The organism is Actinoplanes sp. SE50/110, from assembly GCF_900119315.1.
In the GTDB taxonomy this organism is placed as follows: Bacteria; Actinomycetota; Actinomycetes; order Mycobacteriales; family Micromonosporaceae; genus Actinoplanes.
This window is the reverse complement of sequence record NZ_LT827010.1, coordinates 5987467-6043230: the sequence shown is the minus strand read 5'-3', so window position 1 is coordinate 6043230 and position 55764 is coordinate 5987467. Positions and strand designations below refer to the sequence as shown.

Sequence of the window (55764 nt, the reverse complement as noted above, 5' to 3'; positions counted from 1 at the left end):
GACTTCGGCGGGTGCCGGTGACGTCCGCCCGGCTTACGGCCAGGTGGTGTCGACCAGGGTGGGGAGGATCTCGGCGGCGGGGCCGGGGAGGTTGACAGTGGCGATCGGGTCGAGGGGGGTGGGCTGGGGGTTGATCTGCAGCACGGCGGCGCCGGCCCGGGCGGCCAGGCGGGGGATCTCGGCGGCGGGGTAGACGAGGCCCGAAGTGCCGATGGTGAGCAGGACATCGCAGGCGGAGGCGGCTCGGACAGCGGACTCCAGAGCGTACTCGGGGAGTGGCTCGCCGAACCAGACGACGCCGGGTCGGATCGGCCCGGTGCAGTGCCGGCAGCGGGGCGGGGGGATGCGGCGGCCCTCGGCGTCGGCGTCGTCCGGGATGGGAGGCGGGAGCGGGGCCGGGCGCGAACACGATGCGCAGCGTGGAGTGAACAGGCTGCCGTGCAGGTGCAGGGGTGCCGGCGAACCGGCGCGTTCGTGCAGGTCGTCGACGTTCTGGGTGATGACGGTGAGCCGCGGCAGGTGCGCCGCCATCCGGGAGACGGCCAGGTGGCCGTGGTTCGGGCGGACCCGCTGGACCAGGCGGCGGCGCCACTCGTACCAGCCCCAGACCAGGTCCGGATCCTCGGCGAAAGCCTGCGGGGTGGCCAGGGCCTGCGCATCGAACCGCGACCACAGGCCGGTCAGGGCGTCGCGGAAGGTGGGGACCCCGCTCTCGGCCGAGATGCCGGCACCGGTGAAGACCACCACGTGCCCGGCCCGGGCCAGGAGTTTCGCCGCCTCGCCCAGGGCCATCTCGGTCTGCTCCTCCGCCACTGCCCGCCGCGCGGGCCGAAAACGGCCCGGGTTGCGGGCCGAGTGAAGTCTCGCAGCGGCGCGGCCGGGGCGCATCACCGTTCCCGTGGTGGGTCGTTTGAGGAACAGACGGGTCTGGTGGAGGGTTCGATGCATCGAGGACGAAACCTCTGGGCGGCCGGGGTTCTGGCCGCGATGACAGTCATGACGACGGTGGCCGGCTGCGGCGCGGCCACACCGGAACGGGACGCCGGGCGTCCGCTCACGCCCGTGTCGGACAGCCTGTCGCCGGGGTCCGGGTCGCCGCCGCGCCGGGACGTGCTGGCGCCGGACGAACTGCCGCGCGATGTGCTGCCGGGTGACGAACTGCCGCGCGATGTGCTGCCGGGTGACGAGCCGCCGGCCGATCCGGGTGCCGGCAGTGGTGCCCGGCCGCGGGGCCGGCGGGCCGGGGACGGCAACCGGCGGACCGGGTCGAAAGACGGGTGGGGCGCCGACCCGCCGGGCTGGACCGGCTCGCCGCGGCGGGGTGTGGACGCTCGGACCGGCGATCCGGCTTTGATGCCTTCGCAGCCGTCGCCCACGGTGACCGGAAATGCCCAACCGCCACCGTCGGCGAAGCCGAAGCGGCCGAAGAAGCCGAAGAAGACCACGCCGGCCACCGGTCCGACCGCCCCCACCGATCAGACCGCGGCGGATCCGCCCGCCGACGCCGGACAGACCGAGAGTTGCGGCGGCTCGGCGTGCCGGTGACCCCGGCCCGCGCCGCCGCGGACTGGCGTCGGCGCCTGGACGCACTCGGCGCCCGCACGATGACCGTGGTCGGTGACTGGATCGCGCCCAGCCCCCGGCCCGGCCCGTCCGACGGGCACGTCAAAGCCCTGGTCACGGTCGTGGCACTGGTCGGCGGGGTGGTCCCGATCCTGGTCATGGCACTGACCTGGGCGATGCGGCCCAAGGTCGAGGACCACCATCGACTGTGTACGACCCCGGCCGGTGAACGCCTCGGCTACGTGGTCGCCGACCGCCCCGCCGACGATCGGTACCGGCCGGCGGCCCAGTGCAACTCGACCGGCGCGGAGAACGCCGTGCGGCGCACCGGGATCGGGCGCTACGAGGTCACCCTCGCCGGCCTGGGCACCGGCGGGGGAGCGGCCGAGGTGACCCCGGTAACCACCGATGACCGGATCTGCACACTGCTGGACTGGTCCGCGGACTCGGCGGACGAGCGGCTGCGGGTGGGCTGCTTCGATCGGGCCGGCCGGGCGGCGGACAGCGGATTCACCGCCGGGTTCTGGACCGCCCGCGGTAGGGCGCCCGCCGCCTACCTGCGCCTGGGCGACCCGGGCCGGACCAGCCAGACGGCTCAGGACGAGTACAGCTTCAACTCGGCGGACGGACTGAACTCGGCGGACCGCGGGGACGTCGGCTCCTACGTCGTGTCGTTCGGCGGCCTGGACGGTGTCGCGGGCGGTGCGGTGAAGGTGACCGCGGTGGGAGACGCGGCGACGGTCTGCGCCGTCGAAGGCTGGTCGGGTGATCAGGAGAATCGGTATCTCGCCGTCCGCGTCCACTGCCGGGATGCCGCCGGGCAGCCGATCGACTCGCGGTTCGCGGTGACCTTCGCGGTGGGTCGCCCCACGACGGGTGGGTATGTGCGCGCGGACCGTCCCGGACAGGCCGGGTATGCGGCGACGGGGGACTATCAGTTCAACAGCAGCGGCGGGGCGAACGGGGTGCGGCGCTCGGGGCCGGGCGACTATCGGGTGAGTCTCGGCGGGGTGGTCAGCTCTGGGGGAAGTGCGCAGGTCACGGCGTACGGCTCGACCGTCGACTGCGTCACGACGCCGGCGGGCGGGAATCCGGATGTGCGTGTGGTCTGCCGGGATCCGTCCGGGACACCGATCGACACGGCTTTCGTCCTGATCTATACGGCATGACGCGCTGGTCATGGTGGGTGCGGGCGGTCAGGTCGCCGGGTGCAGGAGCAGGTCGGCGCAGTGGGCCGGTGCGTCGGGGAACGGCAGGTGGCCGCACCCGGGCAGGGGTACGTGGCGGGCGGCGGGCAGCGCCGTGCGGGCGCGAAGCGCCTGGTTGCGGTACGGCAGGACGGCATCGCGGGTGCCCCAGGCGATGGTGACCGGGATGGTCGGCAGCGCGCCGGGGTCGGTGGCGGCCCACGGGGTGAGCCGGCGGAACGCGGATCGGGCGGCGGCGAACCCGGGGGCCGCGGCCAGGGCCCGGGCGGCGGCCAGCGACTCGTCCCGGTCGAGCCGGCCCGGGTGGGCGTAGAAGATCGAGCACAGTGCGGCCCGGCCGGCCGGGGTGGCCATCAGGCGGGGGAGCAGCGGGTCGAGGGCGGTGGCGCCGGCCCGGGCGGCGGTGACGATGAAGCGGCACCAGCGGCCGCCGCCGGTGGGCCAGAAGCCGATCGGGGAGAACGCGGTGACCGTGCGGGCCCGGCCGCGGCGGCCGAGTTCCAGGGCGATGCCACCGCCCATCGAGCTGCCACCGACCTCGACGGTGTCCAGGCCGAGCGAGTCCAGAAAAGCCTCGACCTGATCGGCGAGATGCCGCACCGAGCCGGGCCCGTCCGGGGATGCCGGGGCGGGGCGCGGCACCGGGCCCGGCACCGCGGCCGGGGGCCACGGCGGCGAGGCGCCGAAGCCGGGAAGGTCCACGCTGATGACGTCGCGGTGCGGGCTCAGCAGGGGCAGCAGGGGCAGCCAGACCTGCCAGTGGCTGCCCAGCCCGTGGATCAGCAGCAGTGGGGCCCCGGAGCCGCGACGGTCATGGATCATCGGTGCACCATGCCGGCCCGCGGTCCGCAAAGATACCGCCGGGCGGGCGGATTCGCGCAGGCAGCAAGGAGCGGAACCCGTTGTTGACATGTTGCCAATAAGGGCGTGATGCTACGGCGATGTCGTTCGACTACGACGTCCTCATCATCGGGTCCGGGTTCGGCGGCAGCGTGAGCGCGCTGCGGCTGACCGAGAAGGGCTACCGGGTGGGCGTCCTCGAGGCCGGTCGCCGGTTCGCCGACGAGCAGTTCGCCAAGACGTCCTGGCGGCTGCGCGACTATGTCTACGCGCCGGCCCTCGGCTGTTACGGGATCCTCCGGCTGACCCTGCTCAAGAACGTCCTGATCATGTCGGGCGCCGGCGTGGGCGGCGGCTCGCTCGGCTATGCGAACACGCTCTACGAGCCGCCGGACGCGTTCTTCGCCGACCCGCAGTGGGCGGCGATCACCGACTGGAAGCGCGAGCTCGGGCCCTACTACGACCAGGCCAGGCGGATGCTCGGCGTGATCACGAACCCGGTGGAGACCGACGCGGATCGGGCTTTGCGAGCCGTGGCGGAGGATCTCGGCGTCGGGCACACCTATCGGCGTACCCCCGTGGGCGTGTTTTTCGGCCGGGACGGCAGCGAACCCGGCGCCGAGGCGCCGGACCCGTTCTTCGGCGGCGCCGGACCGGCCCGGCGCGGCTGCACACTGTGCGGCTCGTGCATGACCGGGTGCCGCGGCAACGCCAAGAACACCCTGGTCAAAAACTATCTGTACCTGGCCGAGCGGGCCGGCGCGCGGGTCCACGAGCTGACCACGGTGCGTAACGTGCGGCCGCTGCCCGGCGGTGGCTACGCGGTCGCCACCCGGCGCACCGGCGGGCTGCGGCGGTCCACCCTCACCGCCCGGCAGGTGATCTTCGCGGCCGGGGCGCTCGGCACCCAGCGGCTGCTGCACCGGTTGCGCGACCGGGGCAGCCTGCCCGCGGTCTCGCCGCGGCTCGGCGAGCTGAGCCGCACCAACTCCGAGTCGATCCTGGGCGCGCGCACCCGGCGCCGGGACCGCGACTACAGCCACGGCGTCGCGATCACCTCGTCGATCCACCCGGACCCGGTGACCCATGTCGAGCCGGTCCGATACGGCCCGGGCAGCAACCTGCTCGCGCTGCTGTCCACCGTGCTGGTCGACGACACCGGCCGCGGCCCGCGCTGGTGGGCCGGCCTGCGGCAACTCGCCACGGCCGGGCGCGACCTGCGTCTGTATCTGTCGCCGCGGGACTGGTCGCGGCAGACCGTGGTGCTGCTCGCCATGCAGCCGCTGGACAATTCGATCACCGTCTTCCGCCGCCGGGGACGGCTCACCAGCCGACCCGGGGTGGGCGAGCCGAACCCCGCATGGGTTCCGGCCGCGCACGAGGTGGCCCGCCGGACCGCGGAAAAGGTGGACGGGGTGCCGCTCGGGTCGTATACCGCATGGGTGGGCAAGCCGGTGACCGGTCATTTCATCGGCGGCTGCGCGATCGGCGCCGACCCGGAGTCCGGCGTGGTCGATCCGTATCATCGGCTGTTCGGGCATCCCGGCCTGCACGTGATCGACGGATCGGTGGTGGCCGCCAATCTGGGTGTCAACCCGTCGCTGACGATCACCGCGCTGGCCGAACGCGCGGTCGCGCTGTGGCCCAACAACGGCGAAGAGGACACCCGCCCGCCGATCGGTCACGGTTATCTCGGCATCGGTCCGACGGCGCCGGTACGCCCCGCCGTGCCACCGTCCGCACCCGGTGCCCTCCGCTTCCCGGGGGTGGCCCGATGACCCGCATCCTCGTCATCGGCGCCGGCTTCGGCGGGGTGGCCGCGGCGAACGCCCTGCTCAAAGCCGGGTTCACCGACATCACCCTGATCGAGAAGGCGGACCGTCCCGGCGGGGTGTGGCGCGACAACCGCTATCCCGGCTGCGCGTGCGACATCCCGGCGCCGCTCTACTCGTACTCGTACGCCCCGAATGCGGCCTGGACCCGCCGCTTCCCGCCGCAGCCGGAGATCCTGGACTACCTCGAACGCTGCGTGTCCGCATTCGGTCTCACCGGCCGGGTCCGGTTCGGCACCGAGGTGAGCGCCGCCGACTGGACCGGCTCGGCCTGGCAGGTGACGCTCGCGGACGGCGAGATCCTGGAGGCCGACGTGCTGATCCCGGCCGTCGGGCAGCTGTCCCGGCCGGTCATCCCTCGGCTGCCCGGCACGTTCGGCGGGCCCGCGATGCACACCGCTCGATGGGACGCGTCGGTGCCGATCGAGGGCCGGCGGGTCGCCGTGATCGGCACCGGGGCCAGCGTGATCCAGCTCGTGCCGGCCATCGCGGGACGGGCCGCGCACGTCACGGTCTTCCAGCGCAGCGCCCCGTGGACGCTGCCCAAACCGGACCGGCGCTACGGGCGGACCCGCCGGAGGCTGTACGAGATGGCCCCCGTCCTGATGGCGCCGTCCCGCGCCGGAACGTGGCTGATGACCGTGGTGACCGGGCTTGCGGTGACCGGCAACCGGGCCGCCGGCGCGCTGCTGCACGGGCTGTCCCGGGCCCAGCGCCGTTGGCAGGTACGCGACCCGGAACTGCGCCGCAAGGTCACCCCGGACGAGCCGATGGGCTGCAAACGGGTGCTGTTCACCAACGCCTGGTATCCGGCGCTGGCCCGCCCCGACGTCGACCTGGTCACCGAGAAGATCGTCGAGGTGACCGAGAACGGCATCCGCACCGCGGACGGTGCCGACCATCCGTGCGACGTGATCGTCTACGGCACCGGCTTCGCGGCCACCGACTTCCTGGTCCCGATCCGGGTCACCGGCCGCGCCGGGACCTCGCTGGACGAGGCGTGGCGGGACGGGGCACACGCGTACCTGGGAATGGCCGTTCCGGGATTTCCCAACATGTTCCTGGTGTACGGCCCGAACACGAACACCGGGAACACGTCCGTGGTCTTCTTCCACGAGGCCCAGGCCCGCTGGATCGCGCAGGCCGTCCGGCGGATCGCGCGGAGCCGGCAACCGCTGGAGGTACGCCCGGAGGTGGCCGCCGCCTACGACGAGGAAATGCAGGGCCGGCTCGCCGGAAGTGTCTGGGCGGCCTGCCAGAGCTGGTACCGCACCGCGTCCGGCCGCATCGTGACCAACTGGCCCGGAATGGCCGCCGAATACCGCCGCCGCACCGCCCGCCTGAACCCGGCCGACTTCCGGTGACCGGCCGCGACGGCTCACCGCCACCGCATGCCCGGGACCGCGTCGGGCGTCGCGCCGCCGGGCGCCGGCCGTCCCGCCGTCGTGGGGCTGACCGGCTGCCGGACCAGCCAGCGGGGCCCGGCGGTGCCCGGACTCAGCGCGCGGTCGTGGCGGTGACGTAGGTGTCGATCTCGGTGAGCAGGGCGGACCTGCCCGTGGCGTCGAGGAACGAGTAGCGGACCGCCTGCCGGGCCAGGTCGGCGACGCCGTGCTCGTCCAGGCCGAGCAGGTCCGCGGCCACCTGATACTCGTGGTTGAGGGTGGTGGAGAACATCGGCGGGTCGTCGGAGTTGACGGTGACCGGCACCCCGGCCGCGACCAGTGCCGGGAGGGGATGCTCGGCCAGGGACGGCACCGACCGGGTGCAGACGTTGGAGGTCGGGCAGACCTCCAGGGCGATGTCGTGCTCGCGCAGGTAGGCCATCAGTTCCGGATCGCGCGCGGCGGCGATGCCGTGGCCGATGCGTTCCGCGCCGAGGTGGTGCAGCGCGTCCCAGACGGTCTGCGGGCCGGTCGACTCGCCGGCGTGCGGCACGCTGCGCAGCCCGGCGGCCCGCGCGGCGGCGAAATGGCCGGCGTAACTCTCCCGGGAGATGCCGGCTTCCGGGCCGCCCAGCCCGAAGCTGACCAGGCCGTCCGGCCGCTGCCGGAGCGCCACGTCGAGGGTCACGTCGGCGCCGGTCATGGTCGGCTCGCCGGGAATGTCGAAACACCAGCGCAGTTCCACGCCGTGGTCACGGGCGACCCGTCGCCGGGCGTCCTCCACCGCCTCGCAGTACGCCTCGGCCGGGATGCCGCGGACCACCGAGGAGTACGGGGTCAGCGTCAGCTCCGCGTACCGCACCGACTGCCCGGCCAGACCGGCGCCGATGTCGTAGGTGAGCGTGGCCACGTCCTCGGCGTCGCGGATCAGATCCACAACCGACAGATACACCTCGATGAAATGCGCGAAGTCGGTGAAGGTGAAGTACTCCGCGAGCAGGGCCGGGTCGGCCGGCACCGAGGTGCTCCCGGCGTGCCGCTCGGCCAGACGCGCCACGGTCCGCGGTGTCGCCGAGCCGACGTGGTGCACGTGCAGCTCCACCTTGGGCAGGCCGGCGATGAATCCGGTCAGGTCCGATGCCATGAATGCGTCCCCCACAGGTCGTCCGCCGGGGGCACGCGTCCAGGGCAGCCTCCGGCGGGAGGCGCCCTTGCGACCAGGGACAGGCCGAGCGTGGCGGATGAAACATCCGTCGCAGCGCCCCTCGACCCGCACCCGGACGCTAACAAGGCCCGCTCTGCGCGGCAATCCGCCCACCGGGTCCCTCCGGAAACGAAACCGGTGAGCAGCCCGAGCCGAGCGTGATGACGAGGGGCGACGGCGCCGCGCAGACGGATGAGCCGGGTCAGCGGCTGGTGGTGATCTCGGCGGCCGCCGCCGTCTCCGACGGCTCCTCCGGGACTTTCGTACGGCGGAGAGCCGCGGCCGCGACCAGTAGACAGAGACCCGCACCGACGAGCACCAGACGGTAGTCGAGGACGGCGATGAGGACGGCGCCGAGGGCGAGGCCGGCGGTCTGCGGCCCGGTGAACTGCGGTGCGCGGTGCAGACCCTGGCTGATGACGGCGTAGCCGGTCGCATCGCCGCCGCCGCCGACGGCGAAGGCCGCGAGGACGCTGGCGAGCGTCACGCGTCGCAGCGGCGGACTTCCGGAGAGGAATCGGAAGCCGGCACCGAGCTCGGTGGTGATCCGGCGCAGGGGGTGCATGGGGATCGCCCGTGCTGCGGCGGCATCGACGGGCCGGGGCTCGGCGATCCGGGTCCGCCAGTGATCAAGGAGCACCTGATCGAGCGCCTACGCCGCGGGTGAATTTCGGGTCGTCCCCCCGCACGTCGGGTTTCAGAGGACCGTGAGCAGAGGCCGGGCCGGGAGGAGCGGGACCGCGTCGGGTGGGGTGGGGCGGTTGAGGTGGTAGCCCTGCAACAGGTCGACGCCGGCCCGGGCCAGGTCGGCCGCGGTGGGTTCGTCCTCGACGCCCTCGGCGACGACCTTCATGCCGAGGGCCTTCGCGATGGCGATCACCGAGTCGATGATCGTGGCGTGCGCCGGGGAGTCGTGCATCTGGACGACGAACGAGCGGTCGATCTTCAATTCGTCGATGGGCAGGCGGGGGAGCAGGCCCAGCGACGTGTAGCCGGTGCCGAAGTCGTCGATGGCCACCCGGACGCCGCGCAGGCGCAGGTCGGCCAGCTGGGCGGCGACCTCGTCGGGGCGGGCCAGCACGGCGGTCTCGGTGATCTCGACGGTGAGCAGTTCGGCGGGGAGCTGTTCGAGGTCGAGCATGGCCAGGATGGTGGGTACGGCGCGGGCCTGGGCCAGGTAGGCGGCCGGCAGGTTGACCGAGACGGGCACGTGGTGACCGGCCCGTTTCCACAGGGCGGCCTGGTGCAGGGCTTCGGCCAGCACCCAGTCGGTGAGTTCCAGGATGACGTCGGAACGTTCCGCGTCGGGCAGGAACACGCCCGGGGGCAGCAGGCCGCGCTGCGGGTGCTGCCAGCGGACCAGGGCCTCGACGCCGTTGATCTCGCGGGTGACGGCGTCGTGCAGCGGCTGGTAGTGCAGGCGCAGGTGGCCGCTCTTCAGGCCGGTGCGCAGCTCGGTGAGCTGGCGCAGGTCGACACGCTGGGTGGAGTCCAGGCCGGGGGTCCAGGAGACGACGCCGGTGCGGTCCTGCTTGGCGCGGCGCATGGCGGCCGCGGCGCGGCGCTGGACGACCTGGATGTCGTGGTGGTCGGCGGGGCTGACGCCGATGCTGACCTCGACGCCGATCGGCAGGCCGTCGACGGTGTGCGGGCCGCGCAGACCGGCCGCGATGTGCCGGCCCATCGACTGCGGGGTGTGGCCGGCCGGCAGGTCGCCGAGCAGCACCAGGAACTGGTCGCCGTCGAGACGGGCGGCCAGGTCGCCGGGGCCGTGCGCGGCGCTCAGCGCGACCGCCACCCGGTGCAGCAGGATGTCGGCGCCGTGGTGGCCCAGCACGTCGTTGGCGTCCTGGAACCGGTCCAGGCCCAGGTGCAGAACGGCGACCAGGGTGCCGGCGTCGAGACGGCGCTGGCCCTCGGCGGCGATCAGGCTGCGGTTCGGCAGGCCGGTCAGCTGGTCGGTGCGGGACAGTTTGGCGTAGCGACCGGCCATCGCGGACAGCAGCTCCATCATCGGGGCGATGCCGCAGCGGCCGTCCGGCCAGACGACCAGGACCGGCTCCTCGCGGTCGCCGCCCTTGCGGGCCAGGGCGGCCTCGGCGGCGACGTCGATGTCGGTGTCGGCGGGCAGCGCGAGCGAGTCCGCGCCGGCCAGGTCGGCCAGGGTGCCGCGAACCGTGAGGGCCCGCCCGAAACCCAGCCGGCCGGTCGTCGTGCGGTTCAGCGCGATCCGGCTGACCAGGCGGTATCCGGTGTCGGTGGCGACGATGACGCCGGGCGTCAGCTGCTCGGCGTGCAGCATCGCCTCGACCTCGCTGATCGGGGTGGCGGCCGGCATCGGCGCGGTCGGAATGCCGATCTCACCGAGCTTGCGCGGCAGCCGCGGAGTGGCCGTCACGAGCGGCCGGCCCGGGAGCGGAGGCCGCGGGGCGGGAGCGGAGCGGCGGTCACGAGCGGCCGACCAGGCAGCGGAGCGGCGGTCACGAGCGGCCGACCCGGCAGCGGAGCGGCGGTCACGAGCGGCCGACCCGGAAGCAGGCGCCGTCGACCTGGCCGTCGGGACGCGGGCGCAGCCGGACCCAGAGCCGCCCGCCCCCCGGCCCGGCGGCCGCGCACTCGGCGTCGGCGGGCCGCCCGTCCCGGGCCGCCGCCCAGCACCGGGCCAGTTCGTCGTGGTCGGCCGGGTCGATCAGCGCGACGAGGTCGGCGACCGGCGCGCCGGCGTCGGCGGCCGCGGTGAACGACAGCGGGGCCAGCCGGTGGGTCAGGTCCTCCAGCTCGTGCCGGGTGCCGGCCAGGCGCACCTCGGTGGCGTGCTCGCGGGTCTGGTCGAGCAGCATGCCGTCCCAGACGGTGGCGCCGCCCGGCTCCCGGTGCGGGCGGGCGACGCCGTACAGCCAACGGCGCTGCCCGTCGTGCCGGACGATCGCGCCGCGCCACTCCCACGGCTCCAGGGTGGCCGCCGACTCGCGGACCGAGGCCCGGTACGACTCGCGGTGCTCCTCGGCGATGTAGGTGATCAGGTCGGCCTCGGTGCCGCCGACGATCTGTTCCGGCGCCAGGCCGTAGAGGTCGCGGCAGGCCGCGGAGACGAAGGTGAACGCGCCCGTGCCGTCCGGCTCGATCCGGAACTGGTACAGCATGCCCGGCGCGTTGTTCACCGTGCTGCGGAACCGTTCCTCGCCGGCGGCCAGTGCGGCCTCGGTGCGGCGGCGGGCGGTGTCGTCGATGGCGATCGTGCAGACGCCGTACACCGAGCCGTCCGGGTCGGCGAGCGGGACCCGGGTCACCACGTACTCCCGGATGTCGTCGCCGAACGGAAGCTGTTCCAGGACGGTCCGGGCGGCGCCCGAGCCGGCCACCTCGACGTCGTGCGCGCGGCTGCCGGCGGCGATCGCGGCGGGCAGCACGTCGGCCTCCTCGCGGCCCACCATGTCGGCGGCCGACACCTGGAACACCCGCTCGTATTCGCCGTTGACGAACAGGTAGCGGCCGTCCAGGTCCTTGGCCGAGATCACCGCGGTGGTGTGCTGCAGAATCGCGTTGATCAGCTGGTTGCTGCGCTGCAGCTCCTGCCGGGCCTGGTGCCATTCGGTCTGGTCGGAGATGAACGCGCAGAAGCCGTCCGGGCCGAGCGAGTCCAGGGTCATCGACACGGTCAGCTCGGAGCCGTCCCGGTGCACGGCCGGCGCCTCGAATCGGTGGCCCAGGTCGGGGCCGTCACCGAGGGCGAGCCGGCGGGCGAATCCGGCGTTGTGCGCGGACCGCAGGGCCGGCGGGATGATGGTGTCGGCGAGCGGTCGCCCGATCACCTCGTCCCGGGGCCAGCCGAAGAGGCGTTCCGCGGCTTCGTTCCAGTCCTGGATCCGGCCGGCCCGGTCGATGTGCAGGTAGGCCAGCGAGCAGGCGCCCACGGCCCGGTTCCGGCCGTCGGCCACCGGCTGCTCGGTGATCTGCGGGGTCAACACCCCCGCATCATCGGGCCGCCGGTGGCCGACCTGAGTCTTAGCTCAACCGGAAGACGGTCCCGGTCTTCGCGGTGCCGATCGCCCCCTTGTCGACCCGCAGGAACAGCGCGGGGTCGGCGGCGGTGCGGATCGTCACGCCGCCGCGGGCCGGGATCCGGCGCACCGGGGTGCCGGCCGGGTCGAGCCGGACCGAGGTCCCGTCGATGCGGACGGACAGTGACGGTTTGTCGACCGACCGGATGGTCTCCGTGCCGTCGGCGGCGGCGACGAAGCGGAACTGGGTGGCGCCCAGGTCCTCCGGTGCCGGCGCCATCTCCAGGGAGGTCGTGCCGTGGTGCAGGAAGTCCCGGCCGGCGGACAGCCGCACGATCGGCCCGCCGTCTCCCACCGGTACGCCGAACAGCGGCGTCCCGTCCGGATGCCAGTACAGCTTCTGCACCCTGGTGTGCCGGTTCGGGTCGTACAGCGGATCGCCGTTGATCTGTGGGTAGTCCCGCGCGTGGTAGACGAGCACGTCGGTCCGGCCGTCCTCGGCCACGGTGAAGCTGTTGTGCCCGGGACCCCACCGTTGGGTGTCGTCGTCGCTGGTGAAGATCGGGTCGGGGCTCTTCACCCAGCTCGCCCGGTCCAGCAGGTTCGCGTGCGCGTCCGCGGTGAGCAGCCCCATGCAGTAGTTGGCGTCGGTGGCGCTGGCCGAGAAGGTGAGGAACACCCGTCCGTTGCGGACCAGCACGGCCGGCCCCTCGTTCACCTTGAAGCCCTGGATCTCCCAGGTCTTCGTCGGCGTGGTCAGCCGTACCGGTTTCGTCCGGAGCGTCCACGGGTTGGCCAGCTCGGCGATGTAGATGCTGGTGTTGACCGCGATCTCCGGCTCGCTCTGCGCCCACACCAGGTACTGCCGGCCGCGGTGGGCGAAGGTGGTGGCGTCCAGCGCGAAGCTGTCCCACTCCAGAGCGATCTCACCCTTGAGCACCCAGCCGGACGGGTCGAGCGGGTCGGCGAGCGACGACTCGAGCACCCACGGCCGGATGTGCCAGATGTCGTCGGCGGTGCTCTTGGTGAAGTAGACGTACCACTTGTCGTCGATGCGGTGCAGCTCCGGAGCCCAGATGAAACCGTTGTTCGGCTGGGTCCAGATGGTGGTCTCGGTGGCGGTGGTCAACCCGGCCAGGGTCGGCGAGCCGCGCAGCACCACCCTGTCGTACGCCGGCACCGAGCCGGTGAAGTAGTACTTCCCGTCGTACCGCCGGCTGATGAACGGGTCGGCCCGCTGGCTGATCAGCGGCTGGGCGGTCGGCACGCCGTAGATCTCGGCGTCGTTGAGCACCGGGTCGGCGTGCGGCGCGCCCTCGGCGCCGGCGGGCAGGACGGTGGTCAGCGCCCCGGCGGCGCCGCCCAGCAGAAGAGTCCGGCGATTCATGATGGGTCTCCTCATCGGGTCCGGATGCGCAGGAAGGTGACCGAATCGGCCGGGAACTCCCGGGTGAAGCTCGACGCGACACCGTGGATGGTGCTGGTCACCGGCTGGATCGGCTCGGCGGTGCGGGTATTCTGCTCGCCCGGGTCACCGGCCAGGACGGTCATCCTCGCGGTGCCGGCGACCTTGCGGTTGCCCAGGTCGATCCTGGTCAGGGCCGGCTTGTCCTGGGCGTTGACCACCTTGACGATCAGCTCGCCGGTCTTCGCGTCGGTGGTGACGACCTGGGCGAACGGCTCGGTCACCGCGTTGTCGTCGAAGCTGCCCCACTCGGCGCCGTCCAGGTACAGGGTCACCCTGGTGCCCCGGACGGAGACTCTCAGGTCGTACGTCTGACCGGTCTTGATCGTGTTGGGCCTGGTGAGCAGCTGCTCCTTGGCCGAGGTGACCCCCTTCTCGACCGCGCCCTGGGTGTTGTTCCAGCCGCCCAGGTTCCACCAGTAGAAGTTGCCCGTCTGCTGGATGCCGAAGGCGACCAGGAAACCCTCGGAGCCGGTCTGCTTGGTGGCCTTGAGCGTGTAGTCGTAGTCGGTGTCCGTGATGGTCGCCGCCTTGACCATGGTGTCCTCGGTGTCCGTGGTGGTCTGTGCGTACCCGCCATCGGTCACCGTCCAGGTGCCGCGCGGCTGCACCGCGGTCCAACCGTCGGCATCGCCGTCGCCGAAGTCGTCGCTGAAGATCGTGGTCCCGTCCGGGCGGGTGACCTTCACGTCGTCGTACGTGGCGGCGGTCCGCCAGGTGGACAGCCCGATCGCTCCGGTGATCGGCTTCGGCCGCACCACACCGCCACCGGTGACCGTGCTCGGCACCACCCGGTCACCGACGTTGTTCATGAACAGCTTCTGCATCTGATAGCTGGTCGAACCCCACGACTCGTCGTTGTCGAACCAGATCATGTCCGGTTTCCACTGCACGTTGTCAATGTTGGCCAGCAGCGGCGCGTAGGACGCCATCTTCACCACGTCGGCATTGCGTTCCAGGCCGGTCATGTAGGCCGCCTCGGCGAGCGAGTTGGCGAACCTGGCGTCCAGCGACGCGTATTCACCGAGAAAAACCTTGGGACCATTACGGTCGTACGAGTCGTACCGCCCGTTGTTCTGCAGGAACCAGGATGGGCTGTTGTAGTAGTGCTCGTCGACCATGTCCGTGTGGTTCGCCCTGTTCTTGGCCCACAGGTTCTCGAACGTGCCACCCTGGTCGTCCGGCCCGGAATTGCCGACCAGCGTGATCGACGGGTATTTCGCCTTGATCGCGGCCTGGAACCGGAGGAAGTTCGCGAAGTACTGCTCCGGCAGATTCTCCTCGTTGCCGATCGCGATGGTGGTCAGCCCGAACGGCTTCGGGTGCCCCATCTGTGCCCGCACCCTGCCCCAGGTCGAGTCCTTCGGCCCGTTGGCGAACTCGATCAGGTCGAGCGCGTCCTGGACGTGCCGCTGCAGCAGCGCGTCGTCGACCGTCGCCCGATTCTGCCCGCAGCCGGTGACCAGGGCCGGCAGCACCGGCAGCGGCATCGCCCCGAGATCCTCGGCGAACTGGAAGTATTCGTAGTAGCCCAGGCCGTACGACTGGTTGTAGCCCCAGAAGTTCTTGTTCGTGGCGCGGGTCTCGACCGGGCCGACCGTGTCCTTCCACTGGTACGCCCGGGCCCGCGGGTAGTTGTTCGCCGCGTCGTAGGAGTACATGCTGCCGGTGTTGACCAGGCAGCCGCCGGGGAAGCGGACGAAGCCCGGGTGCAGGGCGGCGATCTTCTCGGCGAGGTCGTCGCGCAGGCCGTTCCGGCGGCCCTTGAAGGTGTCCCGGGGGAACAGCGAGACCTCGTCCACCTTGACCGGCGCCGAGCTGGAGACGGTCAGCCGACCCCGGTCGGTGGTGGCCCCGGCTTTCAGTGTCGCGGTGTACTTCTTCCAGGTGTCGCCGCTGACCGCGATGGTCCCGGTGACCCCGCCGAGCTCGATCGTCAGCAAGGCGGTGCCCCGCGCCCACACCGAAAAATCGTACAAATCATTCTTTTGTACGGCGATGCCGCTGTTGTAGCCCGCGTTCGTCACGCTGCCGTCGAGGGCGAGATAGTTCCGGTTGCGCTCGTTGAGCCGCTGGTCGTCGTCGACGACGGTGGCCGACCCGGTGGCGGTCCACCCGGTCAGCCCGGTGAAGCCGGCCGCGTCGGCCGAGGTGAACTCGAACGACCGGTTGCGCACCAGCTCGGCGTACAGCCCGCCGTCCGCCGCGTAGTTGATGTCCTCGAAGAACACGCCGTACTGCTGCCGGGACAGCGCCGCGCCGTCGGCCTGCGGACTCACCTTGATCGTGTAATCCGGCTGGACCGGGGACGCCGAGACCGGCGGCGCGACCGCCAGCGGAAGTGACACCAGGACGGCGGCGACGCCGACCAGGCGGGAACGGATGCGGGGCATGAGGGGTCCTCCACCGAGATGTCGGGGATGTTTCCGTGCGGGGCGCTTTGCAATGTGTACGCAAACATCGAGACCCCTGTCAAGAGCAGTAAGTCGATGTCTTGCCCGCTGAGAACAGTATTGTTAGCGTTAACGCAGCCGATCCGCTACACGGCTTCCACAGGCCGGTTTACTGTCAATTGCGGACACCCCGCCACCCCCGACCATTCAGATCCGGTTGCGCCGGTACGCCGTCAGCCCGCGAACCGTCCCGCTCACCCCACCCGGAACGCTTCCGCGACGGGCCTGACTTTCCCTCCGACGTCGAGTTCGCGCCGGCAGTCGCCACCCGGCTCGATCCGCGCGGCGGTCGAGGGCTGCCGGCGGGACCGGTGGTTTCGCGGCGGGGAGTGGAGTCGGTGCGGTGGGCCGGTGGGCGTCGGTTAGGTTCCTCGGGTGGAGCTGAATGTGTCGGTGGCGGACGGGGTGGCGCTGCTGGAGATGCGGCGGCCGCCGGCGAACCACTTCGATGAGGAGCTGATCGGGCGGATCGTCGAGGCGGCGTTCGCGCTCGATGAGGATCCGGCGTGCCGGGTGATCGTGCTGGCGTCCGAGGGGAAGCACTTCTGCGCCGGGGCGGATTTCGGCGGGGGTGACTTCGGGCGGGATCATGTGGATGCGGCGGCGCGGCTCTATCGGCGGGCCATGCAGCTGTTCGACGTGCGGACGCCGATGGTGGCGGCCGTGCAGGGGACCGCGGTGGGTGGCGGGCTGGGGCTGGCGTGCGCGGCGGATTTCCGGGTGGCGGAGCCGGGGACGCGGTTCGTGGCGAACTTCGCGAAGCTCGGATTCCACGCCGGCTTCGGGCTCAGCGTGACGCTGCCGGAGCTCATCGGGCGGCAGAAGGCGACCGACATGATGCTGACCGCGCGGCGGGTCGGTGGGGACGAGGCGTACCGGATCGGGCTGGCGGACCGGCTCGCCGAACCGGGGCGGGTGCGGGACGCGGCCCGGGCGCTGGCGACCGAGATCGCCGGGGCGGCGCCGCTGGCGGTGCGGTCGATGCGGGCGACGCTGCGCGGCGACCTGGCCGACCGGGTGCGACGGGCGCTCGATCACGAACTGGCCGAACAGAAGATCCACTGGGCGACGAAGGACAGCGCGGAGGGCATCACGGCCAGCCTCGCCCGCCGCGCGCCGGTCTTCACCGGCGAATGACGGCGGCCGCCCCGGCGCCGCCGAGACGAGCGGTTCGAGGGCCGGAAGAGGGAGATCAGCGTGGCGCCGGGTGGCGCCGTCAGTGGCCGGTGGGGAAGCGGACCAGCATCGCCACGCCCGGGTCGCGGGCCTCGGCGGTGATCCGGCCGCCGTGTGCCTGGACCAGCTGGCGGACGATCCACAGGCCGAGGCCGACGCCGCCCGGCCCGCTGACCGCGAACTGTTCGAACAGGGGTGTCGCGCAGCGCGTCCGGGATGCCCGGCCCGTGGTCGCGGACCTCCAGCCGGTCCGTGTCGCCGTCCCGGCCGAAACGGATCACCACCGGCGGGCCGCCGTACCGGAGCGCGTTGGCCACCAGGTTGAGCAGGATCTGCTCGAAGCGCTGCTTGTCGACACACACCGTGGCCGACGCGGAGATCTCGACCTCGATCTCCTCGTCCGCCCGGACGTAGGTCAGCGCGTCCCGCACCAGTTCCTCGGCCGCATGTGGGCGCAGGTCGAGGGTGAGGTGGCCGGTGCGGTCGATGCGCTGCACGTCGAGCAGGCCGTCGGCGAGCCGGGTCAGCCGGGCGGTCTGGCGCAGCGCCACGTCGAGCATGCCGGCGTCGGTGCCGGTAGCCTCGGCGCGCAGTTCCTCAAGGACGATCTGCACCGCGCTCAGCGGGGTGCGCACGTCGTGGGCGAGGGTGTTGACCATGGCGGCGCGCCAGCGTTCGATCCGGGACAGGCGCTCCCGGTCGTCGCGCAGGTGCCGGGCCTGTGCCTCGATGAGCAGGCCGACGACCAGGGCGATCGGCATCAGCACGGCGGCGCTGCCGGTCACGAACGGTGGCTGCCCGGTGAGGATCAGCGGCAGCAGGTACGCGATGGTGGCCGGCGCCAGAAAGGCCAGCAGGATCCAGCGCGGGAAGTGCAGCGCCGCCCACGCGAAGATCAGCACCAGGAACGGGCCGGTGCCGCTGGCCACCCCGCCGAACGACCAGGTGGCGAACCCGAGCACGGCGAAAGCGGGCAACCCGAGCAGAGCCGGGGCGTGCCGGGGCAGCCGGCCCCACGGCATCAGCGCCGCGGGCACGGCGACGACCAGATCGCACACGGCGACGGCGGCCAGGCGCGCCGTCCGGTCCGGCTCGACGGCGACCCCGACGAGGGCGAGCAGGCCGGCCACGACCAGGAGTGCGGCGCACTGCCGGGCCGCGGCGCGCGGCCCGGACCCGAGCAGGCGGAACGGTCCGAGCTGGTCTACATGGCCAACCTAGGCGACCCGGTTGCGCAGCGGACGGCCGTCGCGGAAGGCGGCCAGGTTTTCCTCGATCAGGCGGGCCGCGCCCAGCGGGCGGCCGCCGGCTGCGTGCGGGGTGATGATCACGTTGGGTTCGTCCCACAGGCCGGAGGCGGGCGGCAGCGGCTCGGTGACGAAGACGTCCAGGGCGGCACCGGCGATCCGGCCCGCGCGCAGGGCGTCGAGCAGCGCGGCCTCGTCCAGGGTGCTGCCCCGGCCCACGTTGACCACCCAGGCGTGCGGCGGGAACAGGGCGAGGACGCCGGCGTCCAGCACGCCGGCGGTGTCGGCGGCGGCCGGCAGGATCGAGACCAGCACGTCGGCGGTGGGCAGCACCTGCGGGAGGTCGGCCGCGGTGACCACCGGGTAGCCGTGCCGGTCGCCGGCGGTGCGGGCCACCCCGGTGACCCGGGCGCCGAGCGCGGTCAGCAGCGGGGCGAGCGTGGCGGCGATGCCACCGAAGCCCCAGACGACCACGTGCGCGTCCCGCAGCGTCCGGAAGGAATGCTCCTCCCGGACCGGTTGCAGGCCGCCGAGCTCGCCCGCCCAGCGGTGCCCGATCTGCGCCCGGACCAGCAGGTTGAGCCGGCGGGCCGCGGCCAGCAGCAGGGCCAGGGTGTGCTCGGCGACGGTCTGGTCGTGCAGGCCGAGCCCCGCGGTGATCGGCACGCCGGGGGCGAACCCGGCCTGCAGCACCGCGTCCGGACCGGCGGACAGGGTCTGCACCCAGCGCAGCCGGGTGAGGCGGCGTGCCGCGTCGGCCAGCTGCGCCGCGGTGTTGCCCCAGACGACCAGGACGTCGGCGTCGGCGTGCTCCCCGGGGATCGGCGCGGTCGGGGTGTAGGTCACGCCGATGACACCGTCGGGCAGGGTGACGTCGAGCTCCACGGAGTCGGGCAGCAGCACCTTCATGGCCGGAAGCCTACGAGTGGGCGCGCAGGTGGACGCGTTCGCCCTGCGGGCCGAAGAGGTTCAGCACCTCGGCCGGGCCCGGGCCGGGGTTGAGCAGGGCGTGCGGGACCCGGGTGTCGAATTCGGCGGCCTCGCCCGGGGTCAGCAGGATGTCGCGGGGCCCGAGCAGCAGGCGGATCCGGCCGCTCAGCACGTAGATCCACTCGTACCCCTCATGGGTCTGTTGTTCCGGATCGCAGCGGTCCGGGGTGGCCGGAATGATCTGCTTGAAGGCCTGCACGCCGCCGGGTCGGCGGGTCAGCGGGACGTAGGTGTGCCCGTGGCGTTCGATCGGGCGTTGCCGCACCCGTGGGTCGCCGGTCTCCGGCGCGTCGACCAGGTCGTCCAGCGTGACCTGGTACGCCTCGGCGAGCGGAAGCAGCAGTTCCAGGGTGGGCCGGCGGGCGCCGGACTCCAGGCGGGACAGGGTGCTGACGGAGATCCCGGTGGTCTCGGCGAGCCGGGTCAGCGTGATGTTCCGCTTCTGCCGCAGGGCGCGCAGCCGGGGGCCGACCGCGGCCAGGTCCTTTGCCATAACGGCAAAGATACTTGCCGGCCTGCGCGACGCGGCGCACGGTGACGGGGACGGCGGTGCCCTGAGGAAGGACGACGATGGAGCGGACGTACGACGTGATCGTGATCGGCGGCGGCGCGGCCGGCCTGAGCGGGGCCGTGACGCTGGCCCGCTCGAACCGGTCGGTGCTGGTCGTCGACGGCGGTGAGCCGCGCAACGCCCCATCCGGGCACGTGCACAACCTGCTCGGTCGAGAAGGCGTCGCGCCGACCGAGCTGTACGCGGCCGGCCGGGCCGAGGTCGAGGGGTACGGCGGCGAGGTGCGCACCGGCACGGCCGAGCGGGCCGAGCGGGTGGACGGCGGCTTCGTGGTCACCCTGGCCGGGGGCGACCGGGTGGTCGGGCGGCGGCTGCTGGTCACCACCGGGCTGACCGACGAGCTGCCGGACATCCCGGGGCTGGCCGAGCACTGGGGTGGCGACGTGGCGCACTGCCCGTACTGCCACGGCTGGGAGCTGCGCGGCAAACGGATCGGGGTGCTGGTCACCGGGCCGCTCAGCCTGCACGGCGCGCAGCTCTGGCGGCAGCTCACCGACGACGTGGTCTACCTGCTCAACGGCAGCCCGGCCCCGGCGCCCGAGCAGGCCGAGCAGCTCGCCGCGCGGCGTATCCCGGTGGTCGCCGAGGCGGTCGAGGCGGTGCAGAGCGACAGCGGGCGGATCAGCGGTGTGCGGCTCGCGGACGGCCGGGTGATCGGCCTGGAGGCGATCGCGGTCGGCCCGCGGTTGGTCGCCCGGTCGGCGTTCCTGGCGTCGCTCGGCCTCGAAGCGGTGCCGATGGAGCTCAACGGGCACGTGATGGGCATGCGGATCGCGGCCGAGGAGCGCACCGGCGCGACCGCGGTGCCCGGCGTCTGGGTGGCCGGCAACGTCACCGACCTGGGCGCCACCGTCGCGGTCGCGGCGGCCGCCGGGCAGACCGCGGGCGCCATGATCAACCTGGATCTGATCGCGGCGGAGACCCGGGACGCCGTCGCCGAGTACCGCCGCCGGCAGCAGACCATGGTCGAGGCGGACGCCTGGGAGGAGCGGTACCGGGGCAAGGCGGCGATCTGGAGCGGTCAGCCGAACGTGCAGCTGGTCGCCGAGGCGGCCGGGTTGCCGGCCGGGCGGGCGCTCGACGTCGGCTGCGGCGAGGGCGCCGACGCCGTCTGGCTCGCCGAGCGCGGCTGGCAGGTGACCGCCGTCGACATCTCGTCGGTCGCGCTGATCCGGGCGGCCGGGCACGCCGCCGCGGCCGGTCTGGCCGACCGGATCACCTTCCGCCATGCCGACCTGCGCCAGGAACCTCCCGCGGAGGGCTCCTACGACCTGGTCACGGCGCACTACATGCACCTGCCGCGGCCGGATCGCCGGGAGTTGTACGGCCGTCTCGCCGCCGCCGTGGCCCGCGGCGGCACCCTGCTCGTGGTCGGCCACCACCCCGACGACCTGGCCGAGCGGCCCCGCCCGATGCACTTCCCGGAGATGCTGTTCACCGCCCGGGAACTCGCCGCCGAGCTGGACCCCGGCCGCTGGGAGGTGCTCACCACCGCGAAGCGCCCGCGGGCCGGGCAGGACGGGGTGATCCACGACGCGGTGCTGGTCGCGCGCCGTAAACACTGACGTTCACGGGTGCCTTTCGGGCGAAATCGGCCGCATGACACCGCTTGCCTTGCTGCAATGGCTTCATGCGGCCGGATGAAGGTAACGGACAGCCCGGACTCGGCGACGACGCCCGAGCGGCCCTCGCCGCCTGGCGTGACCAGCTCGCCGACACCGGCGCCGCGGACCGGCTGATCGACCTGCCGCGGGCCGGTGCCGACCTGGTCGAGATCACCGGCCCGGGACCGGAGGCGGTCACCGGCCGGCTGCGGGCCGGCCGGGACTGGTCCTTCGGCCCGGGCGGCGGCGACGTGCTCGCCACCGACCTGCCCGCCGACACCCTGCACACGCTGCTGCGGCACCTGCGGCGGCACGCCCACCAGGAGACTCTCGACCACGGCGAGGACACCCTGCACCTGGCCACCGGGCTGCTGCACTGGACCGACCGGGCCGGCGCCGGGCACGCCAGCCCGATCCTGCTCACCGCGGTCGAGCTGGTCGCGCTCGGCCCCGGCGACGTGCCCCGGCTGCGCGCCGCGACCGGCGACCCGGTGCTCAACCCGGCACTCGCCGCCCGCCTGCGCGAGCACCGCGTCGAGCTCACCGCCGACCTCGGCGCGCTGCGTGAACGGATCACCGGCCGCAACGGCTGGCGGATCGTCGACACGGTGGTGCTGGCCCGCTTCGACCTGGCCGCCGAGGCGGTCCGGCAGGACCTCGCCGAGCACGAAGACCTGATCCTGGCCCACCCGGTGGTGCGGGCGCTGGCCGCCGAGGACGGCGACTTCGCGTTTCCCCCGGCCACCGGCGAACACCTCGAAGGGGACGAGCCGCCGCTGCTGCTGGACGCCGACGCGGACCAGCGGGCGTGTGTCGCCGCGGCCCTGGCCGGGCACAGCTTCGTGATCGACGGCCCGCCCGGAACCGGCAAGTCGCAGACCGTGGCGAACATGATCGGGGCGCTCACGCACGCCGGGAAACGGGTGCTGTTCGTCGCCGAGACGGCCTCCGCCCTCGACGTGGTGCAGCACCGGCTGGCCGCCGCCGGGCTCGGCAACTACCTGCTCGACCTGCACGGGCAGCGGGCCGGGCGCAAGCAGGTGGCCGCCGCGCTCGCGGCGGCCCTGGAAGCCGTGCCGCTGCCACCGCCGGGAATGGACGAAACGGATCGCCGGACCCTCGCGGCGCGGCGGGAGCAGCTCACGTCGTACGCCCAAGCAGTCAATGAGCCGCGCGAACCGCTCGGGCTCAGCCTGCATCAGGTGGCCGGGCGCCACGCGCTGCTCTCCGGCGTGCCGGAGAGCCCGGCGCCGGGGCTGCAACCGCTGGCGCTGACCGAGACCGCGCTGGACCGGGTGCTGGCCGCCGCGGAGCAGCTCAGCGGCGCCTGGCGGCCGGCCACCGAGCGCAGCGGATTCCGCTGGCGCGAGGTGATCGAGAAGGAGCCGCTCGACGGCGCGCTGCACGAGGCGCAGGTCGCGCTGGAGGCGCTGACCGAGGCCACCGAGGCGTTCGGGCCGCTGGCCGCCGCGTTCCACGTGCGGCTCCCGGTCGACGCGGAGGAGCTGGCCCGGCTCGTCGCGCATGCCGCGACCCGCCCCGCCGAGGTGCCCGACCACTGGCTCACCGCGGTCGCCCTGCGTCCGATCAGGGAGGCGGCGGACACCCTGGCCCGGCTGACCGCCACCGCCCGGGAGGCGGCGGAACAGGCCCGCGAACGCACCGGGCTCAGCGCCGCCCAGCTCGCCGAGCAGGAGGTCGCCGAGCTGCCGGAGCAGCCCACCCTGAACCCGCCGGCGGTCGGCCTGGCATCGCTGACCGCGGCCACCGCGAAGTCGCTGGCCGGCCGGTTCGCCGCGGACGCCGACGAGCTGGAACACCAGCAGCGCACCCTGGACCGGGTCACCGGGCGGCTGGGGCTGCCCGACGTGGTCACCTTCTCCGACGTCGAACTGGTCACCCTGGTGGCCGAACTGGGGGCCCGGCCGGACAAGCCGGAGCCGGCCTGGTTCTCCCCGGGTGCGCAGGCCGGGGTGCACGCCGCGGCCGGGGCGCTGCGGCGGCACGTCGAAGCGGTGGCCGAGGCCCGCAACCGGGCCCGGCAGTACTTCACCGACGCGGTGCTGGGCGAGCCGGTCGAGGAGCTCGCCGAACGGTTCGCGACGGTGCACCGCGGGGTGCGCAAACTGCTGGCCGCGCACCGGTGGGACCGGGAGACGGTGACGGCGCTCGCCGAGCCGGGGGTCAGCGCCGACGACGCGGTGGCGAACCTGCCGCTCGCGGTGGCGTGGCGGCGCGCCAACGAGGGGCTGCTCGCGGCGGAACGGCAGAACGCGGCCCTGCTCGGGCGGTACTGGCAGCGGCTGGACACCGACTTCCTGGCGATCGGCCGGGCCCTGGAGACGGTGAGCGAAGTGCTGCGGGTGACGCCACCCGAGGCGCTGGACGCGGTGATCGCCTTCGTCTGCCACCGGGGTGGCGACGGTGAGCTGCTGCGGGTCGTGACCGAGGCGCGGGACGTGTTCCGGCACTGGCGGGCCACGCCCGAGGTGGCGCAGCGGCCCGAGCTGGGGCAGCGGTCGGTGGGTGCGGCGGTGGCGTGGCTCCGCGCCCAGGTCGGGCCGCTCGGGGTGGCCGCCGGGGTGTTGGAGCAGCTCAGCAAGGTGACCGGGCGCGAGCTGGACCTGGGGTCGGCCGAGGAGATCGTGGCGGCCCGGACCTCGGTGGTGTCCGCCTCCCGCGCCGTGACGGAGGCGCTGCCCGGGTTGCGCGCCCTGCTCGGCGATGTCGATCTCGGCTCGGTGGACCGTGGGCTCGCCTGGGCGGCCGCGGCGCGGACTCTGCGGAGCGGGGCCGACGCGGCGCTGACCGCGGAGCAGGCGGCGGCCCTGCGGCTGGACGGCGAGAACCCGGACCTGTCGGTGTTCATCGAGGTGTGGCAGGAGGCCCGGCAGCGGATCATCGATGCCTTCGGGCCGGCCCGGCAGGTGCGCCTCGGCACCGCCCTCGACCGCTACGAGACCGCCCGTGACCTGCTGCGCGATCTCCGCGAGGACGACACCGGACAGCGCGAGTGGTTCCAGTATCTGGCCGCCCGCGAGGTGCTCGCCGAACACGGCCTGGACAGCGCCATCGACCACTGCGCCGACCACGGCGTCGAGGTCGGCAAACTCCGGCCGGTGCTCGAGCGGACCGTGTACCGGGCCTGGGCCGACGCGGTCATCGCCGAGGATGAACGGCTGCAGCCGCTGACCTCGGTGGAGCGCAACGAGCTGGTCGAGGAGTTCCGCCGGCTCGACGCCGACCTGATGCCGGATGCCGCCGGGACGATCATCGAAGCGCTCAACGCGCGCCGGCCGGCGATCACCCCGGACGGCGCGCCCGCGCTGATCCGCGCGCAGGAAGGCCGCCTGCCGGTGCGCGAGCTGCTGGACCGCACCTGGGAAGCGGCCGTCGCGCTGAAACCGTGCTTCGTCATGCCGCCCGCCGCGGTCAGCCGGTACCTGCCCGCCGATCAGCGCTTCGACGTGGTGATCATCGACGAGGCGTCGCGGATGACCCCGGGCGCCGCGGTGGCCTGCGCGTACCGCGGCAGGTCACTGATCGTGATCGGTGACGACTGCCAGCTGCCACCGGCCAACGGCCAGCCGTCGGTGCTGGTGGCCGCCAACGACTGCGGGGCGTTCACCCGGCTGGCGCTGACCCGGCACTACCGCAGCCGGCACGAGACGCTGATCAGCTTTGCGAACGAGGCCTTCTATCAGGGACGACTCGTCACCTATCCGAGCGCCCACCCGGTCGGCGACGACCTCGGGCTGGCGCTGCTGCCGGCGGTGGACGCGCCGGTGGAGGCCGCGCTGGTGGCCGAGCGGGTGGCGCACCACTTCACCACCCGCCCCACGCTGTCACTGGGCGTGGTCACCCTGACGCCCGGGCACGCCGACGCGGTGGCCGACGCGGTGGAGACCGTGCTCGGCGAGCGGCCGGACCTGGAGCGGTTCCTCGGCGAGGATCCGCTGACCGGGTTCTTCGTCAAGCCGGCCGACGCGGTGCAGGGCGACGAGCGGGACGTGATCATCCTGGCCACCGGGCCGGACCTGGCGGCCGCCGGAGGACCGGTGGGCGCGCGCAAGCTGAACGTGGCGATCACCCGGGCCCGGCAGCGCGTCGAGGTGGTCACCTCGGTTTCCGAGCGGCGACGCGAGGAGCCGGCGGACGAGGGGGAGCGCCGGCTCGCGGACTATCTGGCGCCGACCGCGGCACCGGCCGCCGCCACCACCGCCATCTCCGACATCGCCGAATACGTCGCCTCGCTGATCGAAGGCTGGGGGTTCGCGGTCACCCGCCGGGCCGGCGCCGGTCACTGCCGCATCGACATCGGCGTACGCCATTCCACTCTCGACGCGTACGCCCTGGGCGTGCAGTGCGACGGACCCGAATACGCCGGCACCCCGGCCCGCGACCGGGACCGGCTGCGTGAACAGGTGCTGCACGCCCTCGGCTGGCACCTGCACCGGGTGTGGAGCGTCGCCTGGTACCACGACCGCGCCGAGGAGGAGGCCCGGCTGCGCGCCGCCATCGAGAACGCCCTGGCCGTCCCCGACGTCTTCGCCGAACCCGACCTGGAACTGGTCACCCGCCCGGCTCAACCGCCCGAATGGGCGCTGCCGTACCAGCACGCCCAGCTCGAGCCGCTGCCCCCGGCCGCCCGGGTCAACGACCAGGTCGTCCGTACCCTGCTGGAACGCACCGTCGAGACGATCGCCGAGGTGGAGGGTCCGGTCCACATCGCCGTGCTCACCCGGCGCATCCGCGAGGGGTGGGGCATCAACCGGATCACCCAGCCGATCCGCCAGGCCATCGAAGCGGCCATCGCGTCGTCCACGGTAGGTTTCGACGGCACCTTCATCACAGCGGCCGTCGCCCCGATACCCGCCGTCCGGGTCCCGGGCGACGGGGTGGCCCGCAAACCCGAACAGGTCGCCGAGTCGGAGCTGCAGCTGGCGCTGGAATACCTGGTCCTCGACGCCGGGCTGGTGGAAAGCGACGACCTGCTGGCCGCGGCGGCCCGCCTGTTCGGCTGGCCGGCCAACAAGACCGGCTCGGCCCGGCTCGCCGCGATGCTCGACGACCTGGTGGCGGGCGGGCGGCTGATCGCCCACCGCAACGGCCTGATCGCCGCCCCGGAGAACGACCTGCTCGACCTCCCGGATCCGGCCACCCTTCCGCACCGCCCGGACGCCGCGACCGTGGACCTGGAGACGGAGGCCGCCGGCCGCAGCTAGGCCCCCGGACGGTGTCATCCCGGTGGAATGCTCGGCATAATCGCCGGGTGACACCACCGCAAGATCCCCGGGGGTCCGTGCCGGCTCCGCAGCCACCGTTCCGGTGGAAGACGTGGCACAAGGTCACCATCGGCGTGGTCGGTGCGACCACGCTGCTCGGCTGCGGGACGGCGATCGTCACGCTCATCCCGGGGAGACCGGAGAGGACGGTCGCCGCCGGCGCGACCACCCTGCCCGTGGTGACCGCGGCCACCACGGCGGCCACGGCGTCCCCGTCCGCGCCGGTCCCGCCCGGGCCGGCGTCGAAGGCCGGACCCTCCCCGACCGCCCTGCGGACCTCACCACCGGTCTCCTACGCCGACTGCGATGCGGTGATCGCGGCGGGCGCCGCGCCGATCCGCACCGGCCAGCCCGGCTTCCGGAAGGCCTTCGACACCGACGGCGACGGGGTGGGCTGCGAACCCGCCGACGGCGTCCCGGCGACCCCGTCCCGCGAACCCGGCCCCACCGACGACGGCGGGCTCGACCCGCGCTTCCCGAACTGCGCCAAGGCCAGAGCCGCCGGGTACGGCCCGTACCACCGCGGCACCGACCCCGAATACGACTGGTACAAAGATCACGACAAGGACGGCGTGGCCTGCGACTAGGCGACGATCACCGCCGGGGCGCCGCGGGGACGGCGGGACCGGTCAGCGGACGGGGACACCCCGGCCGGGCTCGCGGTGCGGGGACACCGTGCGGTGCCGGATGCGCCAGCCGTGCCCGGTCCGGACGAGGTGATCCGCGTAGGTGAAGCTGGCGACCCGGCCGTCCTCGCCCACGGTCATCCCCTTCGACCAGGCACGGGCACCGTCGCCGTCGGCGCGGACGATGATGTTGGTGACGTGCATGGCGAGCGTGCTGCCCGGCCCGCGTCGCCGGGCGACCTCGATGTAGGTCGCCAGGCTCGGCCGGGATGCCGGTCCGGTGCGGACCGGTTCATAACCGAGGGCGCTGACGTCCACCTGCAGGTCCGCGGTGAACACCAGGTCGAAGCGGTCGTAGTCGCCGGCGTCGCACAGGTGACCGTGCAGCGCGAGCACTTCGTGGATCTCCAGGCGGTCCTCGGCGGTCAGGCTCATCGGCTACTCCCCAGGCATCGACGATCGGCGACAGCCGAGGCTAGCCGACGGTGACCGCCCGGGTGACCGTCGGCTGGTCGTCGCCCGGGTGGACCGCGTCGCTGTACAGCAGGCGGATGACCTCGGTGTCCAGCGCCGAGTACTTCTGCGGGGTGGCCGAGTATCTGTTGTAGAAGACGCTGTCCGGATACTTACCGGAGCTGTTGGCCAGACCCATCGCTCCGGTCAGCTCCTCGCGGATCAGATGGCAGCGGACGGTCCGGCTGATCCCGGTCGAGCGGATCAGCACGGTGGCGCGGGTGATCACGTTCTGGCCGGACCAGTGCATGTAGAAGAATCCGTCGTTGCCGGCGACGTAGCTCGGCTCGAGGGACCGGAACCGGGAGACCGGCGCGAAGTGCATCTCGATGTCGGCCGGCCCGGAGGCCAGTGCCAGATCGGACGTCCCGGACAGGGCGTTGAAGTCGGTGATCACCCGGTTCAGGCAGGTCCGGCTCGCCGCGTCGCCGCCGTGGACCCCGATGGTGACCGTGGGGTGGGTCCACTTGACCACGGCGTGGGCGTCGGTGCCGTACCTGGCGCTGAGCGCGACGGTGAAGAAGTAGGCGAGCCCCGCCTTGCTGATCTTCGGCTTTGCCGGCGGCGGGGTGGGTGCGGCGATGACCGGGGGCACCGGGACGACGCTGGATGACGGGGGCGTGACGGCGGTGTGGGCGGCCGGCGAGCCACACGCGGCGAGGCCCAGCAGTGCCACCGATGCCAGGGGCAACCTCCGACCCATGATGCCGCTCCCCCCACCGTCGTGTGTGCCGGGCGAGATCGTACCGGCGGAGCGGTTGCCCGGGATCGACGTGGGGGTGACGCCTTTTCTGACGCACCGCGGAATGGGAAACCTCCGGGGGTTGTGAGTCGGCTCACCCGGTCGTAGGGTTACCGGCGAGTTAAGTTCCCGTCACGCTCGAAGGGTCCTGTTGTGGAGTTCTGGCTCGATCTCAACGAGGAACAAACGGATCTGCGCGACTGGGTCCACGGCTTCGCCGAGCAGGTCATCCGGCCGGCCGCGGCCGAGTGGGACGAGCGCGAACAGACGCCCTGGCCGGTGCTGCAGGAGGCGGCCAAGATCGGGCTGTACGGGTTCGAGTTCCTGATCAACACGTGGGCCGACAACACCGGGCTGTCGCTGCCGATCGCGAACGAGGAGCTGTTCTGGGGTGACGGCGGGATCGGGATGGCGATCTCCGGGACCTCGCTGGCGGTGGCCGCGATCTACGGCTCCGGGACGCCCGAGCAGCTCGTCGAGTGGGTGCCGCAGTGCTTCGGGGACGCCGACGAGCCGAAGGTGGCGGCGTTCTGCTCGACCGAGCCGGAGGCCGGCTCCGACGTGGCGTCGATGCGGACCCGGGCGGTCTACCACGAGGCGACCGACGAGTGGGTGATCACCGGTCAGAAGGCGTATGCGACCAATGGCGGCATCGCCAACGTGCATGTGGTCACCGCGAGTGTCGACCCGGCGCTCGGCTCCAAGGGGCAGGCCGCGTTCGTCGTGCCGCCCGGGACGGCCGGCCTGGTCGGCACGAAGAAGCTGAAGAAGCTCGGCCTGCGCGCCTCGCACACCGCCGACGTGTTCCTCGACGACGTGCGGATCCCGGGCAGCTGCCTGCTCGGCGGCAAGGAGGCGCTCGACGAGCGGCTGGCCAAAGCCCGCTCCGGCGTCAAGCGCAGCGGACAGGCCGCGATGCGGACCTTCGAGCTCTCCCGCCCCGCGGTCGGCGCCCAGGCGATCGGCATCGCCCGCGGCGCGTACGAGTACGCGCTGGAGTACGCGAAGAACCGGGTCGCCTTCGGCCGGCCGATCATCGAGAACCAGGCGATCGCGTTCGCTCTCGCCGACATGAAGATGGAGATCGACGCGGCGCGGCTGCTGGTCTGGCGGGCCGCCTGGATGGGGCGCAACGACAAGCCGTTCACCGCCGGTGAGGGCTCGATGTCGAAGCTCAAGGCCGGCGAGGTGGCGGTCGCGGTCACCGAGAAGGCCGTGCAGATCCTCGGCGGCGCCGGTTACCTGCGCGAGCACCCGGTGGAGCGGATGTTCCGGGACGCCAAGATCTACACGATCTTCGAGGGCACCTCAGAGATCCAGCGCCTGGTCATCTCCCGGGCGATCTCCGGCATGCAGATCCGCTGACGGGGACCACGAAGCTGACGGGATCACGACATGGACGCGCTTTTCGTCGGTGCCACGATGCTGCGGCGCGGACTGCTGAACCCGGGCAACCCGATCCGGATCGTCCAGCAGTTCGCGGCACTCGGCCGGTGGGGCTTCGGGCTCGCCGGTGAGCTCCGGCAGGCGGCCGCCCGCAGCCCGCGGCGGATCGCGGTGATCGACGATCAGCGGACATTGACGTACGCCCAATTGCTGAACCGCGCCGAAAAGCTGGCCCGCGGCCTGCCGGTGGCCCCGGGGGAGCGGGTCGGGATTCTGTGCCGCAACTCGGCGCGGATGATCGAGGCGCTGATCGGCGTGACCAGCGTCGGCGCCGACCCGGTGCTGATGAATACCGGTCTGTCGGCCCACCAGATGGTGACCGTCGCCAAGGACCAGGGTCTGCGGGCGCTGCACTTCGACGACGAGTTCGCGCCGACGGTCGCCCTGGTCGAGGGCGTGGAGAAGATCAGCGAGGAACGCTTCGAGGAACTGATCGCCGGTGCTCCGGCAGGATCGGGAACGGTCCCGCCGGAGCGCCCCGGGCGAACGATCGTGCTCACCTCCGGCACCACGGGTGTGCCGAAAGGCGCGCGGCGCCCCACGCCGGGCGGATTCCGGCCGCTCTGTTCGGTGATCGACCGGATTCCGCTGCGCGCCGAGGACCGCGTGATGATCGCCGCGCCGCTCTTCCACACCTGGGGCTATGCCGGGCTGCAGATCGCGCTGGCGCTGCGGGCGACGGTGGTGCTGCGCCGCAGATTCGAGCCGGCCGCGATCGTGCACGACCTGGTGCGGCACGCCTGCACCGGCATGATCGCCGTGCCGGTCATGGTGCAGCAGCTGATGGAGCTGGCCGAGCCGCCGGCCAAGCCCGGCCTGCGGGTGGTGGCGATCAGCGGCTCGGCGCTGCCCGGCGGCCTGGCCACCCGGTTCATGGACCGGTACGGCGACGTCCTCTACAACCTCTACGGCTCGACGGAGGCCTCCTGGGCGTCGATCGCCACCCCGGAGGACCTGCGCTTCGCGCCCGACACCGCAGGAAGACCCCCCTACGGTACGAAGGTGGCAGTGCTCGACGAGCACGGCGACCCGGTGCCGCGCGGTGCGGTCGGCCGCCTGTTCGTCGGCAACGAGATGCTCTTCGAGGGCTACACGAACGGCGCCGCGAAACTGATGCGCGACGGCCTGCTCGCCACCGGCGACCTGGGCCATGTCGACGCCACCGGCCGCGTCTATGTGGACGGCCGGGAGGACGACATGATCGTCTCCGGCGGGGAGAACGTGTACCCCGCCGAGGTCGAGGGCCTGCTCGCCGACCTGCCCCAGGTGCGCGAGGTCGCGGTGATCGGCGTGCCCGACGACGAATACGGTCAGCGGCTCGCCGCCTACCTGGTGCTCCGCGACGGCGAGACCCTCGACCCGGAAGCGGTCCGCGAGCACGTCCGCCACCACCGCGCCCGATTCAGCGTCCCCCGCGACGTGACCTTCCTGGACGCGCTGCCCCGCAACGCCACCGGCAAGGTGGTCACCCGGGACCTGCCGCGCTAGCTCCAGCGCAGGACGCCGTGGTGCGGCTGGGTCGCCACCATGGTGATCAGGATGATGAAGTCGGCGATGCCGAGCAGCACCGCGGCGGTCGCGGCCGTCCGCCCCCACCGCCCGGGCGTGCCGCGACGCAGCGCGGTCAGCCCCAGCGCGAACGCCAGCACGCCGAAGAAGACACTGAACAGGAACAGCCCGGCCGCCCCGAACGCGACCGCCGCCCCGGTCCGCCCATCGACCGGCACCACGGCCAACTCGTCCCGCGGCTGCACCGCGAGCTCACCCGGCGACCCGGCCGCCACCCCCACCGGCCGCCGCCGCCGGACCACGTGCCCGTGCGTGATCACCAGCGAGATCGCGCCGGCCAGCACCCCCAGCACCAGGAACACCCACGGGTGCCCGCTGAGCGTCACCGGCCCGGCCGCCAGCACCCACACGATCAGTCCCGCCGCGAAAAGCATGGAGCAACCTCCCTCGATAGCGGCCTCCTTACCCCACCTTCCCGGCGGCCATGCGTCGCCGCGGCCAGGTGGCGCGCAGCTCTGCGTCAGATGGTGAGATCCCGCCGTCGGTCCGGGGCCTCGGGCGAGCCGGCGGCGGGGATCGTCTGTGGACTCTCCTATTGAATCGATGGGAGATAAATACTATGGTCGCGGCATGCTCTCATCGAAGACTTTCGGTCGGCGGGCGGTGCTGGCCGCCGCAGCCGGTGCGGGCGCCGCCGTGGTGCTGGCGCCGTCGGCGGAGGCGGCCGGCGCGGCCGACGGGCGGAACGACACGCTGCTCGACTGGTACGACCTGACCGCCACCACCATCGGCGTCGTCACCGGGCCGCAGCAGGTCACCAACAGCCGAACCTGGGCGATCGCCTGGATCGCCGCCTGGCGCGCGGTGTCCATGGTGCGCGGCGGGGCCGACGCCGAACTCGCCCTGGCCGCCGCCGTCCACGAAACCCTGATCACCACCAACCCGGCCGCGACCGCCGCACTGGATGCCGCGCTGGCGGCGACCCTGGCCCGGCTGAGCGTCCGGCACCCGGATCGGGTCGTCGCCGCCGGGGCGGACGCGGCCCGCGCGGTGCTCGCCGAGCGGGCCGGCGACGGGCTCGACCCGGCATCGGTCAACCGGCCGTACCCGCCGCCGGCCGCGGCACCGGGGGTGTGGCAGCCGACGCCGCCGGCGTTCGCCTCGCCGGTGCAGTCCGGTCAGGGGGACGGCCGGCCGTTCCTGGTGCGCATTGTGGAGCCGCTGCAGCCGGGGCCGCCGCCGGACCTGGACAGCGACATCTTCCTGCGGGATCTCGCCGAGTCCCGGGCGGTCGGCGCGGTGGACAGCACGGTGCGGACCGCGGAGCAGACCGCGGTGGCCCGGTTCTGGTCGCAGTCGTCGCTGAACGGGTTCACCGGGGCGCTGCGGACGACGCTCGCACCCGGCGGGTCGCATGCCGGCCGGCGGCGGCCGCTGCGGGAGCGGGTCGGTCTGATCGCCCTGTTCCACGCGGCGACGATCGATGCGCAGATCACGACGTACCAGGCTAAATATCGGTTCCTGCGCTGGCGGCCGGTGACGGCGATCCGGACCGGGTCGGTGGACCCCGACCCGGACTGGACGCCGCTGCTCGCCACCCCGGCGCACCCCGAGTATCCGTCCGGTCACACCACCTACGCCGGGGCGGCGCAGGCCGTGCTCGACACCCTCGCCGGTCCGCCGCGGGCCGCGTTCACCCTGACCAGCGCGGTGGCGACGGACGTGACGCGGACCTATCGCCGCTGGTCGGAGCTGACCCGGGACAACATCGACGCCCGCGTCTGGGAGGGCGTGCACTTCCGCAACACCGACGAGACGGGTGCGGCGGTCGGCCGCCGCGCGGCGCTCGCCGGGCTGGCCCGCTGGCACGGCCGGCCGATCTGAAAGCCGCTTCCGGTTGACGGCGTGCCGGGCCGGCAGGATGGCCCGGATGCGACTGTCGATCGTGGAGGACGAGCGGGAGCTCGCCGAGTCGCTGCGTCGTGGGCTCACCGCCGAGGGTTACCCGGTGGATGTGGCCCACGACGGCAGCACCGGGCTCGAGTTCGCGATGACACACGCCTACCAGGTAGACCCGGGACCGGCTCGCCGACGCGGTCGAGCGGCAGCGCCGGTTCGTCGCCGACGCCGCGCACCAACTCCGCAGCCCGCTCGCCGGCCCGCGCACACGGTCGAGGTCGCACCCGCCGACGGCGACACCGCCGACCGTGCCCACCATTTCCACCCGATCGCGGTGAGCGACCCGCTGCGGTCGGCGCCGGACGGCTACCTGCTGATCGCCCGGAGCGTCGGTGTCACGGTGGATCACCGGTGAGCGTGTCCCAGGCGGCCATCGCGCAGGTGATCACGGATTCCAGGTCGTCCCGGGTGGCGCCGTCCCGGGCCTGGATCGACAGCCCCTGGACCACGGTCGCGTAGTAGCGGGCCATGCCGTCGAGGACAGCGGCCGGCACGTTGTCGGCGAGCCGCGCGCGGATCAGCTCCCGCTGGCCGCGGCGTCCGGCCGCGAGAAACTCGCGGATCGCGTGGTTTTCCACCGCGCCGGTCGGGGCGGCCAGCACCAGCATGCAGTAGTGCGGTGTGTCCGGCCCGGTGACCTGGTCGGCGGTGGCGCGCAGCATCTCGTGGATCGCCGTCCGGGCATCCGGGTGCTCGCGCAGCGCCCGCCGCGGCGGCTCGCCGTGGATCTTGCCGTAGCGGGTCATCACCTGGCGGAACAGGTTCTCCTTGGTGCCGAAGCACGCATGGATGCTGGCCGAGGCGATCCCCATGGCCTGTGCGAGGTCGCTGAGTGAGGTGCCCTCGTAGCCGTGTTCCCAGAACACGTCGAGCGCCTGGCGCAGGGCGGTGTCCGGGTCGAAGGTGCGCGGTCTGCCGCGGTTCGCCATGGGCATACGCCTCCGGCCTCGGGTGGGGTAATTTGTTGGTCGGTCGACAAACAATTATAGGGAGCCGAGCGTGCGAGCACTTCAGCAGACCTCATTGACCGGCCCCGAGGGCCTCCGCCTGATCGCCGACGCGCCGATCCCGAGCCCCGGCCCGGGCGAGTTGTTGATCAAGGTGTCCGCCGCGGGGATCAACTTCGTGGATTGCTCGTACGCCCGCGGCACCTTCGCCGGTGGACCCGCAGTGCCCTACGTGGCCGGCATCGAGGCCGCCGGTGCGGTGGTCGCCCTCGGTCCCGGCGTGACCGGCCCGCCGCCCGGGACACTCGTCGTCGGCGTGCACACCGGCGGCGGCGCCTTCGCCGAATTCATGCTGCTGCCCGCCGCCGCGGCGGTGCCGGTCCCGCCCGGCTGGGCCGCCGAGCAGGCGCTCGGCCTGCTGGTGAACTGGCCCACCGCGCTGGCCGCGCTGAAACCCCTGGGCGGCCTCACCGCGGGCCAGACCGTGCTGATCCACGCCGCCGCGGGCGGCACCGGGCAGGCCGCGGTCCGGATGGCCAAACACTACGGCGCGACCGTGCTCGCCACCGCCTCGCCGGGCAAGCACGACGTGGTCCGCGAGCTGGGCGCCGACCACGTCCTGGACTCGCGCGGCACCGATCTGGCCGCCGAGGTGCTGCGGCTGACCGGCGGCGTCGACCTGGTGCTCGAGTCGGCCGGCGGTGCCACCCTGGAGGCCAGCCTGGCCGCGGCGAAGCGGGTCACCGGGCGGGTCGTCGTCTACGGGCTGGCCGGGGGAACGGCCACGATCAGCAACTGGGACCTGGTCTACCGGCACCAGGTGCATCTGATCGGCCTGAACATCGGCATCCTGATCCAGGCCGCGCCACAGCTCTTCGGTGAGGTGATGGGCGAGCTGTTCACGCTGATCGGGGCCGGGGTGCTCGCCCCCGGCCGGCCGGTCCTGCACGACCTCGCCGACGGCCCGACGGTGCTCGCCGAGCTGGAGGCCCGGTCGACGGTCGGCAAACAGGCGCTGCGTCTCTAGAGCTGTTCCCAGCGCTGTCGTCGCTCGTCGAGGGTCTGCTCCCACCACGGGGTGCCGCGCTCGCCGAGCGCGACCTTCGCGGCGTGCACCCGGGCGCGGGCCGGGGCCGGGTCCTCGCCGGCGCGCAGGGCCGTGCCGACGTCGCGCCGCGCGGCCATCAGCGCCTTGCGCAGCTCGGCGGCCACCTCCTCGGGGATCGCCGGGTCGGTGGCCCGCCAGCGGCGGCCCTTGATGACGACATAGTGGTCGCTCACGGTCACCCAGCCTATCCGCCGACCCCCGGCGTCACCCGAGCTCGGTCACGGTCACCCAGCCTGTCCGCCGACCCCCGGCGTCACCCGAGCTCGGTCACGGTCACGGTCACCCAGCCTGTCCGCCGGGCCGCGGCGTCACCCGAACTCGATCTCCACCAGCGGGCTGCCGGCGATCCAGCTTTCCAGGCTGCCACCCCCGCCGAGCCCCGGCACGATGTCGCCGAACACCCGCGCCCGCTCCCGCGCGTCGGTCACCGGCCGCCCGCGGGCCGGCACGTCCAGGCCCGCCAGGTGCAGGGTGAACGCGGGCTGGGCGAGAAGGTTCGCATACCAGTCCCGCGACCCGGGGCTGCCGGTCAGCCAGTAGCGGCCGGCCGCCCGGTATCGCCACGTCTCGATCCGGCGGGGCGTGCCGCTGCGCCGCCCGATCGTCGTGATCTCCACGGTCTGCTGCCCGTCCAGCAGCCGCCGCACCTCATCGGTCACCGTCATGCCGTCATCCTGCGACCTCAACCCGGCTTCACCTCAAGGCGGCGGACCATGCCGAGGCGCGGAATCGCCGGCGGCGGCGGACCGGGCGATCCGGGACGGACATGCCGACGCAGCGCGGTGGCGAGCCGGCGTGGGTTCCGGCGCAGGAGGTGCCGACGCAGCGCGGTGGCGAGCCGGCGTGGGTTCCGGCGCAGGAGGTGCCGACGCAGCGCGGTGGCGAGCCGGCGTGGGTTCCGGCGCAGGAGGTGCCGGGGTACCCGGCGTGTGCCGCGATGCGCGGCCGCGGCCCTCCTCGGGCAGAGCCGACCGGAGCTAGCCGCCGGTGATCGTGCCGGTCAGGTGGGTACGCTTCGAGACCACCGCGAAATCCCAGTCGTCGCCGGTGAGGGTGGCGGTGAAGCGGACCGTGGACGGCAGCAGGATCGGTTGTCTGAAGGACACTTCGACGGTGTACGCGTCGGGGAGGCGACCTTCCAGGGCGGCCAGGCAGCGGGCCTTGGTCCACATCCCGTGCGCGATCTGCCGGGAGAATCCGAAAAGCCGGGCGCCCAGGCGCGACGTGTGGATGGGGTTGCGATCGCCGGAGACCGCGGCGTAATCCGTCCCGACCCGGGTCGGCAGCCGCCAGACCGCCCCACCGGATGAACCGGAGACATCCGGCTTCGGGAACCGGGTCGCTGCGCCGCCGAGCGGAGCGTTCCCCGACCCGCGGGCGGAGCCGCCGCCGGCGTTGCGACCGGTGCCGGTGCCGGTGCCGGTGTCACGAGCACCGCCGCCGGCCGACGTGATCCGCAGGTAGGTCGAGACGTCCTCCCAGACCACCTCATCGTCCACCGAAGCCGTCGCCACCATGTCGAACTGCCGCCCCCGCGGATGATCCCGCAGATCCACCGCCCGTACCCGCAGATCCAGCCGGGCCCCCGCGTCGATCGGCGCCCGCACCGTGATCCGGTTCGACACGTGCACCAGCCCGATCATCGGCAGCGGAAAGTCCCCGTCCGACATCAGCCGCATCGCCAGCGGAAACGCCAGCACATGCGGGTACGTCGCCGGCAGCGTGTCGCCGAGCCGCAGCCCGCACACCCGGTCGTACCGCGCCAGATGCGCCCGGTCCACGCTCACCCCGCGGTGCACCAGCTCCACGTCGGGCAGCGCCGACCCGCCCCGGCGCAGCATGCCGAGCGCGGCCTTGGCGTACGCCGCGCTCGTTCCCGGCCCCTCGGTCAACTCCACGACCGCCACCATCGGTCAGGCCCCCAGCAGACTCTGGCCGCAGACCCGCACCACGTTCCCGGTGATCGCCGCCGACCCGGGGGAGGCGAACCAGGCGATCGTCTCGGCCACGTCGACCGGCAGGCCGCCCTGCGACATGCTGTTCAGCCGGCGGCCGGCCTCACGCAGCCCGATCGGCATCTTCGCGGTCATCGCGGTCTCGATGAAGCCGGGCGCCACCGCGTTGATCGTGATGTCCTTCCCGGCGAGCAGCGGCGCGGTCGACTGGACCAGTCCGATCACGCCGGCCTTGCTGGTCGCGTAGTTGGTCTGCCCGCGGTTGCCGGCGATCCCGGCGATCGAGGCGACGCCGACGATCCGGCCGCCCGGCTTGATCAGGTCGCGTTCCAGCAGCAGGTCGTTGACGCGTTCCGGGGCGGTCAGGTTGACCCCGATCACCGAGTCCCAGCGGCTCTCGTCCATCCGCGCGATCGTCTTGTCCCGGGTGATCCCGGCGTTGTGCACCAGGATGTCGACGCCGCCGTGCGGGCCGGCCGCGAGGTATCCGGCGAGCCGCGCCGGCGCGTCCTCGGCGGTCAGGTCGAGTTGCAGCGCCCGGCCGCGCGCCCGGTTCGCCACGTCGGCCAGCGCGTCGCCGGCGCCGGGCACGTCCAGCGCGATCACCTCGGCGCCGTCGCGGGCCAGGGTCGCCGCGATCGATGCGCCGATGCCTCGGGCCGCGCCGGTGACCAGGGCGAGTTTGCCGGTCAGTGGCTTGTCCCAGTCGGCGGGGGTCGGGGCTGCGGTCGCGCCGATCCGGATGACCTGGCCGGACACGTAGGCGGATTTCCCGCTGAGCAGGAAGCGCAGGGTGGACTCGACCGACTGCTCGCCCCCGGGTGCCACGTAGACCAGCTGGCTGGTGCTGCCCCGGCCGAATTCCTTGCCGATGCTGCGGGTCAGACCCTCCAGGCTCCGCTGCGCGGTCGCCTCTTTCGGGTCCGCGGCGGCTTCCGGTGGCGTGCCCAGCACGATGACCCGGCCGCTCGGGGTCAGGCTGCGGGCGTACGGGTGGAAGTAGTCGAAGAGCGCCCGGAGCCCCGCCGAGGTGGTGATGCCGGTCGCGTCGAAGATCAGGGCGGCGTGTTTCGCCCCGTCCGCGCCCTCGGTGACCACCTGCACCCCGGCGTCCTGCAGCAGTTTGCCGACCGGGTCGGCGAGTCGTCCGCCGGGCGCGGCGCCGAGCAGCACCGGAGCGGACGCCACCGGGTCGCCCGGGCGGTACCGTCGCAGGCGGGGCGGGTCGGGCAAGCCGAGACGCTTGACCACGGCCCGGCCGAGACCGGAGTTGGCGAAGTTCGCGTACCTGTCAGCCATGCGAGTACCCTACCGGTCAGTAGCTTTGCCGTCGTCGATGTCGTGGATAGATCTGTGGAGGATTCCGTGCCGACCGTGCGCCGTGTCGCCGTCCTGGGCGGTAACCGTATCCCGTTCGCCCGGTCGAACAGCAGGTATGCCGCCGCTTCGAACCAGGACATGCTGACCGCCGCGTTGGACGGCCTGGTCGCCCGGTTCGGTCTGGCCGGCGAGCGGCTCGGTGAGGTGGTGGCCGGCGCCGTGCTCAAGCACTCCCGCGACTTCAACCTGACCCGCGAGGTGGTGCTGGGCTCGCGGCTCGACCCGCACACCCCGGCCTACGACATCCAGCAGGCCTGCGGCACCGGGCTGGAGGCGGCCATCCTGGTCGCCAACAAGATCGCGCTGGGCCAGATCGACGTCGGCGTGGCCGGTGGCGTGGACACCACCTCGGACGCGCCGCTGCAGGTGAACGAGGACATGCGGCAGGCGCTGCTGGAGCTGAACCGGGCGCGGACGCTGGGCGCGCGGCTGAAGGCGGTCGCCAAGCTGCGCCCGCAGCACGCGCTGCAGCCGGAGATCCCGCGCAACTCCGAGCCCCGCACCGGCCTGTCGATGGGCGAGCACGCTGCGATCACCGCGGCGAGGTGGAACGTGTCGCGCGAGGATCAGGACGCGCTCGCGCTGACCTCGCATCAGCGCCTGGCCGCCGCGTACGACAGTCGGTTCTTCGACGATCTGATGACCCCCTACCTGGGGCTGACCCGCGACCAGAATCTGCGGGCCGACAGCAGCCTGGAGAAACTCGCGAAGCTGAAGCCGGTGTACGGCAAGGAGAACGCGACGATGACGGCGGGCAACTCGACCCCGCTGACCGACGGCGCGTCGACCGTGCTGCTGGCCTCGCAGGAGTGGGCCGCCGCGCACTCACTGCCGGTCCTGGCGTATTTCGCGGACTGCGAGACGGCGGCGGTCGACTACGTGCACGGCGACGAGGGGCTGCTGATGGCCCCGGCGTACGCGGTGCCGCGGATGCTCGCCCGCAACGGCCTCACCCTGCAGGACTTCGACTACTACGAGATCCACGAGGCGTTCGCGTCGCAGGTGCTGTCCACCCTGGCGGCCTGGGAGTCGCCGGAGTTCTGCAAGGCGAAGCTCGGCCTGGACGCGCCGCTCGGGTCGATCGACCGGGCCAAGCTCAACGTCAACGGCTCCTCACTGGCGGCCGGCCACCCGTTCGCGGCGACCGGCGGCCGGATCGTCGCCACCCTGGCCAAGCTGCTCAGCCGACGGGGCGCCGGCCGCGGCCTGATCTCCATCTGCGCGGCCGGTGGCCAGGGCGTCGTCGCCATCCTGGAGCGCTGAGCCGACCCGCCACGCACGCTGACGCCTGGTCCACGGCAGATCCGGACACCCGCCGGCACGTGATCGCTGCACGTGCCGCGCGGGGTGGGGCGCCGCGGCCGGATCAGCGCTCAGCGGCCATCCGGGTACGGGCTGACGACGGCCGGCCGGGTCGCCGCCGGCGGGGCCGAGTCGCGGACGTTCTTCTGGACGGCGACGACGGCGAACAGGCTCATCGCGAAAGCGAGGCCGTAGAAGCCGCGCTCGCTCAACGCCAGACCGCTGTTCCACAGTCCGATCGTCATCATCACGATGGAGAGGCCGACGATGATGCCGGCGACGCCCAGATAGAGGTTCGTCACCGGCACGCCCTCGGCCCGGTCGCGGACCGACTTCTGCAGGGAGAGAGCACCGAACAGGCCCAGCAGGAGCGTCGCGGCGTAGAAGCCGACCTCGCTCTTGGTCATGTGCGAGTTCCACAGGCCGACGGCGAACGACGCGATGCCGAGCCCGAGGGCGACCCAGGACGCGCCGACGAACGCTGCGGTCGGCTTCTGCGGAACGGACGGCGGCTGGTACGACACTATGGCTCTCCGGTAGTCGGATCGGGAGGTGCGGATCGCCATCGTCTTCGGCTTCGCCGGCCGGCACCTGAGCGTCGTGACCCGTTTGTCGCAGGCCGCCGACCGTTCGTCCGCGGGTTCCCGCCCGACTGTCGCGACCGGCCGGCTAACAGCGCAGCCGGCGGGCCTCGCGCTCCGGATCGTCGGCCGTGGTGGCCGCCGGGGCCGGCTCGTCGCAGTTCAGGATGCCGTCGGTCAGCACGGCGCTCCAGGTGATCACGGTGCCGTCGGTGGTGGTGCCGCCGCAGGTGTAGTGGAAGGGCACGTCCAGGGTGCGCAGCCACTCGTAGGCGACGAAGCGGCCGGTGCGGTCCATGCTGAACGACTCGCCGGTGGCCGGGTGGTACACCTCGCCGTAGGGGGCCAGCGGATGGTCCTCCCCGTACCGGCCGGCAAGCTCCCGGTAGATCTGCTCGGCCGGCGCCGTCGCCGCGGTCCGCACCGCGGCGGTCCGGGTGTTGATCTGGTCGTACGGGTCGGTGAACACCACGTCCCTGGCAAGCCCCTTCTCGACCGGGGTGACGCCGGTGAGCAGTTTGCCGGTGACCGCCTTGGCGAACACGGTCTGCCCGCCGGTGCACACGGCCGGCGCGGGCGCCGCGGCCGGGTGTGCCCGGCCGGTGGTGCAGCCGGCCAGCAGGAGCAGCGCGACGAGGGAAAGGGGCCGCCGGGTCATGTGTCGATCATGACGGCCCCCGCGACCTTCCGGTATCAGGCCGCCGTGCAGGTGGCCGTGCCCGAAGGGGCCGACCCGGTGCCCTGGAAGCCGAAGCTGGTGCCGGCTCCGGCGGCGACGCCGAGTTGATGTGCGACGGGAAGCCGACGCAGTCGATCGGCACTCCGCGCGCCAGGAAGCCCTTGACCATGGTGTAGACGGCGGTGTTCACCACGTCCCAGGCGTAGATCCGGCCCAGGTAGTGGGTGGCCACGGTGGTGATGTGGTTGACCATCGCGCTGCGCAGCGCCGACCCGCTCAGCGACGACACCCCGCCGGGCTGCTGCTGGTGCCAGGCCAGCGCGTGGCCGCGCATCCGCTGCCCGTTCGCCGTGCCCGGGCCACGATGGCGTCCCCGCCCGCGTAGCGGAACGAGTTCTGCGACGGCTCGGTGGCACGGGTTGTCGGTGGCTGTCCGCCGGGCCGGTCCCCGGGTGCGGTAGGTTGCCGCGCATGCAGACTGGTGTGCAGGCGGCCGTCCCGGTGCTGTACGTGCGGAGCATCGAGTCCGCTCGCCGGTTCTACGCGCTGTTCGGCTACGGCGAGTCGAGAGCGGGCGGCGACGGTGCCGCGCGCTGGTCGTATCTGCAGTGTGGTGAGCACACGCTGCTGCTGGCCGGGGTCCAGCCGCCGCTCATCCAGGTCGAGCTGCCGCTGCTGATCTACCTGTACGTCACGGATCTGGCCGCGGTGCGTGACCGGCTGGACGAGGCCGGTCACGAGTACGAGATGGCCGGGTATCCGGAGCACGCGCCCGGCGGCGAGCTGCGCACCCGCGACCCCGACGGCAACGTGGTGCTCGTCGGCCAGCGCACGGCGATCGCCGCCGACGCCCGGGTCGAGACCACCGGGCCGCAGGCGCGGTTCTCGCTGATCCGGCAGGCGGCCGAGGCGGTCAGCCGGCGCGGCGGGGCGCCGGCCTCCTGCCAGATCGGGGCCGCGGACGGCAGTGCATGCCCGAAGCCGGCCGAGGTCAAGCTGGCGGACACCTGGGGTGCGACGGTCTGGGGCTGCCTGAGTCACGTCGACGAGGCGTTGATCAACGCGCGCGGGACGTTCATCGCCACGGAGGACGGCCAGGGGCTCGGACCCTGGCTCAGCCACCGCTCACGACGACCCTGACATCGGCGAGGCGCCGACCCCCGTCCGGCTGCCAGGCGGTGCCGCCGGTCGGGCCGGCGGCCAAGCGGTGGCCGCCGGTCGGGCCGGTGGCCAAGCGGTGCCGCCGGTCCCGCCGTGCCCAAGCGGGTCGCTAGGTGGCTAGGCGTAGCGCCTCCGCGACGGCGGCCGCGGCCGCGGCCGCGTCCTCCCCCTCGGCGTGCACGGTCACCGTCGCCCCCGCGGTCACGCCCAGCGACATCAGTTTCAGGGCGCTGCGCGCGCTCGCCGACCGGGCCCCGTGCCGGATCTCGACGGCGGCCGGGAAGCGGGCCGCCGCCCGGACCACCTCGCCGGCCGGTCGGGCGTGCAGCGCCGCCGGCAGGACCACCTCGAGCTCAGAACTTGGCGACATCGCGAGCCTCCCGTGCCGCCTCGGCCACCGCCGCCGGCCCGGCTCCGGTCGACGCGGTGACCGCCGCCGCCATCGCCCCCTCCACGAACGGCGCGTCGACCAGCAGCGGGCCCGGCGTGTCGGCGAGGACCGCCCGGGCGGTCAGCACCGCGCTACCCAGGTCGGCCAGGATGACCACGCCCGCTCCGGTGTCGGCGGCCGCGATCGCCGCGCTCAGCCGGTCGGGGCTGGTGCCCAGGTCGCCGTCGTCGGTGCCGGCGGCCGGCTCGATCCGGACCTCGTCGCCGGCGACCTGGCGCAGCAGGTCGCGCAGGCCTGACGCCAACTGCTCGGAGTGCGAAACCAGCACGATTCCCACGAGCCCCATGGATCTCGACTCTAGACCGCGCGAGGATGCAGTGGGTGCACGGAGAACAGCGGAGAGGAGCCGGTCGTGAAGAAATTCATCAACGATCCTGCCGATGTGGTGGCCGAAGCCCTCAGGGGGCTGGCCGCCGCCCACCCGGAGTTGCGGGTGGACACCGGGGAGCAGTACATCGCACGGGCCGACGCGCCGCGGGCCGGCAAGGTGGGCCTGGTCTCCGGCGGCGGTTCCGGGCACGAGCCGCTGCACGGCGGGTTCGTCGGACCGGGCATGTTGGACGCGGCCTGCCCCGGTGAGGTCTTCACCTCGCCGGTGCCCGACCAGATCCTGGCGGCCACCAAGGCCGTCGACGGTGGCGCCGGGGTGGTGCACGTGGTGAAGAACTACACCGGTGACGTGATGAATTTCCAGCTCGCCGCGGAGCTCGCCACCGAAGAGGGGATCAGCGTCGAGACGGTGCTGGTCGACGACGACGTCGCGGTCGAGGATTCGACATGGACGGCGGGCCGCCGGGGCACCGGCGCGACGCTGCTGGTGGAGAAGATCGCCGGCGCGCGCGCCGAGGAGGGCGGCAAGCTCGGCGAGGTCGCCGCGATCGGGCGCGAGGTCAACGCTGCCTCCGGCTCTTTCGCGTACGCGTTGACCGCCGGCACCACGCCCGCCGCCGGCCGCCCCGGCTTCGACCTGCCGGCCGACGAGATCGAGGCGGGTGTCGGCATCCACGGCGAGCCGGGCCGCCGCCGGGAGAAGCTGCGCCCGGCCAAGGACCTGGTGCACGCCGCGCTGGACGCGATCCTGGACGCCAAACAGTTTCCCGGCCCGGTGATCGTGCTGGTCAACGGCCTCGGCGGCACCCCGCTGATCGAGCTGTACCTGATCTACGGCGAGGTCGCCGCGGTCCTGGAGCAGCGCGGCGTGCCGATCGCCCGCAAGCTCGTCGGCAACTATGTGACCAGCCTCGACATGGCCGGCATGTCGCTCACCCTGTGCCAGGCCACCGACGAGATGCTCCGCCTCTGGGACGCCCCGGTGCGCACCCCCGGCCTGCGCTGGGGTGCCTGAGCATGGATGCGACGCTCGCCCGGGACTGGATGCGCGCCGCGGCCGCCGCGGTGGCGGCCGAGACCGACCGGCTGACCCGGCTGGATTCCGCGATCGGCGACGGCGATCACGGCGTCAACCTGAACCGGGGTTTCGCCGCCGTGGTGGCGGCTCTCGACGCCGGCGCGGAGGACACCCCGGCGGCCGTGCTGACCAGGGCCGGGACCACGCTGATGGCGCGGGTGGGCGGCGCCTCCGGCCCGCTCTACGGCAGCGCGCTGCGGGCCGCCGGCAAGGCGTTGCCGGACACCGCCGCGGTCGAGGCCACCGACCTGGTCGCCGCCCTGCACGCCGGGCTGGAGGCGGTCCGCAGGCTCGGCGGTGCCGCGCCCGGGGACAAGACCATGATCGACGCGTACGCGCCGGCTCTGGCGGTCTTCGAGCGGTCCGTCGCCGGGGGAGCGGACCTCGCCGGGGCGTCCGCCGAGGCCGCCGAGGCCGCTGCGGCGGGAGCGGCCGCCACCGTGCCGTTGCGGGCCCGCAAGGGCCGCGCCTCCTACCTGGGTGAGCGCAGCATCGGCCATCAGGACCCGGGCGCTACCTCGACCAGCCTCATTTTTCAAGCACTGGCCGCGGTTTCTTAGGTGGAAGGCAGTTCTGCCGATTCAGCGGGTGTTGAATACTGCTGAAAGAGGTAACGCGATGGGTGTGGGCGGGGCGTTCGACAACCGCTCCCTGCGGACGAAGATCGTCGCGGCGGCGCTGACCGCCGCGGTCGGCGGTCTGATCGTGGGCGGGATGTCGATCATGACGGTGCGCGGGCTGAACCAGAAGGCGGCCGACGCGCAGCACAAGTCCATCGCGATCGAGACGGCGGTCAGCGGTTTCAGCAGGAATCTCGAGGCGTTCGTCGGCAGCAATTCCGCCATGCAGCTCTACCCGTCGCAGGCGGCGCAGATCGGTGCCGTGGCCGCGCAGTACAAGCAGGCCGCCACCGACGCGTTGACCAGTCTTGGCGCCGAGCTGCCCGGCGACGCCACGGTGACCCGGACGCAGCAGGATTGGGACAGCTTCCTGCAGTTCCTCGGTTCGACAGCGGCCTCGGACCACCCGCTGAGCAAGGCGGAGATCGTGGCCGGCCTGGCGCAGTACGGCAAGCTGCACGACGCGCTGGGCGCCGACGGGAACGCGCTGCAGGCCCGGGCCGCCGCGGTCGCCGAGACGCAGATCGCCGACGCGCGTTCCGCCGCCAACTCCGCCACCTGGACCATTGCCGGGGTGCTCGCCGCCGGGGTGGTGCTCAGCATGCTGATCGGCTTCCGGGTGGCCGCCCGGGTGCGCGACGCCGTCCGCGGTGTCTCCCGGCTCGCCGAGGGCCTGGCCGAGGGCGACCTGACCCGCACCTCCGGGGTGACCACCCGGGACGAGGTGGGGCAGATGGCCGCCGCACTCGACTCCGGCATCGCCCGGCTGCGCGAGGACGTGGTGCAGCTGGCCGGCAGCGCCACCACCCTGCAGCACGCCGCCACTCAGCTGACCTCGGTCTCCAGCGCGGTCGACGCGGCCGCCACCGAGGCGTCGTCGCAGGCCGGCACGGTCTCCGCGGCGGCCGACAACGTCTCCAACAACCTGCAGTTCGTCTCGTCCGGCGCCCAGGAGATGGGCTCGGCGATCCGCGACATCAGCGTCTCCACCTCGGAGGCGACCCAGGTGGTGGTGCAGGCGGTGCAGGCGGCCGCGGCCACCAACGCGATCGTGGCCCGGCTCGGCGAGTCGTCCGCGGAGATCGCCACCGTGGTCAAGGTGATCACCAGCATCGCCGAGCAGACCAACCTGCTCGCGCTGAACGCGACCATCGAGGCAGCCCGCGCCGGTGAGCTCGGCAAGGGCTTCGCGGTGGTGGCCGGCGAGGTCAAGGACCTGGCCCAGGAGACCGCGAAGGCGACCGAGGACATCTCCCGGCGGGTGCAGTCGATCCAGACCGACACCAGCGGCGCGGTCAGCGCGATCGAGGAGATCAGCGAGATCATCGAGCGGATCAACGGCCTGCAGCTGACCATCGCCTCGGCCGTCGAGGAGCAGACCGCCACCACCCAGGAGATGAACCGCACCCTGGCCGAGGCGGCCGGCGGCGCCGGCAACATCGCGGCCACCATCACCGGGGTGTCGGAAGCGACCCGGCGCACCACCGACACGGTCGGCGAGACCCGCCGGGCGGCCGACGAGCTGACCGCCACGGCCGGCCAGCTGCAGACCGTGGTCTCCCGCTTCCGTTACTGACGCATCGATGCCAGTGTTAGGGGCATGTATCCGCCCGAGCCCTGGCACCTGCGCGGACAGATGTATCTGTCGGTCTTCCTGATACCGCTGCGGGACGTGCCGCCGCTGCCCGGGGTGCTGGGCGCGGCGGCACGTCCGTTGTCGTTCGGCGGCCGGGCCGCGATCGGCGCGGCCTGGGTCGACTATCAACCCGGCGGCGTCCTGCACTACCGCGAGTTGCTCAGCGCGGTGCTGACCCACGAGCGCGGCCGGCCGCGGGTCAGCATCACCGACATCTGGGTGGACAGCGTCGCCTCCCGCGACGGCGGCCGCAACCTGTGGGGCATCCCGAAGGACCTGGCCGGCTTCACCCTGGACGCCGACGACGACCTGATCGACGCGACGGCCACGGCGCCGGATGGCGCCCCGATCGCCGCGGCCCTGATCCGGTTGAAGAGCCGGCTTCCGGGCCGCTTCCCGCTGGGGTTCACCGTCGCCCAGGCGCTGGGCGGGCACGTCAAGCGCACCCCGGTGCGCGGCCGATCAGGCCTGCGTACGTCGCAGGCCGCCTGGCGCCCCGACCCGGCCGGCCCGCTCGCCTACCTGGCCGGCCACCGCCCGCTGCTGAGCCTGGCGATCACCGACTTCTGGCTCACCTTCGGTCGCACCGCCGCCGACCGCGCGGCCACCGCCCGCCCCCGCTGACCCGCCCGCGGTCAGCACTTCTTCCAGGCCACCCGGTACACCGTGTTGATCGCGGCGTCGGTCGAGTCCATCGAGATGAAGCTGGTGTACCGGTGCGCGTCCGAGGTGCCGCGGTTGACCCGCAGGTCGGTGTTGATGTTCAGGTAGCGGCGCTCGCCGCACGGCAGGTAGCTCAGCGACGCGATGCCGACCTGGTCGGTGCGCTGCCAGTCGTCGTCGACCGGGCCCCGGAAGGTGTGCTCGATCCGGGTGGTCTGGGAATGGCCCTGGAAGTAGTAGTTGGCCGCCTCCTGCGCCCACGCCCCCCGGGCCAGTGACGCGTATCCGCGGTAATCCGCGCTGGCGATCGCGAACGTGAATCCGGACGGCACCTTGATGTCGAGGGCCAGCTGGCAATTCTTCCGGAAATCGAGCGGGGAGGCTTGCGGGCCGACCTGCGCGGTGTAATCCGAGTAGGTGACGGTGAACGCGGTGTTGTCCGGCGAGACGGTGATCTTCGCGGATTTGTCCGGGCAGCCCGAGCCGTTCGCGTTCACCACGTCGATGATCATCATTTCGCCCGGTGTCGGCTGCGGTGCTGCCTGGGCCGGTGTGCCGACCACGAGAGAGGCGAGCACGGCGGCGCCGGCGGTCAGATTGCGAAACATCGTGAATCCCCCATTGGATTGGTTGGGAAACGCTTACCGGAAACAGTATTTCCGCATGCCGCGGCGCCCGGCGGGAATCGTACTCACCGTGTTTACCGGAATTCGTTGTCCGGGTGTACCCGGGCTGCCGCCATTCGGCCCGGATTCCGGCATTTCGCCACGCGCATGACGATCAGGTGGTATGCGGGAGCGGGTATCGACAGAACAGCCTGCTATACAGGTCGCCCTCGGAGCCGGCCGCGGCCGCCGGCTGAAGCGCAAATCGCCCGAGGTGCGGGTCGCCCCGGGGAGGCTCGGGTCGCCGCTCGGGTCGCTAGCCGAGGCGTTCGGCGAGCGCGGTGTGCCGGCGGCCGGCGCCGACCGTGCGCACCGCCGCGGCCAGCGCCTTGCGCGAGCCGACCAGCACCACCAGCCGCTTCGCCCGGGTGATCGCGGTGTAGAGCAGGTTGCGCTGCAGCATCATCCACGCGCTGGTGGTCAGCGGGATCACCACCGCCGGATACTCCGAACCCTGCGACCGGTGGATGGTGATCGCATAGGCGTGGGCCAGCTCGTCCAGTTCGTCGAAGTCGTACTCGATCAGTTCGTCCTCGTCCGTCCGTACCGTCAGGGTCTGCTCCTCGGGCGACAACCCGGTGATGACGCCGACCGTGCCGTTGAAGACCCCCGCCACCCCCTTGTCGTAGTTGTTGCGGATCTGGGTGACCTTGTCGCCGACCCGGAAGACCCGCCCGCCGGCCCGCCGCTCCGGCAGGTCCTCGCGGGCCGGGGTGAGCTGCTGCTGCAGCAGCGTGTTGAGCGCGCCGGCACCGGCCGGCCCGCGGTGCATCGGGGTGAGGATCTGCACGTCGCGGCGCGGGTCGAGGCCGAACCGGCGGGGGATCCGCTGGCACGCGACGTCCACCGTGAGGCCCGCGGTCTCCTCGGTGTCGTCGCACGGGAACAGGAAGAAGTCGCTCATCCCGTCGAGCAGCGGCGGGCGTCCGCGGTTGACCCGGTGGGCGTTCGTGACGACGCCGCTCTCCGCGGCCTGCCGGAAGATCTGCGTCAGCCGTACGCGGGGGATCACCTCCGCCGCGAGCAGGTCCCGCAGCACCTCGCCGGCGCCCACCGACGGGAGCTGGTCGACGTCCCCGACCAGCAGCAGGTGAGCGCCCGGCGGGATCGCCTTGACCAGCTTGTTCGCCAGGATCAGGTCGAGCATCGAGGACTCGTCGACGACCAGCAGGTCGGCGTCGAGCGGATTGTCCCGGTCGAAGCTGGCGTCGCCGCCGGGCTGCAGCTTGAGCAGCCGGTGCACGGTGGCCGCGGGATGCCCGGTCAGCTCGGCGAGCCGTTTGGCGGCCCGGCCGGTGGGTGCGACCAGCTGGATCCTGGCGCGTTTGGCGGCGGCGAGTTCGACGATGGAGCGGACGGTGAAGCTCTTGCCGCAGCCCGGGCCGCCGGTGAGGACCGCGACCTTGTGGGTGAGCGCCAGCTTGACCGCGGCCTCCTGCTCGGGCGCGAGGGTGTTCCCGGTGCGCCGGTGCAGCCAGTCGAGTGCCTTGGCCCAGTCGACGTCACCGAAGTGCGGCATCCTGTCCGACCTGTCGTGCAGCAGCCGGACCAGGGTGGCGGCGAGGGAGATCTCGGCACGGTGGAACGGGACCAGGTAGACGTGGTCGTCCTCGCGGACCACGCCCTCCTCCTCGACCAGCTCATCGAGACATCGCGGGATGAGTCCGGCCGGGACTTCGAGAATCCTGGACGCCTCGTCGGTCAGCTGGTCGACCGGCAGGAAACAGTGACCGTTGTCGGTCGCCTGGGACAGCGTGTACTGCAGGCCGGCCTTCACCCGCTCCGGACTGTCGTGCGGAATCCCGACCGCCTGCGCGATCGTGTCCGCCGTCTTGAAGCCGATACCCCAGACGTCCGAGGCGAGTCGGTACGGGCTGTTGCGCACCACCGAGATCGACGAGTCGCCGTACTTCTTGTAGATCCGCACCGCGATCGAGGTGGACACCCCCACCCCCTGGAGGAAGACCATCACCTCCTTGATCGCCTTCTGCTCGGCCCACGCCGCGGTGATCTTCGCGGTCCGTTTCGGACCCAGCCCGGTCACCTCGATCAGCCGGTCCGGTGACGTCTCGATGATCTCCAGCGTGTCCAGCCCGAAGTGCTCCACGATCCGCTCGGCGAAGACCGGACCGATCCCCTTGACCAGCCCCGATCCCAAGTAGCGGCGGATGCCCTGGATGGTCGCCGGCAGCACGGTGGTGTACGAGACCACCTCGAACTGCCGCCCGTACTGCGGGTGCGAACTCCACCAGCCGGACAGCCGCAGACTCTCCCCGGGCTGCGCGCCGAGCAGTGCGCCCACCACGGTGAGCAGGTCCGATCCGCTCTTCGCGGTGGCCACCCGGGCCACCGTGTAGCCGGTCTCCTCGTTCACATAGGTCAGCCGCTCCAGCACCGCTTCCAGCACGTGCGGCGCCGGCCGGGAGGTCTGTTGCGCGGCGGGCATGGCGACCATCGTGCACGGAACGCCGGGTTCCGCCAAGACCGACCCTTTGTTTCCGCGGACTTCCGCCCTAGCGTGGCGATCATGGCGCATTTTGATCTCCCGCTGGCCGAGTTGCGGACCTACCGTTCGGCCACCCCGCCACCGCCCGGCTTCGACGACTTCTGGGCCCGCACCCTCGACGAGGCGCGCAGCGCCGCCCGCCCCGCCGAGATCACCGAGGTCGACACCCCGCTGCGCGCGGTCACCACGTACGACGTCACCTTCACCGGCTACGCCGGGCAGCCGATCAAGGCGTGGCTCAACGTCCCGGCCGGCGCTGCGGAGCCGCTGCCGATCGCGGTCGAATTCATCGGGTACGGCGGTGGCCGCGGCCTCCCGGTCGACTGGCTCCTCTGGTCCGCCGCCGGCTACGCCCACCTGATCATGGACACCCGGGGGCAGGGCGGCAACTGGCGCGGCGGCGCCACCCCGGACGTCGACGGGGACGGGGCCGGCCCGGCCGCGCCCGGCTACCTGACGCGCGGCGCCCGCTCGCCGGAGACCGCGTACTACCGCCGCCTGTTCACCGACGCGGCCCGCGCCGTCGAAACCGCCGCCGAGCTCCCCGGCGTCGACGCGTCCCGCCTGGTCACCACCGGCAAGAGCCAGGGTGGCGCGCTGTCCATCGCGGCCGCCGGCCTGGTCCCGGACCGGGTCGGCGCGGTGGTCGCCGGGGTGCCGTTCCTCTGCGACATCCGTCGCGCGGTCACCATCTCGGACAGCTTCCCGTTCCAGGAGATCGTCCAGTTCCTGCGGGCCAACCCGGACCGGGCGGAACAGACCTTCGCCACCCTCGACCACTTCGACGTGGTCAACCTGGCCCGGACGGTGACCGCCCCGGCCCTGTTCTCCACCGCCCTGATGGACCAGGTCTGCCCGCCCTCCGGCGTCTTCGCCGCCTACAACGAGCTGCGCGGAGAGAAGGAGATCGAGGTCTTCGAGTGGGACGGTCACGACGGCGGCCGGACCTACTTCGACACTCAGGCCCTCACGTTCGCCGCCACCCACCTCACCTGAGCCCCGCCCCGGCCGCCCCGCCCCGGCCGCCCCGCCCCGGCCGCCCCGCCCCGGCCGCCCCGCCCCGGCCGCCCCGCCCCGGCCGTCCCGTAGCGGCCGCCCAGTAGCGGCAGCCCGGCCGCGCCCGGGCAGGACGACGCCGGCGGGGACGGCTGCGGATCGGCGGTGTCGGCCGGGGTGGTGGGGTGGTGGGGTGGTGGCGGGGCGGGTGCGGGACGGGTCGATTCCTCAAGCCGGGGCGCCGGCGACCGACCGGGTGACTTCGCGAATCCCGGAACCGGAGGAACATCCATGCAGCCGACCCCCCGTCGTGCCCTGCGACTCACCGCCGTGCTCGCCTCGGCCTGCGCGCTGACCGGGTGTGCGGCCTTCGCCTCGACCACGGCGACCGTGTCGCCGACCGTGTCGCCCGGTCCGACCAGCACGTTCCTGCAGACCCCGACGGTGCCGACCAGCTCCGCGCCCGGCCTGTCGAACACCGGCACCAACCTGCCGGTGGTGGTGGCCTCCCTGGTCAAATACGGTCAGTGGCTGATCGCGAACCCGGACCCGTCGCTGGTCGACCGGATCGCCGTGCCGGGCTGCGCGGCCGCCAACGACCTCATCCACGAGACCCAGTCGCTGGTCGACCAGGGCGCCTACGTGACCACGGCGCTGCCGGTGGTGACCGGCATGCAGTATCCGTCGCCGGCCGCGTCCGCCGGCGCCGCGTCACTCGGCGATCAGACCATGCTGGACATGCAGGTGAGCCGCCCGGCCGAGGCCCTGACCCAGCGGACGACCGCCAAGAAGACGCAGATCATCTCCTACCTGCCGGAGCTCAGGTCCACCACGGTCCGCGTCTCGCTGATCCGGGGCGCCGACAAGAAGTGGCGCTTCTGCGAGGTCACCACCCCCCTCGACGGCAGCCGCGCCGACTCCATCACCGTCCTGCTGTAGGACTCCGCCGGGGTCACGACGATGCGCCGCCCGGGTCCACCCGGGCGGCGCATTTCTGTCGGGTCGGCCGGCACGAACGCTGCCGAGGCCGGCGAACGGGGCTCGCGGCCGGCAAAAGGGGGCTCGCGGCCGGAAATGGGAGCTCGCGGCCGGAAATGGAGCTCGCGGCCGGCAGAGGGGGCTCGCGGCCGGCAAGCGGGGCTCGCGGCCGGCCTCGCGGCCGGCAAGCGGGGCTCGCGGCCGGCGCGGTCAGAGGAAGTTGCGCAGCAGGCTGATGACGAAGAAGACGATGAGGAAGGACAGGTCGATCGACATGCCGCCGGCGCGCAGCGGCGGGATCAGGCGGCGGATCGGGGCGAGGATCGGCTCGGTGGCCGCGAACACGGCGCCGTAGGCGCGGGATCGCAGGGAGCCGGGCATGGCCGGGCCGGCCAGGACGACACTCCAGTCCAGCACCGCGCGGGCGATCAGCAGGACCTGCACGATCAGCAGGAGCAGGCTGACGAGGCCGAGAAGCATGGGTTCCTCCAGGTGCCGGGGTGGTGTACCCACTGTGACGCGCCCGGTTGAGAACTAGCTGAGGGAACGCTGTGGAGCTGCCCGGCGACGCGGTGCGGCGCCGGCGGCGTACCGCGACATTGCCGATCGGGAGGAACCGGCGGTGACCGACCGGCGCCCGGTCGTGAACGGTCGTCAGAAGGGATAGGCCGGTGGTTCGTCGCGAACCGTCACCCGGCGGGTCTCGGTGAACGCCTCGATGTTGGCCGCCGCGCCGCCGAAGCGGGAGCCGGTGCCGGAGGCCGCGACCCCGCCGAACGGGCTGTTCGCCTCGTCGCTGACGGTCTGGTCGTTGATGTGCACGATGCCGGTCGGGATCCGGTCGGCGAGGGCCAGGCCGCGCATCACGTCCCGGGTGACGATGCCCAGCGAGAGTCCGTACTCGGTGGCGGTGGCCAGCCGGACCGCCTCCTCGGCGTCGCGGAACCGCAGCACCGGCGCGACCGGGCCGAAGATCTCCTCGGTGAAGGCAGGGGTGTCCGGCGTGACGTCCGCCAGCACGGTCGCCGCATAGAACAGCCGCTCGTACGTCCCGCCGGCCGCGACCCGCGCCCGCCGGCCGCCGAGCCGGTCACCAGGCCGTGGATCCTGTCGCGCTGCCCGGTGTCGATGATCGGGCCGAGCACCACCGGCTGCCGGGCCGGGTCGCCGACCGGCAGCGCCGCGGCCTTGGCGGCGAGCCGGTCCACGAAGTCGTCGTAGAGCCGCTCGTGCACCAGGTGCCGCCCGGTCGTCATGCAGATCTGGCCCTGGTGGAAGTACGACCCGAAGGACGCCGCCGCGACCGCCCGGTCGACGTCCGCGTCGTCCAGCACGATCATCGCCGAGTTGCCGCCCAGCTCCAGGTGGGCGCGTTTGAGATGCTCGCCGGCGAGCGCGCCGACCCGGCGGCCGGCCCGCGTCGACCCGGTGAACGAGACGACCCGGACCAGCGGGTGGGTGAAGCCGGGTCATCCGGTGGACGAAAGGGTGGGCGAACGGGTGGACGAACGGCGGGACGAACAGGGGGACGCGAGGAGGGTGCGGAAAACCCGAGGGTGACTCGGCGGTAACCTGCGCGCGTGACCCACGAGATCCAGATCACCGCACCGGTCGACCTGTGCCTCCCGGACGGGCGTCTCAACCCGGCGGCCGTCGGCTGGAGCCGCAAGCCGCTGCACCGCGCCAACCTGCGCGGCTGGGGCCGCAACAAGCGCTGGGAGCACTGGGGCGTGGTCACCCCGGCGCACATCCTCGGGGTGGTCGCCTCGTCGTTGGACTACGCCGGCGTGCACAGCCTCTACCTGCTGGACCGGGTCAGCGGGCGGGAGATCGCGGTGGACGCGACGGTGCCGCTGGCCCGGGGCGCGGTCCTGCCGGACCGCAGCGGATCGGGGCGGGTGACGGCTTCCGGCGGCGGCCTCAGCATCGAGATCGCGCAGGATTTCGACGGTACGTCGGTGCGGGCCCGAGCCCGTGACCTGGAGGTCGACCTGACCATGCCGGCCGTCGAGGACCGGGACGCGCTCGGTGTCGTGGTCGCCTGGAGCCGCACCCGTTTCCAGTACACGGTGAAGGACGTCGGCCGCCCGGTGCACGGCCGCCTGGTGGTCAAGGGGGTGGAGCACATCGTCCCGGCGCAGGGGTCCCATGCCACCCTCGATCACGGCCGGGGCCGCTGGCCGTACTCGGTGACCTGGAACTGGGCGGCCGGCGCGGACGCGGACCGGGCCGTCTCGCTGGGCGGCAAGTGGACCGACGGCACCGGCACCACCGAGAACGCGGTCTTCGAGGAGGGCCGGCTGCACAAGATCGGCGCGGATCTGCGCTGGGAGTACGACCGCACCGACTGGCTGAAGCCGTGGCGGATCACCGGGGACGGCGTCGACGCCACCTTCGAACCGTTCCACGAGCGGGTCGCCAAGACCAACCTGGGTGTGCTGGCCGGCGAGACCCACCAGTGTTTCGGCCGGTTCTCCGGCTGGGCGCGGGCCTCCGACGGCCGCAAGATCGACCTTGACGGCCTGACCGGCTGGGCGGAGGAGGCCCGCAACCGCTGGTGACTAGCCGAGCGCCTTCTCGATCTTGGCGCGGTGTGCCCGCTCCCAGTCGTCGAGCGTCTCGGCGGCCTCCTTGGCCAGCCGGGCCCGGGAGTCGGTCAGCACCGCGGCCTGCCGGTCGGCCGGGACCACGACGATCCCCTCCTCGTCGGCCACCACGATGTCCCCGGCCCGCACGCTCACCCCGCCGCAGCGGACCGTCTCCCCGTGCGTGCCGACCTTCTCCTTCGTGCCGGGGATCGGGATCACCCCGCGCGCGAACACCGGGAAGCCGATCTCCCGCACCTCGCCCAGGTCGCGGATCAGCCCGTCCAGCACGAACGCGGCCACCCCGCGCCGGTGCGCGACCGCGCACACGTTGCCGCCGGCCAGCGCGTAGTCCAGGTCGCCGGACTCGACCACGATCACCGAGCCGGGCTCGGCCCGGTAGATCGCGGCGTGCAGCATCAGGTTGTCACCGGGCTCGCAGCGCACGGTGAACGCCGGTCCGGCCACCCGGGGCACCGGCGTCCACAGCGGGCGCACACCGATGTCCATCACCTGGCCGCGGC

Annotated in this window: 50 protein-coding genes, 3 pseudogenes and 1 riboswitch (1 of these 54 only partly in view); of the genes and pseudogenes, 22 read left to right on the top strand and 31 right to left on the bottom strand. The window is 72.8% G+C overall.

Annotated features, from left to right (window positions below):
- Positions 1-33: 33 nt before the first annotated feature.
- Positions 34-792 (bottom strand): NAD-dependent deacylase, encoded by a 759-nt coding sequence (locus tag ACSP50_RS27065; protein ID WP_014692487.1) that lies wholly within the window; start codon positions 790-792, stop codon positions 34-36.
- 150 nt (positions 793-942) lie between these two features.
- On the opposite strand from ACSP50_RS27065, the gene ACSP50_RS27060 reads away from it, so the two are divergent.
- Positions 943-1545: a hypothetical protein gene (locus ACSP50_RS27060; RefSeq protein WP_014692486.1), complete on the top strand. Its 603-nt coding sequence runs from the start codon at positions 943-945 to the stop codon at positions 1543-1545.
- Positions 1521-2732, top strand: a complete 1212-nt coding sequence (locus ACSP50_RS27055) for a hypothetical protein (protein WP_043512269.1) — start codon at positions 1521-1523, stop codon at positions 2730-2732. The genes ACSP50_RS27060 and ACSP50_RS27055 overlap by 25 nt, the downstream gene beginning before the upstream one ends.
- Positions 2733-2759: 27 nt before the next feature.
- On the opposite strand, the gene ACSP50_RS27050 is transcribed toward ACSP50_RS27055, so the two are convergent.
- Entirely contained in the window at positions 2760-3593 is an 834-nt protein-coding gene (locus ACSP50_RS27050) for an alpha/beta fold hydrolase (RefSeq protein WP_014692484.1), read from the bottom strand.
- 119 nt (positions 3594-3712) lie between these two features.
- Between ACSP50_RS27050 and ACSP50_RS27045 the strand changes: the two genes are divergently transcribed.
- Together ACSP50_RS27045 and ACSP50_RS27040 are read left to right on the top strand one after the other, a co-directional pair.
- Positions 3713-5389 (top strand): GMC oxidoreductase, encoded by a 1677-nt coding sequence (locus tag ACSP50_RS27045; protein ID WP_014692483.1) that lies wholly within the window; start codon positions 3713-3715, stop codon positions 5387-5389.
- Positions 5386-6807 (top strand): NAD(P)/FAD-dependent oxidoreductase, encoded by a 1422-nt coding sequence (locus ACSP50_RS27040; protein ID WP_014692482.1) that lies wholly within the window; start codon positions 5386-5388, stop codon positions 6805-6807. The genes ACSP50_RS27045 and ACSP50_RS27040 overlap by 4 nt, the downstream gene beginning before the upstream one ends.
- 133 nt (positions 6808-6940) lie before the next feature.
- On the opposite strand, the gene ACSP50_RS27035 is transcribed toward ACSP50_RS27040, so the two are convergent.
- The 6 genes from ACSP50_RS27035 to ACSP50_RS27010 form a co-directional block, all read right to left on the bottom strand.
- On the bottom strand, positions 6941-7972 hold the full coding sequence (locus ACSP50_RS27035) for an adenosine deaminase (RefSeq protein ID WP_014692481.1): 1032 nt from the start codon (positions 7970-7972) through the stop codon (positions 6941-6943).
- 52 nt (positions 7973-8024) lie between these two features.
- A riboswitch (S-adenosyl-L-homocysteine riboswitch) is annotated at positions 8025-8101 on the bottom strand.
- A 133-nt stretch (positions 8102-8234) separates the two neighbouring features.
- Complete coding sequence (locus tag ACSP50_RS27030) at positions 8235-8672, bottom strand: hypothetical protein (RefSeq protein ID WP_155123634.1); 438 nt, start codon at positions 8670-8672, stop codon at positions 8235-8237.
- Positions 8673-8729: 57 nt separating this feature from the next.
- Complete coding sequence (locus ACSP50_RS27025; protein WP_014692479.1) at positions 8730-10430, bottom strand: bifunctional diguanylate cyclase/phosphodiesterase; 1701 nt, start codon at positions 10428-10430, stop codon at positions 8730-8732.
- A 115-nt stretch (positions 10431-10545) separates the two neighbouring features.
- The gene (locus ACSP50_RS27020; RefSeq protein WP_014692478.1) at positions 10546-12000 is read right to left on the bottom strand and encodes a PAS domain S-box protein; all 1455 of its coding nucleotides are present in this window, start codon (positions 11998-12000) and stop codon (positions 10546-10548) included.
- Between the two features lie 37 nt (positions 12001-12037).
- The gene (locus tag ACSP50_RS27015) at positions 12038-13420 is read right to left on the bottom strand and encodes a family 43 glycosylhydrolase (protein WP_014692477.1); all 1383 of its coding nucleotides are present in this window, start codon (positions 13418-13420) and stop codon (positions 12038-12040) included.
- Between the two features lie 11 nt (positions 13421-13431).
- Positions 13432-15891 (bottom strand): alpha-L-arabinofuranosidase C-terminal domain-containing protein, encoded by a 2460-nt coding sequence (locus ACSP50_RS27010; RefSeq protein ID WP_014692476.1) that lies wholly within the window; start codon positions 15889-15891, stop codon positions 13432-13434.
- 435 nt (positions 15892-16326) lie between these two features.
- On the opposite strand from ACSP50_RS27010, the gene ACSP50_RS27005 reads away from it, so the two are divergent.
- Positions 16327-17088, top strand: a complete 762-nt coding sequence (locus tag ACSP50_RS27005) for an enoyl-CoA hydratase/isomerase family protein (RefSeq protein WP_043512265.1) — start codon at positions 16327-16329, stop codon at positions 17086-17088.
- Positions 17089-17167: 79 nt separating this feature from the next.
- Here the strand turns inward: ACSP50_RS27005 and ACSP50_RS45165 are convergent, their stop codons facing one another.
- The 4 genes and pseudogenes from ACSP50_RS45165 to ACSP50_RS26990 form a co-directional block, all read right to left on the bottom strand.
- Entirely contained in the window at positions 17168-17266 is a 99-nt protein-coding gene (locus ACSP50_RS45165) for a hypothetical protein (RefSeq protein ID WP_369793964.1), read from the bottom strand.
- Positions 17267-17384: 118 nt separating this feature from the next.
- Positions 17385-17786, bottom strand: a pseudogene (locus ACSP50_RS45160) (sensor histidine kinase); the annotation flags it as partial.
- A 558-nt stretch (positions 17787-18344) separates the two neighbouring features.
- Positions 18345-19283, bottom strand: coding sequence for an NAD(P)-dependent oxidoreductase (locus ACSP50_RS26995; RefSeq protein ID WP_014692473.1), 939 nt, complete (start codon positions 19281-19283; stop codon positions 18345-18347).
- 10 nt (positions 19284-19293) lie between these two features.
- Complete coding sequence (locus ACSP50_RS26990) at positions 19294-19857, bottom strand: helix-turn-helix domain-containing protein (RefSeq protein ID WP_014692472.1); 564 nt, start codon at positions 19855-19857, stop codon at positions 19294-19296.
- 77 nt (positions 19858-19934) lie between these two features.
- On the opposite strand from ACSP50_RS26990, the gene ACSP50_RS26985 reads away from it, so the two are divergent.
- The 3 genes from ACSP50_RS26985 to ACSP50_RS26975 all read left to right on the top strand — a co-directional run bounded on the left by ACSP50_RS26985 (position 19935) and on the right by ACSP50_RS26975 (position 27411).
- Positions 19935-21500 (top strand): methyltransferase domain-containing protein, encoded by a 1566-nt coding sequence (locus tag ACSP50_RS26985; protein ID WP_014692471.1) that lies wholly within the window; start codon positions 19935-19937, stop codon positions 21498-21500.
- Positions 21501-21565: 65 nt separating this feature from the next.
- Positions 21566-26764, top strand: coding sequence for a DUF3320 domain-containing protein (locus ACSP50_RS26980; protein ID WP_014692470.1), 5199 nt, complete (start codon positions 21566-21568; stop codon positions 26762-26764).
- 47 nt (positions 26765-26811) lie between these two features.
- Complete coding sequence (locus ACSP50_RS26975) at positions 26812-27411, top strand: excalibur calcium-binding domain-containing protein (RefSeq protein WP_155123633.1); 600 nt, start codon at positions 26812-26814, stop codon at positions 27409-27411.
- Positions 27412-27453: 42 nt separating this feature from the next.
- On the opposite strand, the gene ACSP50_RS26970 is transcribed toward ACSP50_RS26975, so the two are convergent.
- Both ACSP50_RS26970 and ACSP50_RS26965 read right to left on the bottom strand, forming a co-directional pair.
- Positions 27454-27885, bottom strand: coding sequence for a nuclear transport factor 2 family protein (locus tag ACSP50_RS26970; RefSeq protein WP_014692468.1), 432 nt, complete (start codon positions 27883-27885; stop codon positions 27454-27456).
- 40 nt (positions 27886-27925) lie between these two features.
- Positions 27926-28666 (bottom strand): DUF2927 domain-containing protein, encoded by a 741-nt coding sequence (locus tag ACSP50_RS26965; protein WP_014692467.1) that lies wholly within the window; start codon positions 28664-28666, stop codon positions 27926-27928.
- 192 nt (positions 28667-28858) lie between these two features.
- On the opposite strand from ACSP50_RS26965, the gene ACSP50_RS26960 reads away from it, so the two are divergent.
- A complete protein-coding gene (locus tag ACSP50_RS26960) occupies positions 28859-30070 on the top strand; it encodes an acyl-CoA dehydrogenase family protein (protein WP_014692466.1) in 1212 nt (403 codons plus the stop codon).
- Between the two features lie 30 nt (positions 30071-30100).
- Positions 30101-31639, top strand: coding sequence for an AMP-binding protein (locus ACSP50_RS26955; protein WP_014692465.1), 1539 nt, complete (start codon positions 30101-30103; stop codon positions 31637-31639).
- Here the strand turns inward: ACSP50_RS26955 and ACSP50_RS26950 are convergent.
- Positions 31636-32094 carry a hypothetical protein gene (locus ACSP50_RS26950; RefSeq protein WP_014692464.1) on the bottom strand — a complete coding sequence of 153 codons (459 nt, stop codon included), beginning with the start codon at positions 32092-32094 and terminating at the stop codon, positions 31636-31638. The two genes, ACSP50_RS26955 and ACSP50_RS26950, sit on opposite strands and share 4 nt — an antisense overlap.
- Positions 32095-32290: 196 nt before the next feature.
- Between ACSP50_RS26950 and ACSP50_RS26945 the strand changes: the two genes are divergently transcribed.
- The gene (locus ACSP50_RS26945) at positions 32291-33544 is read left to right on the top strand and encodes a vanadium-dependent haloperoxidase (protein WP_014692463.1); all 1254 of its coding nucleotides are present in this window, start codon (positions 32291-32293) and stop codon (positions 33542-33544) included.
- 46 nt (positions 33545-33590) lie between these two features.
- A complete protein-coding gene (locus ACSP50_RS45155) occupies positions 33591-33974 on the top strand; it encodes a response regulator (RefSeq protein ID WP_014692462.1) in 384 nt (127 codons plus the stop codon).
- Here ACSP50_RS45155 and ACSP50_RS26935 read toward each other — a convergent pair.
- Positions 33955-34548, bottom strand: coding sequence for a TetR/AcrR family transcriptional regulator (locus tag ACSP50_RS26935; protein ID WP_014692461.1), 594 nt, complete (start codon positions 34546-34548; stop codon positions 33955-33957). The two genes, ACSP50_RS45155 and ACSP50_RS26935, sit on opposite strands and share 20 nt — an antisense overlap.
- Before the next feature lie 70 nt (positions 34549-34618).
- On the opposite strand from ACSP50_RS26935, the gene ACSP50_RS26930 reads away from it, so the two are divergent.
- Positions 34619-35593 (top strand): zinc-binding dehydrogenase, encoded by a 975-nt coding sequence (locus tag ACSP50_RS26930; RefSeq protein ID WP_014692460.1) that lies wholly within the window; start codon positions 34619-34621, stop codon positions 35591-35593.
- On the opposite strand, the gene ACSP50_RS26925 is transcribed toward ACSP50_RS26930, so the two are convergent.
- From ACSP50_RS26925 to ACSP50_RS26910, 4 genes are all read right to left on the bottom strand, one after another.
- Positions 35590-35847 (bottom strand): hypothetical protein, encoded by a 258-nt coding sequence (locus tag ACSP50_RS26925; protein ID WP_231956723.1) that lies wholly within the window; start codon positions 35845-35847, stop codon positions 35590-35592. The genes ACSP50_RS26930 and ACSP50_RS26925 overlap by 4 nt on opposite strands.
- A gap of 135 nt (positions 35848-35982) precedes the next feature.
- Positions 35983-36339: a nitroreductase/quinone reductase family protein gene (locus tag ACSP50_RS26920; protein WP_014692458.1), complete on the bottom strand. Its 357-nt coding sequence runs from the start codon at positions 36337-36339 to the stop codon at positions 35983-35985.
- Positions 36340-36651: 312 nt separating this feature from the next.
- Positions 36652-37584 carry a MaoC/PaaZ C-terminal domain-containing protein gene (locus ACSP50_RS26915; RefSeq protein WP_014692457.1) on the bottom strand — a complete coding sequence of 311 codons (933 nt, stop codon included), beginning with the start codon at positions 37582-37584 and terminating at the stop codon, positions 36652-36654.
- Positions 37585-37587: 3 nt separating this feature from the next.
- On the bottom strand, positions 37588-38928 hold the full coding sequence (locus ACSP50_RS26910; RefSeq protein WP_014692456.1) for a 3-oxoacyl-ACP reductase: 1341 nt from the start codon (positions 38926-38928) through the stop codon (positions 37588-37590).
- A gap of 66 nt (positions 38929-38994) precedes the next feature.
- On the opposite strand from ACSP50_RS26910, the gene ACSP50_RS26905 reads away from it, so the two are divergent.
- A complete protein-coding gene (locus tag ACSP50_RS26905) occupies positions 38995-40272 on the top strand; it encodes an acetyl-CoA C-acetyltransferase (protein WP_014692455.1) in 1278 nt (425 codons plus the stop codon).
- A gap of 110 nt (positions 40273-40382) precedes the next feature.
- On the opposite strand, the gene yiaA is transcribed toward ACSP50_RS26905, so the two are convergent.
- From yiaA to ACSP50_RS26890, 3 genes and pseudogenes are all read right to left on the bottom strand, one after another.
- Entirely contained in the window at positions 40383-40835 is a 453-nt protein-coding gene (yiaA, locus tag ACSP50_RS26900) for an inner membrane protein YiaA (protein ID WP_043512262.1), read from the bottom strand.
- Between the two features lie 145 nt (positions 40836-40980).
- A complete protein-coding gene (locus tag ACSP50_RS26895) occupies positions 40981-41550 on the bottom strand; it encodes a hypothetical protein (protein ID WP_014692453.1) in 570 nt (189 codons plus the stop codon).
- 112 nt (positions 41551-41662) lie between these two features.
- Positions 41663-41985 (bottom strand): annotated as a pseudogene (locus tag ACSP50_RS26890) (endo-1,4-beta-xylanase); the annotation flags it as partial.
- A gap of 57 nt (positions 41986-42042) precedes the next feature.
- Between ACSP50_RS26890 and ACSP50_RS26885 the strand changes: the two are divergent.
- A complete protein-coding gene (locus ACSP50_RS26885) occupies positions 42043-42711 on the top strand; it encodes a VOC family protein (RefSeq protein WP_014692451.1) in 669 nt (222 codons plus the stop codon).
- Positions 42712-42841: 130 nt separating this feature from the next.
- Here the strand turns inward: ACSP50_RS26885 and ACSP50_RS26880 are convergent, their stop codons facing one another.
- Both ACSP50_RS26880 and dhaM read right to left on the bottom strand, forming a co-directional pair.
- Positions 42842-43102, bottom strand: coding sequence for an HPr family phosphocarrier protein (locus ACSP50_RS26880; RefSeq protein ID WP_014692450.1), 261 nt, complete (start codon positions 43100-43102; stop codon positions 42842-42844).
- The gene (gene dhaM / locus ACSP50_RS26875; protein ID WP_014692449.1) at positions 43086-43469 is read right to left on the bottom strand and encodes a dihydroxyacetone kinase phosphoryl donor subunit DhaM; all 384 of its coding nucleotides are present in this window, start codon (positions 43467-43469) and stop codon (positions 43086-43088) included. The genes ACSP50_RS26880 and dhaM overlap by 17 nt, the downstream gene beginning before the upstream one ends.
- 66 nt (positions 43470-43535) lie before the next feature.
- On the opposite strand from dhaM, the gene dhaK reads away from it, so the two are divergent.
- From dhaK to ACSP50_RS26855, 4 genes are read left to right on the top strand one after another with little or no spacing between them, the layout of a single operon-like run.
- On the top strand, positions 43536-44528 hold the full coding sequence (gene dhaK, locus ACSP50_RS26870) for a dihydroxyacetone kinase subunit DhaK (protein WP_014692448.1): 993 nt from the start codon (positions 43536-43538) through the stop codon (positions 44526-44528).
- 2 nt (positions 44529-44530) lie between these two features.
- Entirely contained in the window at positions 44531-45151 is a 621-nt protein-coding gene (dhaL, locus tag ACSP50_RS26865; protein ID WP_014692447.1) for a dihydroxyacetone kinase subunit DhaL, read from the top strand.
- A 58-nt stretch (positions 45152-45209) separates the two neighbouring features.
- Positions 45210-46787: a methyl-accepting chemotaxis protein gene (locus ACSP50_RS26860; RefSeq protein ID WP_014692446.1), complete on the top strand. Its 1578-nt coding sequence runs from the start codon at positions 45210-45212 to the stop codon at positions 46785-46787.
- Between the two features lie 24 nt (positions 46788-46811).
- Entirely contained in the window at positions 46812-47471 is a 660-nt protein-coding gene (locus ACSP50_RS26855; RefSeq protein WP_014692445.1) for an acetoacetate decarboxylase family protein, read from the top strand.
- An 11-nt stretch (positions 47472-47482) separates the two neighbouring features.
- On the opposite strand, the gene ACSP50_RS26850 is transcribed toward ACSP50_RS26855, so the two are convergent.
- The gene (locus tag ACSP50_RS26850; RefSeq protein ID WP_014692444.1) at positions 47483-48118 is read right to left on the bottom strand and encodes a DUF4360 domain-containing protein; all 636 of its coding nucleotides are present in this window, start codon (positions 48116-48118) and stop codon (positions 47483-47485) included.
- A gap of 313 nt (positions 48119-48431) precedes the next feature.
- Entirely contained in the window at positions 48432-50621 is a 2190-nt protein-coding gene (locus tag ACSP50_RS26845; RefSeq protein WP_043512260.1) for an ATP-dependent RecD-like DNA helicase, read from the bottom strand.
- An 81-nt stretch (positions 50622-50702) separates the two neighbouring features.
- On the opposite strand from ACSP50_RS26845, the gene ACSP50_RS26840 reads away from it, so the two are divergent.
- Together ACSP50_RS26840 and ACSP50_RS26835 are read left to right on the top strand one after the other, a co-directional pair.
- On the top strand, positions 50703-51677 hold the full coding sequence (locus ACSP50_RS26840) for an acetylxylan esterase (protein WP_014692442.1): 975 nt from the start codon (positions 50703-50705) through the stop codon (positions 51675-51677).
- 291 nt (positions 51678-51968) lie between these two features.
- On the top strand, positions 51969-52616 hold the full coding sequence (locus ACSP50_RS26835) for a hypothetical protein (RefSeq protein ID WP_014692441.1): 648 nt from the start codon (positions 51969-51971) through the stop codon (positions 52614-52616).
- A gap of 249 nt (positions 52617-52865) precedes the next feature.
- Here ACSP50_RS26835 and ACSP50_RS26830 read toward each other — a convergent pair whose 3' ends face one another.
- The 3 genes and pseudogenes from ACSP50_RS26830 to ACSP50_RS44665 all read right to left on the bottom strand — a co-directional run.
- Complete coding sequence (locus tag ACSP50_RS26830) at positions 52866-53135, bottom strand: YggT family protein (RefSeq protein WP_014692440.1); 270 nt, start codon at positions 53133-53135, stop codon at positions 52866-52868.
- A gap of 174 nt (positions 53136-53309) precedes the next feature.
- Positions 53310-53675: an aldehyde dehydrogenase family protein gene (locus ACSP50_RS44670; RefSeq protein ID WP_014692439.1), complete on the bottom strand. Its 366-nt coding sequence runs from the start codon at positions 53673-53675 to the stop codon at positions 53310-53312.
- Positions 53676-53794: 119 nt separating this feature from the next.
- A pseudogene (locus ACSP50_RS44665) lies at positions 53795-54106 on the bottom strand (aldehyde dehydrogenase family protein); the annotation flags it as partial.
- Positions 54107-54235: 129 nt separating this feature from the next.
- Between ACSP50_RS44665 and ACSP50_RS26820 the strand changes: the two are divergent.
- Entirely contained in the window at positions 54236-55216 is a 981-nt protein-coding gene (locus ACSP50_RS26820; protein ID WP_014692438.1) for a DUF2804 domain-containing protein, read from the top strand.
- Here ACSP50_RS26820 and ACSP50_RS26815 read toward each other — a convergent pair whose 3' ends face one another.
- On the bottom strand, positions 55217-55764 hold the 3' portion of the coding sequence (locus ACSP50_RS26815) for an RraA family protein (protein WP_014692437.1). 49 nt of this gene lie beyond the right edge of the window; the window shows 548 of its 597 coding nt (coding positions 50-597); its start codon lies off the right edge, out of view; the stop codon is at positions 55217-55219.

Excerpts from the sequence above, each read along its gene's own strand:
- ACSP50_RS26840 (WP_014692442.1), top strand. The coding sequence starts at position 50,703 with ATGGCGCATTTTGATCTCCCGCTGGCCGAGTTGCGGACCTACCGTTCG.
- ACSP50_RS26950 (WP_014692464.1), bottom strand. The coding sequence starts at position 32,094 with ATGCTTTTCGCGGCGGGACTGATCGTGTGGGTGCTGGCGGCCGGGCCG.
- ACSP50_RS27045 (WP_014692483.1), top strand. The coding sequence starts at position 3,713 with ATGTCGTTCGACTACGACGTCCTCATCATCGGGTCCGGGTTCGGCGGC.
- ACSP50_RS26965 (WP_014692467.1), bottom strand. The coding sequence starts at position 28,666 with ATGGGTCGGAGGTTGCCCCTGGCATCGGTGGCACTGCTGGGCCTCGCC.
- ACSP50_RS26910 (WP_014692456.1), bottom strand. The coding sequence starts at position 38,928 with ATGGCTGACAGGTACGCGAACTTCGCCAACTCCGGTCTCGGCCGGGCC.
- ACSP50_RS27050 (WP_014692484.1), bottom strand. The coding sequence starts at position 3,593 with ATGATCCATGACCGTCGCGGCTCCGGGGCCCCACTGCTGCTGATCCAC.
- ACSP50_RS27060 (WP_014692486.1), top strand. The coding sequence starts at position 943 with ATGCATCGAGGACGAAACCTCTGGGCGGCCGGGGTTCTGGCCGCGATG.
- ACSP50_RS26935 (WP_014692461.1), bottom strand. The coding sequence starts at position 34,548 with ATGGCGAACCGCGGCAGACCGCGCACCTTCGACCCGGACACCGCCCTG.
- dhaL (WP_014692447.1), top strand. The coding sequence starts at position 44,531 with ATGGATGCGACGCTCGCCCGGGACTGGATGCGCGCCGCGGCCGCCGCG.
- ACSP50_RS27010 (WP_014692476.1), bottom strand. The coding sequence starts at position 15,891 with ATGCCCCGCATCCGTTCCCGCCTGGTCGGCGTCGCCGCCGTCCTGGTG.
- dhaM (WP_014692449.1), bottom strand. The coding sequence starts at position 43,469 with ATGGGGCTCGTGGGAATCGTGCTGGTTTCGCACTCCGAGCAGTTGGCG.
- ACSP50_RS27040 (WP_014692482.1), top strand. The coding sequence starts at position 5,386 with ATGACCCGCATCCTCGTCATCGGCGCCGGCTTCGGCGGGGTGGCCGCG.
- ACSP50_RS26895 (WP_014692453.1), bottom strand. The coding sequence starts at position 41,550 with ATGACCCGGCGGCCCCTTTCCCTCGTCGCGCTGCTCCTGCTGGCCGGC.
- ACSP50_RS27065 (WP_014692487.1), bottom strand. The coding sequence starts at position 792 with ATGGCCCTGGGCGAGGCGGCGAAACTCCTGGCCCGGGCCGGGCACGTG.
- ACSP50_RS26985 (WP_014692471.1), top strand. The coding sequence starts at position 19,935 with ATGGAGCGGACGTACGACGTGATCGTGATCGGCGGCGGCGCGGCCGGC.
- ACSP50_RS26995 (WP_014692473.1), bottom strand. The coding sequence starts at position 19,283 with ATGAAGGTGCTGCTGCCCGACTCCGTGGAGCTCGACGTCACCCTGCCC.
- ACSP50_RS26860 (WP_014692446.1), top strand. The coding sequence starts at position 45,210 with ATGGGTGTGGGCGGGGCGTTCGACAACCGCTCCCTGCGGACGAAGATC.
- ACSP50_RS26845 (WP_043512260.1), bottom strand. The coding sequence starts at position 50,621 with ATGCCCGCCGCGCAACAGACCTCCCGGCCGGCGCCGCACGTGCTGGAA.
- ACSP50_RS27035 (WP_014692481.1), bottom strand. The coding sequence starts at position 7,972 with ATGGCATCGGACCTGACCGGATTCATCGCCGGCCTGCCCAAGGTGGAG.
- ACSP50_RS26830 (WP_014692440.1), bottom strand. The coding sequence starts at position 53,135 with ATGCTTCTCGGCCTCGTCAGCCTGCTCCTGCTGATCGTGCAGGTCCTG.
- ACSP50_RS26945 (WP_014692463.1), top strand. The coding sequence starts at position 32,291 with ATGCTCTCATCGAAGACTTTCGGTCGGCGGGCGGTGCTGGCCGCCGCA.
- ACSP50_RS26980 (WP_014692470.1), top strand. The coding sequence starts at position 21,566 with ATGCGGCCGGATGAAGGTAACGGACAGCCCGGACTCGGCGACGACGCC.
- ACSP50_RS26885 (WP_014692451.1), top strand. The coding sequence starts at position 42,043 with ATGCAGACTGGTGTGCAGGCGGCCGTCCCGGTGCTGTACGTGCGGAGC.
- ACSP50_RS26835 (WP_014692441.1), top strand. The coding sequence starts at position 51,969 with ATGCAGCCGACCCCCCGTCGTGCCCTGCGACTCACCGCCGTGCTCGCC.
- ACSP50_RS26920 (WP_014692458.1), bottom strand. The coding sequence starts at position 36,339 with ATGACGGTGACCGATGAGGTGCGGCGGCTGCTGGACGGGCAGCAGACC.
- ACSP50_RS27015 (WP_014692477.1), bottom strand. The coding sequence starts at position 13,420 with ATGAATCGCCGGACTCTTCTGCTGGGCGGCGCCGCCGGGGCGCTGACC.
- ACSP50_RS26915 (WP_014692457.1), bottom strand. The coding sequence starts at position 37,584 with ATGGTGGCGGTCGTGGAGTTGACCGAGGGGCCGGGAACGAGCGCGGCG.
- ACSP50_RS26850 (WP_014692444.1), bottom strand. The coding sequence starts at position 48,118 with ATGTTTCGCAATCTGACCGCCGGCGCCGCCGTGCTCGCCTCTCTCGTG.
- ACSP50_RS26955 (WP_014692465.1), top strand. The coding sequence starts at position 30,101 with ATGGACGCGCTTTTCGTCGGTGCCACGATGCTGCGGCGCGGACTGCTG.
- ACSP50_RS26970 (WP_014692468.1), bottom strand. The coding sequence starts at position 27,885 with ATGAGCCTGACCGCCGAGGACCGCCTGGAGATCCACGAAGTGCTCGCG.
- ACSP50_RS26990 (WP_014692472.1), bottom strand. The coding sequence starts at position 19,857 with ATGGCAAAGGACCTGGCCGCGGTCGGCCCCCGGCTGCGCGCCCTGCGG.
- ACSP50_RS26855 (WP_014692445.1), top strand. The coding sequence starts at position 46,812 with ATGTATCCGCCCGAGCCCTGGCACCTGCGCGGACAGATGTATCTGTCG.
- ACSP50_RS26880 (WP_014692450.1), bottom strand. The coding sequence starts at position 43,102 with ATGTCGCCAAGTTCTGAGCTCGAGGTGGTCCTGCCGGCGGCGCTGCAC.
- ACSP50_RS45155 (WP_014692462.1), top strand. The coding sequence starts at position 33,591 with ATGCGACTGTCGATCGTGGAGGACGAGCGGGAGCTCGCCGAGTCGCTG.